The sequence below is a fragment of the Yersinia artesiana genome, from assembly GCF_902726545.1.
GTDB lineage: Bacteria > Pseudomonadota > Gammaproteobacteria > Enterobacterales > Enterobacteriaceae > Yersinia > Yersinia artesiana.
In genome coordinates, this window is sequence record NZ_CACVAD010000036.1 from 1 (window position 1) to 48,100 (window position 48,100).

The following is a 48,100-nucleotide window of genomic DNA, read 5'->3' on the forward strand; positions in this document are numbered from 1 at the left end:
AAATATTCTTGTATTCTAAAACATTATATTGGTCATACATCAACATAACGCTTTGGTACTTATTGGTACTAGCATCGAGAATAAAACACACACTATAGTTTCGCTGAAACTCAGGTTTGGTTATCTCTTTCAACTCTGATGCAGCCTTTATGAATGAGTCTGCTCCATGATTTTTTGAGTTGTAAATACTATCAAGTTTATTATCTAAAATATCCAATCTGAAAATATGTTTCAATTCCCTAATAAAAACTTGCCATGATGTCAACTGATTAACATCACCTTGACCTTCAGACTTGATATATTCTATATTATTGCCAGCATGGATAACCAATGGTGCTGACACACAATTATCGGCCATAATATACTTCTCCGTCCTTTCATCAAAAATATTTTTAACATTATTTATGGTGGTATTTTTCAATTAATTAATGACTAAAAAAACCATTCCGCAATATCGCCATAAAAATCCCTATTCAGTTCCATACAAGCTTACCCCTTGTCATAAAAAACTCTTTTACAAACCTGCTTAATTTATAAGGTATGTACTTTTAAAATAGGGGTTATAACCCTAACTAACTTGTTGATATCTGAACACCCAAAATCGCTTATAATGCCACGTTAACATCACTCATCTGCATCAAGGCAAAAAGTAGAATGGAACAGTTTGAAACAATCAGTGTTGAACAGGCCTATAACCGCCTAAAAGAACACCAAGCAGTTTTAGTTGATATCCGCGATCCGCAAAGTTTTGAAGCAGGCCACGCATCTGAGGCGTTTCATCTGACCAACAGCAGCTTGCATACTTTTATGCAACAGACTGATTTTGAACAACCGGTGATGGTAATGTGCTATCACGGCAACAGTAGCAAAGGTGCAGCGCAGTATCTGCTCCAACAGGGTTTTGAGGCGGTTTACAGTATTGATGGTGGTTTTGAAGCATGGGCAAGAAGCTATCCACAAGACGTGGTACAGGCCAGTTAGCTAATACTCACCCGATTGTGATATTTTTAAGCACTTTAATTAAAATCTCGTTAGACGGTGATAGACAAAATGGTTCGTGTAATAGCAATTTCTAATCTCCGTCTGGCACAGGCCTTCGTTGATTATATGGCCACTCGCAATGTGGCATTGGAAGTGAAGCCAGATTCTCAGGGTGCGGAGATTTGGCTTGCCGATGATGAGCAATTACCCCTGGTTCAGCATGAGCTGGAACAGTTTTTACTCGATCCCCTCAATCCGCGCTACCAAGCCGCCAGTTGGCAATCGGGCAATCTGCATTCTAATCTGCCTTACCAACGGTTCTCTTATCTCCAGACTCTGCGCAGTCAGGCCGGGCCGCTGACACTCAGTGTCATGGTGCTGTGTATTGCCATCTATATCCTGATGCAAATCGTCGGTGATGGCGCAGTGATGTCCTGGCTGGCCTGGCCGCGCGATAACAGCCAGTATCTGCAAATCTGGCGTTGGGTCAGCCATGCTTTTTTACATTTTTCGCTGCTGCATATCCTGTTTAACCTCATGTGGTGGTGGTATCTGGCCGGGCAGATGGAAAAACGGCTTGGCACCGGCAAATTGCTGGTATTAACTATTGTTTCAGCCTTATTCAGTGGCTGGGGGCAATCGCTGTTTAGCGGTGTGAATTTTGGCGGTCTTTCTGGTGTGGTTTATGCCCTGATGGGCTATGTCTGGCTGACCGGCGAACGCGCACCCGAGCGGGGTATCTCACTGCCTCGTGGTTTGATGGCTTTCTCGGTTCTCTGGCTGGTTGCTGGATATTTCGATATTTTAGGGTTGTCGATTGCCAATGCAGCGCATGTTTCAGGCTTGATTATTGGGTTGCTGATGGCATTTTGGGATACGCGCAACAGCGCAAAAACTGCACAATAACTGTCTGGAACAACCAGGCATATTAGGGGATTATCGTGAAGCAAACGCAGCGGCATGATGCGATTATTGAATTGGTTCGCCAACAGGGCTACGTCAGTACTGAAGAGCTAGTGGAACATTTTGCCGTGAGTCCGCAAACCATCCGACGCGATTTGAATGACTTGGCGGATCAAAACAAGATTCACCGTCATCATGGCGGTGCGGCGTTACCCTCCAGCTCAGTCAATGCGGCTTATAACGACCGTAAAGTGATGTGGTCGGAAGAAAAGGCGCGTATTGCCCAGCGAGTTGCCAGCCAGATCCCCGATGGCGCGACCCTGTTTATTGATATCGGCACCACACCGGAGGCAGTGGCTCACGCCTTGATGAATCATAAAGGTTTGCGCGTAGTCACCAACAATCTCAACGTAGCCACATTGCTGACCGCTAAAGAGGATTTCCGTCTGATTCTGGCGGGCGGCGAAGTGCGTACCCGTGATGGTGGAATTATTGGTGAAGCCACATTGGATTTCATTTCTCAGTTCCGCCTTGATTACGGCATCCTCGGTATTAGCGGCATTGATATGGATGGCTCTCTGTTGGAGTTTGATTACCATGAAGTGCGCACCAAGCGGGCAATTATCGAAAACTCCCGTTGTGTGATGCTGGTAACCGACCATTCCAAGTTTGGCCGTAATGCGATGGTGAATCTGGGGAATATGAATCTGATCGATTATTTGTTTACCGATCAGATGCCACCCGCCAGTGTGATGAAGATTATTGAACAGCATGAAGTTCAACTGGAGTTGTGTTAGCCGTTTGTTTTGGTGATTTGGTTCAGTGATTTGATTCGGTTGTCAGAACTTCAGAAATCAAGAGTAGATCGGACCAGGTTTCGGTTGATGCTCCAGTTCGGTTGTCAGAACTTCACGGCTCACTTAACCTCCGATGAACCAACCGCCAAAGGGGGCGGCGGCCCCCTTGTGGAATCCCGCGCTTTCGCACGTATCGCTAGCCCACTGCGTGGGTGCCCTCACTCATCATTTCGCTGGCGGGACGGCTTTATTCGCGTCCCTGCTCATGACGCCTAAATCCGCCGTCCATGGCGGATTTCCCTTGCTACACTCTTCACTCGGCTGCTCAAATGTGCTTTTAACATCAAAATCTAAAGGCAGGGTTTTGACTTTCTCTTTTGACCTTGAGCGCAATTAGGGATATTACCGACAAAGACGATGGCCCGAGTGGGCCGCCATGGACGGCGGTGAAAAGCGCGCTTGAGCAGGAGGGCCGGCCTGCCCTCCTGCTCGGTTGAGGCCACAGAGGTGAGATGGTAACCGAACAAATATCAACCGAAACCTAATCCAATCTGTTCTAACAACCGAACCAAACCTATTCACCAAATCCAAATCCAGTCCTTCCTCCCACATCCTGATAACAAAACTGTTACTTCCATCACGCATAAATGTTTTTTTTTGGTTAAGTCTTGGCTTGTTTGTTGGTTTTTGATTACAATCATGAGCGAAAACGAACATTAAAGAGCTGTTTCGAACATCCGGAGGGAGTAAGCATGGAAACCAAAGACTTGATCGTGATCGGTGGCGGCATTAATGGTGCCGGTATCGCTGCGGACGCTGCAGGGCGTGGCCTGTCCGTTCTGCTGCTGGAAGCACAAGATTTGGCCTGTGCTACATCTTCTGCCAGCTCCAAACTTATCCACGGTGGCTTACGTTACCTGGAACACTATGAATTCCGCTTGGTCAGTGAAGCATTGGCCGAACGTGAGGTTTTGCTGAAACTGGCTCCTCATATCGCTTTCCCAATGCGCTTTCGCCTGCCCCATCAGCCCCATCTGCGCCCGGCGTGGATGATTCGTACCGGCTTATTCTTGTACGATCATTTGGGCAAACGTACCAGCCTGCCAGCCAGTAAAGGGCTGCGTTTTGGGCCAGAGTCAGTATTAAAGCCTGAGTTAGTGCGCGGTTTCGAATATTCTGACTGCTGGGTCGATGATGCTCGTTTGGTCGTGTTGAATGCGCAGGAAGTGGTCGAACGTGGTGGCGAAGTACGTACCCGCACCAAAGTGACTCGCGCCTGGCGTGAACAAGGGCTATGGATGGTGGAAGCGGTCGATATCAACACCGGCAAAACCTTTACCTGGCGCGCCAAAGGGTTAGTGAATGCTACCGGCCCGTGGGTTAAACAGTTCTTCGATGATGGTCTGAAACTGAAATCACCTTATGGCATCCGCCTGATCAAAGGCAGCCATATTGTGGTGCCACGCGTGCATAACCAGCCGCAAGCCTATATTCTGCAAAACGAAGACCACCGTATTGTCTTCGTCATTCCATGGTTGGATGAATATTCCATCATCGGTACAACTGATGTGGAATTCCACGGCGATCCGAAAGATGTGAAGATCGACGATCAGGAAATTGATTATCTGCTGAAGGTGTATAACGACCACTTTAAAAAGCAACTGGGTCGCGACGATATTGTCTGGACTTACTCTGGCGTGCGTCCGCTGTGCGATGATGAATCAGATTCACCGCAAGCGGTTACCCGCGATTACACACTGGATGTCGCCGATGAAGGCGGTAAAGCACCTCTGCTGTCAGTATTTGGTGGCAAACTGACCACCTACCGCAAACTGGCAGAACATGCGCTGGAAAAACTGTCCGGCTACTATCCAAATGTCGGCCCGGCATGGACGAAAACCGGTTCATTACCGGGCGGGGATATTGGCGGCAATCGTGATAACTATACGGTACAACTGCGCCATCGCTATAACTGGCTCCCTGAAGGATTGGCGCGCCGCTATACCCGTACTTATGGTAGCCACAGTGAGCTGATTTTGGCTGATGCCAGCAGCATCGAAAGCCTGGGCGAACACTTCGGCCACGGCCTGTATGAAGCAGAATTGCGCTATCTGGTTGAGAAAGAGTGGGTTGTTGAACTCGATGATGCCATCTGGCGTCGTACCAAGTTAGGTATGACTCTGGATGCTAAGCAGAAACAGCGTGTTGCCGAATGGCTGGCAGCCGTGCAAGCAGAGAAACAGCAGACACTCTCTTTAGTCTCCTGATGACCAATAAAAGTATTTAATTATTTGATAGATATAAAAAACCCTCTTCATTACTAACTGCTGAAGAGGGTTTTTTTATTCGCTCAGTGAATGCTTAAAGCCTTATCGGCTTAATATGCCAAATATCATCGGCATACTCTTGAATAGTTCGATCCGAAGAGAAATACCCCATATTGGCAATATTGAGTAAGCTTTTACGTGTCCATTCGTCTGGATGACGATAGAGCGCATCGACTTGATCTTGGGTATCCACATAGCTGCGATAATCTGCCAGCAACTGATAGTGATCGCCAAGATTGACCAGTGAATCAAACAAACTGGTGTAACGATTAGGCTCTTCCGGGCTGAAAACACCGGTGGCAATTTGCGTCAATGCCAAATGCAGTTCCGGATCTTCGTCATAATATTTCCGTGGGTTATAACCATTATTACGCAGCGCCTCAACCTGCTCGGTCGTATTACCAAAGATAAAGATATTATCCTCACCCACATGTTCGCGTATCTCGACATTCGCCCCATCCAGTGTGCCAATAGTCAGCGCCCCATTCAGCGCAAATTTCATATTACTGGTTCCCGAGGCTTCAGTACCCGCCAGCGAGATCTGTTCGGAAAGATCAGCCGCTGGAATGATCAACTGCGCCAAACTGACACTGTAGTTCGGGATAAACACCACTTTTAGCAGGTTATTAATGCGCGGATCGTTATTGATCACCTTCGCCACATCATTGATCAACCTAATGATTTGCTTCGCATTATAATAAGCCGATGCGGCTTTACCGGCAAAAATCACCACTCGTGGTACCCACTTCTCATCAGGGGCCTCAAGAATGCGGTTATAGCGGGTTATTACATGCAGGACATTCAACAGTTGCCGTTTGTACTCATGAATACGCTTGATTTGCACATCAAATAGCGCCGCTGGATTCACCACAATATTCAGCTTTTGCGCAATATAGATAGCCAGTCGCTTCTTATTCTCTAGCTTGGCTTTTTGCACTGCCCGCAAGAAGCTCACATAATCAATATTCTTTTCCAGCTCACTGAGTTGGCTCAAATCGGTGCGCCAGTTATGGCCGATACTGTCATCCAATACTGCGGCCAATGGCCGGTTAGCCAGACCCAGCCAACGCCGTGGTGTAACTCCATTGGTTTTATTGCAGAAGCGGTTCGGGAAGATACGGGCAAAATCAGCAAACAGCGATTGCACCATCAACTCTGAATGTAGCGCCGACACGCCGTTCACTTTGTGGCTGGCAATCACCGCCAGCCAGGCCATACGCACCTGTCGCCCATGGTTTTCATCAATAATCGATACCCGTGGCAGCAACTCCGGTTCATTCGGATACTGTTCCTGCACCAGTTTGAGGAAATGGTCATTGATATCAAAGATGATTTGCAGATGGCGCGGCAGGATCTTACCAATCATGTCGATAGGCCAGGTCTCCAGCGCTTCACTCATCAGGGTATGGTTGGTGTAGGAGAACACTTGCTGCACCACATCCCAAGCATCCATCCAGCTAAATTTATGCTCATCAATCAGCAGACGCATCATTTCAGGGATAGAAAGCACTGGGTGGGTATCATTCAGGTGAATAGCAATCTTATCAGCCAAATTCTCGAATGTTTGGTGCATCGTCCAATGGCGATTGAGAATATCCTGCACCGTGGCGGAGACTAAAAAATACTCTTGCCTCAGGCGCAGTTCGCGTCCGGAGTAGGTCGAATCATCAGGATAAAGCACGCGAGATACGTTTTCTGAATGGTTTTTATCTTCTACCGCTGCGAAATAATCACCTTGGTTGAATTTACCCAGATTGATCTCATTACTGGCCTGTGCAGACCATAAGCGCAGAGTATTAGTCGCATCTGTATCAAAACCAGGAATGATTTGATCATAGGCACAAGCGAGGATTTCTTCCGTTTCCAGCCAGCGAGTTTTGCTACCTTCCTGCTGAATACGGCCACCAAAACGCACTTTATAGCGAGTATTGTGCCGTGGAAACTCCCAGGCATTGCCATATTCCAGCCAGTTATCTGGCGACTCCATCTGTTGACCATTGACGATTTTCTGGCTGAACATGCCATATTCGTAGCGAATGCCGTAACCGCGACCGGGAAGTGCCAATGTCGCCAGTGAATCCAGAAAACAGGCCGCCAAACGCCCTAAGCCACCATTACCTAAACCAGGGTCATTCTCTTCTTGCAGCAGCTCAGACAGATTAAGGCCCATTTCATCCAAAGCCTGTTCGATATCTTCATAAATACCCATCGATAACAGTGCATTAGAAAGCGTTCGTCCCAAGAGAAACTCCATCGACAGATAATAAACCTGCCGAACGTCTTGTGATAATTGTGCACGATTAGAGCGCAGCCAGCGTTCAACCATCCGGTCACGCACGGCAAATAAAGTCGCATTCAGCCAATCGTGCTGAGTCGCAATAGAGGGATCTTTGCCCACAATAAACATTAGTTTGTAGGCAATCGAGTGTTTCAGCGCGTCCACACTGACAACAGGTGAGGTATAACTGAACGGTGATGTCATAGCGGTTTTCCCAATTAGTGGTTACAACAAATCGGCAACGAGAAATCACAGACGCCGATAAAGTGACAGATAGTCTGCCGCTGCTACTTGCCAACCAAAGTCCAGCCCCATCGCGTGGCGCTGAACATGACGCCAATGTTTTGGTCGGCTCCACAGAACAAAAGCACGGCGAATCGCCCGCACCAATGCTTGTGCATCGCATTCATCAAACACAAATCCCGAGGCACTGCCGTCTGCCAGATTTTCCAGCGCGCAATCCACCACGGTATCTGCCAACCCGCCCGTATGCCGGACCAGTGGCAAAGTGCCATACTTCAAACCATACAACTGTGTTAGCCCACAGGGTTCAAAACGGCTGGGCACCAGAATCACATCCGCACCGGCAATGATTCGGTGTGAGAATGCCTCGTGATAGCCTATTTGCACCCCAACCTGACCGGAATAGTCTGCCGCTGCTGCCAGGAATGCCTCTTGTAAAATGGCATCACCCGCGCCCAGAACAACCAGTTGCCCTCCCAATTGCAGTAGATCGGGCAACGCTTCCAGCACCAAATCTAACCCTTTTTGCTCTGTCAACCTGCTGACAACGGCAAAAATAGGTTTCTTCTCCGTCACCTCCAACCCCATCGTGGTTTGCAGGTGTGTTTTATTGACCGCTTTCTTTTGCAGATCTTCTGCATCATAGCGGGCATGGAGCAAAACATCCGTTTGTGGGTCCCAGATATCACTGTCCACCCCATTGAGTATCCCGGTCAATCGCCCCTGACTGGCCCGCTCTTGTAGCAGCCCCTCCATGCCGTAGCCAAAGGCAGGTTGGGTGATTTCCTTGGCATAAGTTGGACTGACGGTGGTAACATGGTCAGCAAAGAACAATCCAGCTTTCAGATAGGAAATCTGTCCATAGAATTCCAATCCATACATTTGGAAAAATGCGGCTGGCAGTTGTATTTCAGCCAAATGCTTCCCAGAAAAAAGCCCTTGATAAGCCAAATTATGGACGGTAAATACTGAACGTGCCGGGCGGCCACGTGCCGCGAGATAAGCACAAGCTAACCCGGCATGCCAATCATGAGCATGCACCACCTCCGGACGCCAATAACCATCTAATCCACATGCCAGTTCGCAAGCCATCCATCCCAGCAATGCAAAACGGCGATAGTTATCAGCATAAGCATGCAAAGATTGGTCGTGATACGGGCTGCCGGCCCGATCATAGAGGCCCGGAGCATCAATCAGGTAAATACCAATCCCCTGATAGTGGCCATAACGTAATGAAACACGGCCAGCAAAGGTATCAATCTCCCTGACCAAAACCGTGTCTGGGATGCCACGGCGCAAGTCTGGGAACCCCGGCAGCATAACCCTGACATCGGCCCCCTCAGCAATTTGAGCGGCAGGTAAAGCACCAACAACGTCAGCCAATCCCCCGGTTTTTAACAACGGGAATAACTCAGAACATACGTGTAGAACCCGCATCATCACTCCTATTTATACCCTTCTTACTTGAAGCGGCAGGGTTGTTAGCTGCTCTCACGCACCCGAATCACTGACCTGAGTCAGCTCATCGGGATACCCTCGTTTGCTGCCTACCTGCCACTCCAATTAATTTGGGTATAAGATACTCACTTAATAAATGATAAAATCCGATAGCCCTATTTCGCCGCCAGCTTGGCCAGCATCGAACGGGTCACTAACACCACCCCGCCCTCAGAGCGATAAAAACGCTTGCTGTCTTCTTCGGCGTTTTCGCCAATAACCGTCCCCTCCGGTATATGACAGGCGCGGTCAATTATGCAGCGACGCAGGCGGCACGAGCGGCCCACATTGACATCCGGCAGCAGCAATGTGGAATCAATGGTGCAAAATGAGTTCACCCGCACCCGAGGGAATAGCACCGAATGCACCACCACCGAACCGGAAACAATACAGCCACCGGAGACCAACGAGTTCATGGTCATACCGTGGCTACCGGAGCGGTCCTGCACAAACTTGGCAGGCGGCAGCGGCTCCATATGTGTCCGAATCGGCCAATCGCGGTCATACATATCCAGCTCTGGCGTCACCGATGCCAGGTCGAGGTTGGCGCGCCAGTAGGCATCCAGCGTCCCAACGTCACGCCAGTAAGGCGGCAGTTCAGCATTAGAAGTCACACAGGAAAGGTCGAATGGATGTGCCCAGGCCACTCTTTGTTCGGTTAATTTTGGGATGATATCTTTACCAAAATCATGGCTGGAGCCGGGGGTTTTCTGATCTTCTTCTAATAATTTAAACAGATAATCAGTATTGAAAATGTAGATACCCATGCTGGCGAGGGCCATATCCGGGCGGCCAGGCATCGCAGGTGGGTTAGCCGGTTTTTCATAGAAAGCGGTTATCTGATAATCCTCGGCAACCTCCATGACACCAAATTCAGTGGCCTCGGTAATGGGGACGGGAATACACGCCACAGTACACTCAGCCCCTTTCTCAGCGTGGTCGAGCAGCATGCGGGAATAATCCATCTTGTAAATATGGTCACCCGCCAGAATGACGATATGTTCCGCTTTGTAGCGACGGATAATATCCAGATTCTGGTAAACCGCATCTGCGGTGCCTTTGTACCACTGCTCAGTGCTCAGGCGCTGTTGGGCTGGCAATAAATCGACAAATTCGTTCATTTCCTCATTGAGGAATGACCAACCCCGTTGAATATGCTGAACCAAGCTATGTGACTGATATTGCGTTATCACGCCGATACGCCGGATACCCGAATTCAGACAGTTGGAAAGGGCAAAATCAATAATACGAAACTTGCCGCCAAAATGAACTGCGGGTTTAGCACGGGTCGCCGTTAAATCTTTCAGCCGCGAACCACGGCCACCCGCCAGAATCAGCGCGACAGATTTATTCGGTAATAATCGAGCTAACATCAGTGGGTCTTTGTTCTCAAACTTAACCATGAAGACTCCTTAAAATTTCTGTGTGAGCACGCAAACGGTATGTGCAGACCCATTCCATACGGTTAATGGTTCCGTATGCTCTGACGGCTCAAAAGGAGGAATCACCACCCATTCCCCCACAGGTAAATGCATTTCACACGCTTGATCAGTGGCATTAATCACCACCAGCCAGCGCTGAGATAACCGTATTTGTAGTTGTTTCTGGCAACCCTGCTCCCAAGCCCCATCACTCAGCACTTGCCCCTGACTATCCAGCCATTGCACATTGCCATCGCCGTCTTCCCACCATGAATCTTGAATCAGAGCCGGAATCTGCTGGCGTAATCGAATAAGTTCGGCAGTAAATGCCGTTAATTCTCGATCTGCGCTTCCCCAATCGAGCCAGGTGAGAATGTTGTTCTGACAATACGCATTGTTGTTGCCTTGCTGACTATGGCCGTGCTCATCGCCAGCCAGCAACATCGGTGTTCCCTGTGAAAGCAGCAAGGTGGTCAGCAATGCGCGCTGGCACGCTTTGCGCCGTTGCCAGATAGCCTCATCCGCCACCAAACCTTCACTACCAAAATTATTGCTCAGATTGTTATCACTGCCATCACGGTTTTCTTCTCCGTTGATTTGGTTGTGTTTTTGGTTAAAACACAGCAAATCTTGCAGGGTAAAACCATCATGGGCGGTGATTTGATTGATACTGGCGGAAGGCAAACGCTCCCGATGTTTGAATAAATTGCTGGATGCTGCAAAGTGCTGGGCGAATTGCCCCAAAGGTAAATCGCCGCGTAACCAGAAGCGGCGCATGGCATCGCGATATTGGTCATTCCATTCACTAAAACCGGCCGGGAAGTTACCCAATTGATAACCCCCCAAGCCGATATCCCAAGGCTCCGCAATCATCTTGCAACTACAGAGCTGTTTATCCGCCGCCAGTGCGGCAAACAAAGGGGCATGTTGGTCGAAAGCCGGTGAGCGCCCCAAAACCGTACCCAAATCAAAGCGGAAACCGTCAATGTGGCAGCTATCAACCCAGTAACGCAGGCAATCAAGCACCCACTGCATCACATAAGGTTGGCTAAGGTTCAATGTATTGCCACAACCGGTCATGTTGTCATATTCACCCTCAGGGGTGAGCCAGTAGTAGCTGGCATTGTCGATCCCACGCTGGCACAGAGTGGGGCCAAACACATCCAGCTCTGCGCTGTGGTTGAACACCACATCCAGAATCACTTCTATACCGGCTTTGTGCAGTGCTTTCACCGCATCACGTAGCTCTTGCAGCGGGGATATCCCCTCACGACCAGAAGCATAATCCGAGTCAACTGCATAGGGTGCGAGTACGTTATAACCCCAGTAATTACTCAGCCCCATCTTCTGCAAACGTGGCTCATCGATATGGAATTGCACCGGCAACAACTCCAACGTCGTTATACCCAGCTTTTTCAGGTATTGAATCATGGCGGGATGAGCCAAACCGGCGTACGTGCCACGCAGATCTGCCGGAATATCCGGGTGTAATTGAGTTAAGCCGCGGACATGAGCTTCATAAATGACGGTATTGCCCCAAGGAATGGTTGGTCGGCGATCCCCCTGCCAATCATATTCTTCATGAACCACAATACACTTTGGAGCTACAGCAGCACTGTCGCGAGAGTCGGGCTGACTCACCCCACCTTGTAAGCTGAGGTCATCACCCACTTTACCATCCAGCGCACGAGCACAAGGGTCTATCAATAGCTTGTGGGGATTAAAACGGTGGCCTTGTTGCGGGTTAAATGGCCCACTGGCACGGTAACCATAACGCTGCCCCGGCTTTCCGCCGGGGAGATAACCATGCCAGATATCCCCACTGCGGGCCGGTAACGGTATCCGCAGCTCCTGGTTATTATCATCGAACAGGCACAATTCAACCTGTTCTGCATGGGCCGAAAACAGAGTGAAATTGATCCCAGAGCCATCAAAATGAGCACCCATTGGTGTCGGGGAGCCACTCGTCAGCGTCGTCATCCTACCCCTCCCGCGCCAGATAAATGGTCGACAACGGCGGGAGAGTTAGCAGCAAAGAGTGACTGTGATTATGGCTGCTAACCTGGTGGCTATGAATACCGCCCTGATTACCCATATTGCTGCCGCGATAGAACGCTGAATCAGAGTTCAACACTTCACGATAATGCCCACTCTGCGGGACACCTACGCGGTAGTTATAACGTGGTACTGGCGTAAAATTACTAATGACAATCAATTCGTTACCATCAGCATCACGGCGCAGGAACGCAAATACCGAGTTTTCATGATCATCCACCACCAGCCACTCAAAGCCATCCGGTTGGTAATCCAACTCATAAAGTGGCGCATGCTGTTGATAACAATGGTTAAGGTCGCGAACCCAACGCTGCACACCCTTATGCCAACCATTCTCGTCATCCAGCAAATGCCAGTCCAAACTGGTATCAAAATTCCACTCACGCCCTTGGGCGAATTCACATCCCATAAACAGTAATTTTTTGCCCGGATGCGCCCACATAAACCCATAATAAGCCCGCAAGTTGGCGAATTTCTGCCATGCATCACCTGGCATACGATCAAGGATTGAACGTTTGCCATGCACCACTTCATCGTGAGAGATCGGTAAAATAAAGTTCTCGGTATAGGCGTATAACATACCGAAAGTCATTAGATTATGATGGTATTTGCGGTGAACAGGGTCACATTGCATGTAATTGAGCGTGTCATGCATCCAGCCCATATTCCACTTGTAGTTAAAGCCCAATCCACCCGCATCAGGAGGTAATGTCACCCCTGGGAAGTCAGTGGACTCCTCAGCCATAGTGACACCGCCGGAGCGCTCAACACCGATGGTATGGTTGGTGTAACGCAGAAAGGCTATCGCCTCCAGATTTTCGCGCCCGCCGTAATAATTGGGCACCCATTGCCCTTCGGCACGGCTGTAATCGCGGTAAATCATTGAAGCAACAGCATCAATACGTAATGCATCGATGCCAAAACGCTCCATCCAGTAGAACGCATTTCCCGCTAAATAGTTGCGAACTTCATTGCGACCATAGTTATAAATCAGGGTATTCCAGTCTTGATGGTAGCCTTCACGCGGATCGGCATATTCATATAGGGCGGTGCCATCGAACGTCGATAACCCATGCTCATCACTGGGGAAATGACCCGGAACCCAGTCAAGAATGACGTTAATCCCTGCCTCATGGAATTTGGCGACAAAATCTTTGAAATCTTGTGGTGTACCAAACCGGCGAGTCGGTGCGTATAACCCCAGCGGTTGATAGCCCCAACTGCCATCAAACGGATGCTCATTAATGGGCAATAATTCCACATGGGTGAATCCCATGTATTTGACGTACTCGACCAGTTGATCGGCTAATTCACCATAACTGAGCCAAAAGTTATTGTCGGTATGGCGTCGCCACGAACCAAGATGGACTTCATAAATAGAAATAGGTGAACGCAAGTCATTGGCTTTTTGTCGGGCGGGAGTATTTTCGACCACATCGGGTAACGGGCTAACCAATGAAGCTGTTTCTGGCCGCATCTGGGCTTTAAAGGCGTAGGGATCGGCTTTTAACCGCACCTGACCGTGGCAATCAATTATCTCAAACTTATACAACTGCCCCGCTTGCACGCCGGGCAGGAATAGCTCCCAAATACCATTTTCTCGCCGTAACCGCATAGGATGGCGGCGACCATCCCAAAAGTTAAATTCCCCCACCACAGAAACACGTTGAGCATTCGGCGCCCAAACCGCAAAACTGACCCCCGGCACGCCATCCAGACTCATCAAATGCGCGCCTAAGCGTTCATAAGGGCGTAAATGAGTCCCTTCGGCCAGTAACCAGGTATCGATATCCTGTAATAATGTGCCGAAACGGTAGGGATCTTCGATGATTTGTGTACTTTCTTGCCACGTAACGGCTAACTGATAACGGAAAGGTTTTTTACGGCGAGGAATTTTGGCGATGAAGAAACCACGCGGATCTTCACTCTTTAATTGAACAATATTACGCCCGCTTTCTGTGTCAACCAACCACACCTCTTTGGCATCCGGCAACAACGCACATACCTGTAATCCCCGCTCAGTTTGGTGCATACCCAAAACGGAAAAAGGATCGGCATAATGGCCGGAAATAATTTGATTAATCACCTTACGGTCGGGAAGTACTGGCATATCTTCTTCCTTTGATTAATAGCATGATTTTATAAAGAAATTTGAAAAATACAGTCAAAAATCTGCACGGTAATCATGCAATCCATTTAATGTATTAGGCATGATCAAGGTCAATAAACAGACTTAATGCCTTAATCCGTTGTTCTGAGAATAGCGCCCAGCCATCAAATTTTTCTCACCCAAACAATAAGCATAGTCAATGAGTGCTAAAAAAATCGGCTTATGATTAATGAAATTTTTTCTCACGCAAATAAGTGAAAAAAAAGGAGGTTAAGCTGTGCATGAGGCAGATGCGTGATGTAAATGCCGTAATGAGTCAGATAAAAATAATGTGATAGTCGACAGGTGAAATGTGCAAAACAACAAGCTGATACGATTTTTGGCCCCATAGGGCTTTTTTGTTAAAACAAGGGGCGGGCTAACATCTCGGTCGAGGAATCTGGCTACAATAGCGGCAGCAATAAATAATCGTAGCAATAACAATGGTCATCCAACATGGGCGTTAGCCAGGTCGAACTGATTTTTTCCCTTTTACAACAGATGTGTGTCTATCTGGTCATCGCCTATCTGTTGAGTAAAACACCGCTATTTATCCCCTTAATGCAGGTTACCATTAGGTTGCCCCATAAACTGGTGTGCTACCTCACGTTTTCCATGTTTTGCATCATGGGAACCTATTTTGGTTTGCATATTGATGACTCCATCGCCAATACCCGCGCTATCGGTGCCGTATTGGGTGGCGTACTGGGGGGGCCATCAGTTGGTTTTCTGGTAGGGCTAACCGGCGGCTTACATCGCTACTCCATGGGAGGAATGACCGCCACCGCCTGCATGTTATCTACCATCACCGAAGGGTTGTTAGGCGGGCTGCTGCATAGCTATCTGATCCGCAAAAATCGTCTTGATTTGTTGTTCCAGCCGCTGGTTGTTGCTGCTATTACCTTGGTGGCCGAAGTCCTGCAAATGTTGATTATTCTGACAGTGGCGCGCCCCTTCCACGAAGCGGTCGAATTGGTTGAGAACATTGCCTTACCGATGATGATAACCAACACCATCGGTGCCGCGATGTTTATGCGTATCTTATTGGACAGGCGGGCTATTTTCGAAAAATACACCACCGCATTCTCAGCCAAAGCGCTACAAATTGCCGCACGAGCGGAAGGGTTATTACGTCACGGTTTTGATCAGCAAAACAGCATGCGAGTGGCGCGCATTTTGTATGAAGAACTGGGGGTGGGCGCGGTAGCAATCACTGACCGTGAAAAGCTATTGGCCTTTATTGGCACCGGTTCAGACCATCATAAAGTGGGAGGAGCCATTACTTCCGACCATACCCACCGGGCGATTGAGCTGAATCAGGTGGTCTACGCCGACGGCAACGCCGTACCCTATACCTGTTCAATTTCACCGACCTGTAAGCTAGGTTCTACCTTGGTTATCCCGTTGCGTGGTGAAGAGCATCGGGTGATTGGCAGCATCAAACTGTATGAGCCAAAAAGTAAGCTATTTTCCAGTATTAACCGCACATTAGGTGAAGGCATTGCTCACCTGCTATCGGCCCAAATTCTGGCCGGTGAGTTTGAGCAGCAAAAACAGATGCTGGCACAATCCGAAATCAAACTGCTTCACGCGCAAGTGAATCCCCACTTCCTGTTTAACGCGCTCAATACTCTGTCGGTGGTGATCCGGCGCAATCCAGACCATGCCCGTAAACTGGTGCTGTCTCTGTCGACATTCTTCCGCAAAAACCTCAAACGCAGTCATGATGTGGTCACACTGAGTGATGAAATTGAACATGTAAATGCTTATCTGGAAATAGAAAAAGCGCGGTTTGCAGATCGCCTGAGTGTTGAAATTTCATTACCAGATGAGTTGATGGAGGCGCGTTTACCGGCATTTTCGCTCCAACCGGTGGTAGAAAATGCCATCAAACACGGTATTTCACAGATGTTCAGCAATGGTCGTATCACCTTGCACGGCAAGTTGGATGATCATGTTCTGGTGCTGGAAGTCGAGGATAATGCCGGATTGTATCAACCGCGGCCAAATGGTGATGGGCTGGGTATGAACCTTGTGGATCGGCGGATTAAAGTACGTTATGGCAGTGAATACGGTGTAACCGTAATAAATAAAGCTGAGGAATTCACCCGTATCATCATTAAACTACCGTTTATCACCGCAAGTGAGAACTAACCGGCGGATAGCTTTTTGCGAGTCATGATATTCACCATATTAAGTACCGCTGCTGAATGTTCATGCCGCCGCCATGCCAAAGTAATCTTGGTTTTTAATAAGCTGTCATCAATCTCATGATAAGTGACATTATTTGCCTGAATAGTTGTGAGTGAACGGGGCACCAGAGTAAAACCAAAACCGGCAGAAACCATGCCAATCGCCGAGACCATCTGTGGCGATTGCTGCCCTAACTCGGGTTGAAACCCTGCGCGATAGCAAGCGGTGATAATGGCATCATATAATCCGGGGCCGACCTCCCGTGGGAAAATAATCAGTTTTTCATGCTGTAGTGTGTGCAGATTGATTGTTGGCAAGCGGTGCAATGGGTGATTATGTGGTAGCACCAACAACATATCTTCCTCCACCAGCACCTTGCAGGTGAATTCATTACTGGCATCACAGGGTTGGCGAATAAAAGCCACATCAATATGTTCGTTATGCAAATCATTCATTAACACCGGCATGGTTTCTTCACTGGGCGACAAGATCACCTCTGGATATTTATCCCGATAAGCATGGAGCAGTTGTAAGACGATGGGCTGAAATGCGGTCGAGCTGGCAAAACCTACCCGCAGTTTGCCCGTTTCCCCCCGCGCAATACTTTTAGCCCGTTTTATCGCCTCATCCGTCAACGTCAATATATGACAAGCATCCTCATAGAACACCTTCCCCGCATTGGTCAATTCGACCCCTCGTGTCAAGCGGCGCAGTAGCGGTGTGCCTATTTCCTGCTCCAATTTTTGAATCTGTTGGCTCAATGGCGGTTGTGAAATACCCAGTGTTTCGGCTGCTCGGGTGAAGTGCCGGGCCGAAGCCACTGCCACAAAATAACGTAGATAACGTAATTCCATATATTTTTGATATCGAAAAAGTGGGATTCCTATATTGGTACTTATGCTCTTTCGGCGTCAACCTTATATATAAATATAATTTATGTTACATAAGGGCGAGGAAGAATATGACTGAATCAATAGCATCACATTGCTCATGTGCTCAAGAGGTGGCAGAAAGCGTTATTGCCTATCAGAGCCAGCATCCTGAGTGCATTATTTACCAGACATCACTGATGAGTGCGTTGATTGGCGGGGTTTACGAAGGCCAGGTTACGATGGCTGAGTTATTGAAACACGGCGATTTTGGATTAGGAACATTTAACAATCTTGATGGCGAACTCGTCGCATTAAACAGTAAAATTTATCAATTGCGATCCGATGGTAGCGCCCGCTCCGCCCAACCACAGCAGAAAACCCCCTTTGCCGTGATGACCTTTTTTCAACCGACTGAAAAACGCCAATTCGAACACAAAATGAGCCGAGAGCAGCTTCACAAGGTGATTAACGATGTTGCTGCAACAGATAATCTGTTTTGCGCACTGCGCATTGAAGGCAAGTTCAGTCATGTTGAAACCCGCACCGTGCCGCGCCAGCAGCGCCCCTATAAACCCATGCTTGAAGCTATCGCCGAGCAACCCATCTTTGAGTTTGAGCATCAAAATGGCGTGATCATTGGTTTTCGCAGCCCAAACTATACCCAAGGCATTAATGTTGCCGGTTATCACGAACATTTTATTACCAATGACCGCAGCGGCGGTGGTCACGTACTGGATTACCAACTGGAAAACGGCATTCTGACCTTTGGCACTGTCGCCAAATTGGTTATCGAGCTGCCGCAGGAACCTGATTTTCTTACAGCAAACCTTTCCCCACAAAATCTCAACAGTGCGATTTGTGCCGTAGAGAGTTAATCCGCAGCACAGCAAGAATAGATAAAGGACAACATATCATGATAAATGAACCCAATATTCTGACCTGGAAATGTGGCGCAGATCTGGTGGTTAATCACTTAGAACAGCAAGGTGTGAAGCAGGTATTTGGCATTCCGGGCGCTAAAATTGATCGGGTATTTGATTCACTGGAAGATTCCAGCATCAACACCGTTGTGGTGCGCCACGAAGCGAATGCCGCCTTTATGGCCGCAGCCGTTGGCCGACTGACCGGTAAAGCCGGTGTCGCGCTGGTCACCTCCGGGCCGGGCTGCGCCAATCTGGTTACCGGCCTTGCTACCGCGACCTCCGAAGGGGATCCGGTTGTCGCCTTGGGGGGTGCAGTAAAACGCTCCGATAGCCTGAAAATAACGCATCAAAGTATGGATACCGTGAGCATCTTCCGCCCGATAACCAAATTTAGCGCAGAAGTGACGGCTTCTGCGGCACTTGGCGAAGTGCTGGGGAATGCCTTCAGAAGTGCTGAGTTTGGCAGACAGGGCGCCGCCTTTGTCAGCTTGCCACAAGATATTCTCAATAAACCCATCACCGGGCAGGCGCTAATTCATCAAGTTTGTCCACAAAGCGGTAGCGCACCACTCAATGAAATTATTGCTGTCGCTAAATTAGTTAATCAGGCGAAAAATCCTATCTTGTTACTGGGGTTAATGGCGAGTCAACCGGCCAACGCACAAGCGATTCGGCGCTTACTTCATCACAGCAAAATACCGGTCACTAGCACCTATCAGGCCGCCGGTGTCGTTGACCAGGCACATTTCGACCATTTTGCTGGCCGGGTAGGGTTATTTAATAATCAGGCGGGCGATAAGCTACTGCAACAAGCTGATTTGATTATCACTATCGGTTATAGCCCGGTGGAGTATGACCCCACACTATGGAACAACGGCCAGGCAACACTGATACATATCGATATTTTACCCGCCGAGATAGACGCAGCTTATCAGCCGGAAAAAGAGCTATTAGGTGATATCGCCGCCACATTGGAGGCCCTCAATCAGCAGATACATGGCCCGGTAGTCTTAACCTCCCAAACACAGGCAATACTGGAAGATCGCTGTCGTCAACGGCGCGACCTGGCCAATCGTGCGGATAAAATGAGTGGTTTCGCCATCCATCCCCTGCGGCTGGTGCGAGCAATGCAGGATATAGTCAACAGTGATGTGACGCTTTGTGTCGATATGGGGAGCTTCCATATTTGGATTGCCCGCTATCTCTACAGCTTTCGTAGCCGGCAAATTTTAATGTCAAATGGTCAGCAGACCATGGGCGTCGCCCTGCCGTGGGCCATTGCGGCTGCACTGGTCAATCCGCAGCAAAAAGTGGTTTCTGTCTCTGGGGATGGGGGTTTTATGCAATCCAGCATGGAGTTGGAAACTGCGGTGCGGCTTAAAAGTAACCTGCTGCATATCATCTGGGTGGATAACGGTTATAACATGGTGGAAATTCAGGAGCAGAAGAAATACCGGCGCTCATCTGGTGTCAGTTTTGGCCCGATAGATTTTAAAATGTACGCGGAATCCTTTGGCGCAAAAGGCTTTGCTGTTGAATCTGCTGCTGAATTAACGATTAAATTACATCAGGCTATGGATACTCAAGGCCCGACCGTCATCGCCATTCCGGTAGATTATTCGGATAACTACCGCTTGATGGAAGAACTGAATATCAGCCAGTTGTTGTAATTGTGGCAGTCTTTATTAATGCGTTACCCCCAGCAAAAGTGCAGTAATAAAAAAGCCCTGACTATAAGATCAGGGCTTTTCATCATGATTAGATATTAAATTACAGCAAAATCCGCAGCATACGGCGCAGTGGCTCCGCAGCCCCCCACAGTAGCTGGTCCCCAACGGTGAAGGCGGAAAGATATTCTGGCCCCATATTCAGTTTACGCAGACGGCCCACTGGCGTATTCAACGTACCGGTCACCGCCGCAGGGGTGAGTTCGCGCATGCTCAACTCGCGATCATTCGGGATAACACGAACCCAGTCATTGTGAGTTGCCAGTAATTGCTCGATTTCTGGTAGTGGCACATCTTTTTTCAGCTTCAGTGTAAAGGCCTGGCTGTGGCAACGCAGCGCGCCGATACGAACACACAGGCCATCAACCGGGATAACACTGCCGGTATTCAAAATTTTGTTGGTTTCGGCCTGCCCTTTCCACTCTTCACGGCTCTGACCGTTATCCAGCGCTTTGTCGATCCATGGAATCAAACTGCCCGCCAATGGCACGCCAAAGTTATCGGTCGGCAATTTGCCGCTGCGAGTGGCCGCAGTCACTTTACGTTCGATATCCAAAATAGCTGAGGCCGGATCTTGCAGCTCTTTTGCCACATCAGCGTGCAACATGCCCATTTGGGTCAGCAATTCGCGCATATGACGTGCACCGCCACCAGAGGCTGCCTGATAAGTCGCAACAGATGCCCACTCAACCAAATCATTAGCAAACAAACCGCCCAATGACATCAGCATCAGGCTGACGGTACAGTTGCCACCGGCAAAGGTCTTGATGCCCTTATCCAGCCCTTGTTGAATGACTCCGTGGTTCACCGGGTCCAGAATGATAATCGCATCATCGCGCATACGTAGAGATGAAGCCGCGTCAATCCAATAACCTTGCCAGCCAGTTTCTCGCAGCTTTGGATAAATTTCGTTGGTATAATCTCCCCCCTGACAAGTAATGATAATATCCAATGCACTCAGCGCATCAATATCATAAGCGTCTTGCAACGTACCTTGCTGACCCGTGAAAGACGGAGCGGCCTGGCCGTGTTGAGAGGTAGAGAAAAAGACCGGGCGGATCCCGTCAAAGTCGCGTTCTTCAATCATGCGTTGCATGAGTACTGAGCCGACCATACCGCGCCAGCCGATAAAACCAACGTTTTTCATGTTTACTGTCCTGCCTTGGAAGGTGACACCGATTAATGGATGTCTGTCTCGCATCGCTGCTGATGCATACGGCAAACTGACGAGGACAGACCTGATACCACCTTACAAAATATGGACAAAGTGGCAAGTTAAATTATTCGATACCAGAATGATTCAAAGCAATCTTCCTAATATGTGACTTTGACTGGCGGGAAACGCCAGTCGTTTTGATTTTTTTGAGGTAATAATGACAGAGATGATTGCGGCAACGGTGTTGCTGTTTTTGATTATGGATCCGCTGGGTAATTTGCCGATTTTTATGTCGGTGCTTAAACATCTGGAACCTAAACGGCGGCGAGTGGTGTTGATCCGTGAATTGCTGATCGCACTCATATTGATGCTAATTTTCCTGTTCGCCGGCGAGAAGATTTTGGCGTTCTTGAATTTGCGTACGGAAACAGTATCAATATCCGGCGGTATTATTTTGTTTTTAATCGCTATTAAGATGATTTTCCCCTCTCCCGAGAGCAGTGTTACCGGGCTATCGGCCGGGGAAGAGCCTTTCTTGGTTCCGCTCGCCATCCCATTAGTGGCAGGCCCGTCTATTCTGGCGACCCTGATGCTGCTATCCCATCAATATCCTAATCAGCTTAGCCATTTGGTGCTGGCGTTGATGATCGCCTGGGGCTTGTCGGCGGCTATTTTGTTGATGTCGAATCTGTTTCTGCGCTTGTTGGGCAGCAAAGGTGTTAGCGCATTGGAGCGCCTGATGGGATTAATTTTGGTGATGTTATCAACGCAGATGTTTTTGGATGGCGTGCGCGCGTATCTGACAAAGTGAATTTACGCGCCGGTTAACAGCAAAGTTATCGATAGCTCGGTGAGTGAAGGGTTTACCGCACCCAAGGGGCGATGTCCCTTCATTCAACTTTGCTAACAGTTTCCATCACGCGATGATTAGTTCTGTTTTTCCAGCGCCAACACACAGCGCTGCACAACTTCATCAATATCTGCATCAATATCCACACAGATAACATCCGGCTCTGCTGACCCCGGTTCTTCCAATGCTTCAAACTGACTTTTTAGTAAATCGGTAGGCATAAAATGACCGGATCGAGCTTTTAGCCGCTCCATAATCACATCAAAACTGCCTTTCAGGTATAAAAACACCATTTCCGGATTACCTTCTCGCAGCCGATCGCGATAGCGCCGTTTCAGGGCCGAACAGACAATAATACCGGTTTCATTCTTATGGTGCAGGCTATAAGCCGCATCGCTCAGGCGCTCCAACCACGGCATACGATCCTCATCATTAAGAGGATGCCCACTGCCCATTTTCTGAATATTGGCACGGGGATGCAGGTCATCACCGTCAATAAATTTGGCGTGAATCCGGCGGGCCACCGCTTCTCCCACGGTAGTTTTACCGCTACCCGATACACCCATCACGATAATGCTACGTCCTGCCATAATGTTGATCTCTATCTCAGAATAGGAATTTTACCGCTCGCTATGGTTTCGTATTTTATCATGTTACCGGTATCATGATACCGGTAACAAATGGAGATGTGACTTTTATCACACCTGATAGAACATCGTCATTGGACTCAATCGCACAATCACACTGGCTCCAACTGACTGTAACCATAATAAAAAGCGATACATATACTCTAAAATAAATGGAGAAATACTATGCCATTAGTCATTGTCGCGGTTGGCGTTGCCATGCTGCTGTTACTGATGATCCGTTTCAAACTCAACGGATTTATCTCGCTGATACTGGTCGCGCTGGCGGTAGGTGTCATGCAAGGGATGCCGGTCGATAAGGTCGTCGGTTCAATCAAAGCAGGGGTCGGTGGCACACTGGGCAGCCTGGCGCTGATTATGGGCTTCGGTGCCATGCTCGGTAAATTACTGGCGGACTGCGGCGGCGCTCAACGAATCGCCACTACTCTGATTGATAAATTTGGTAAAAAACACATTCAGTGGGCGGTGGTACTCACCGGTTTTACTGTCGGTTTCGCCCTATTCTATGAAGTCGGCTTTGTGTTGTTGCTGCCGCTGGTATTCAGTATCGCCGCTTCAGCCCGCATTCCATTGTTATATGTGGGTGTCCCGATGGCCGCAGCGCTGTCAGTGACTCACGGCTTTTTACCCCCTCACCCCGGCCCAACCGCTATTGCCACCATTTTCCACGCCGATATGGGTAAGACCCTGTTATATGGAACGTTGCTGGCTATCCCAACCGTCATTCTGGCTGGCCCGGTATTCGCTCGCTTCCTGAAAGGTATTGATAAACCGGTGCCAGAAGGGCTGTATAACCCAAAAACGTTTACCGATGAAGAGATGCCAAGTTTTGGCGTCAGTGTCAGCACTGCGCTGGTGCCGGTTATTTTAATGGCATTGCGGGCGGTGGCAGAGATGATCTTGCCCAAAGGGCATCCGGTGCTCTCCTATGCCGAATTCTTCGGTGACCCGGTTATCGCCACATTGATCGCCGTGTTAATCGCAATTTTCACCTTTGGCTTAAACCGTGGTCGCTCCATGGAATCGGTGATGGATACTGTGACCGACTCCATCAAAATCATTGCGATGATGCTATTGGTTATCGGCGGTGGCGGGGCTTTCAAACAGGTTTTAGTCGACAGCGGCGTTGACCATTACATCGCCAGCATGATGAACAGCAGCGGGCTATCACCAATTCTAATGGCATGGTCGATTGCAGCCGTGCTACGCATTGCGCTGGGTTCTGCGACGGTGGCCGCCATTACAGCTGGGGGGATTGTGGCCCCTCTCATTGCCACCACCGGTGCCAGCCCTGAATTGATGGTTATCGCGGTGGGTTCAGGTAGTGTGATTTTCTCTCACGTCAACGACCCGGGTTTCTGGCTATTTAAAGAATACTTCAACCTGACTATCGTCGAGACCTTCAAATCATGGTCAGTGCTGGAAACCATTATATCCGTCTGCGGATTGGTCGGCTGTCTGTTATTAGCAATGGTGATATAGCATTAGTTATATAGCATTAGTATATAACTACCGCGATTTAGATACTGCCGCCGGGGAGGATGGTGAAGCCCACATCAACCATCTTGGGTGTAACCACCTCTCCGCGTAGCCGGGCCAGTAAGCGCTCTGCTCCAATTTGCCCCATTCTTTCGCGCGGAGTCAGTACACTGGCGAGTTTCGGGACCATTGACTGACCAATATCATGCCCGTGGAAACCGGCTATCGCCATATCATGCGGAATAGAAAGCCCCTGGCGCTGACATTCAAATACCGCGCCAATGGCCAGGTCATCATTGGTGCAAAAAATACTGTCAATCTGCGGATAATTCACCTGAGCTTCGCGCAATAGCTCCGCTCCAGCAGAATAAGATGAGGAACGGCTGGTCATCACACTCATCGGCGTCAGGCCGGACTCACGCATCGCCTGCTCATAACCTTGCTGCTTAATCACCGTTCGCTCATCCTGACGCGCACCAAAATACACCACGTAACGGTGGCCTTTAGCGATAATCTGCTGAGTCATCTGTCTTGCGGCTTCAAAGTTATTAAAACCCACGGCTAAATCAATGCAAGGTGATGAACAATCCATCAGTTCAATAACAGGAATGCCCGCAACCTCAATCATTTTCAAAGTACGCGCCGTATGGTGCCGCTCAGAAAGAATCAATCCATCAATATTGTAAGAAAGCAGCGAGGTCAACCGCTGCTCTTCCCGTTCTTTCTGATAACCGTAATGTGCCAACATGGTTTGGTAGCCATGCGCATCTGTCACACTTTCAATACCTCGCAACACCTCGGCAAAAACCTGGTTGGTTAATGATGGCAGTAATACGCCAATAGCGTGGCTGGTAGCGTTGGAAAGGATATCGGGGGCACGATTGGGGATATAGCCAAGTTCGTCTAGCGCCAGTGCAATTTTTTCCCGCAAAACGACGGAAACTTGCTCCGGATTGCGCAAATAACGGCTGATCGTCATTTTAGTGACCCCAACCATATCGGCAACGTCTTGTAGCACTGGCCTTTTTTTCTTCATTATCAATGAACTGAGGCAGAGTAAACGGGGTGCCATTCTAGCAAAGAAAAGGGTATGGCGCGATGCACATACCCTTTTTTACTCAGGATGATCAAACTTAAACTGGCGGTAAATCAAACAGCAAGATTTCACTGTCTTCATCGGCATGAATAGAAAGAGCAGCTTCATCCCAGATAGCGAATGCATCGCTGGTGCCCGCACGGTGACCATTGATAGACACATTACCTCGCACAACTTGTATCCAGATACGGCGCTCTGCCTGAATCTGATAAATTGACTGCTCTTCACGTTTCAATGCCCAGCGCCATAACGTCATGTCCTGGAACACTTTTAGCGAGCCATCGCGGGCATCCGGTGATAACACCAACTGCCGCCCTTGCGGGATATCGAACATTTGCTGTTCGTAACGTGGCTCCAAACCGGTCTTATTCGGGATAATCCAAATCTGGTACAAATGCAGCGGTTGGTCATCGCGGCCATTATATTCTGAATGGCGAATCCCCGTGCCAGCACTCATTATCTGAAATTCACCCGCATGGATTTGCTCTTTGTTACCCATGCTATCCTGGTGCTCAACCGTACCGGACAACACATAAGTCAGAATTTCCATATCTTTATGCGGATGGGTACCAAAACCCTGACCGGCGTCGATAACATCTTCGTTAATTACACGTAGTGCTGAAAAACCCATAAATTCTGGATCGTAATAATCGGCGAATGAGAAGGTATGCCAGCTGTCCAGCCAACCGTGATTAGCATGTCCACGTTCTTCTGCTTTGCGTAAATAAATCATGTTCAGTTCTCCTCAACGTTTTCTTTAGTCTAGATGTCGCGGGAGAATATGAAAGCGCAAAAAACTCACTCCTCTGTTCAAAAAATTCGACTGATTCATAAGTTAAGGGACAAATGATTTGAATTTGAAGCGATTAGCGGAAAAACAGGCAAAAAAAAAGCCAGCACCCGGCTGGCTAAGTAAACACTGGAAGCAATGTGAGCAATGTCGTGCCTTCGTAATGTGAACACCTAAACTTTGATGGTCTCATCTGAAAGCACGACAATGATAATCATTATCACTCTCACTTGTAAAGTGTTTTTTTTAGCCACTCGCAATATTATTGACTCCGGTGAATAAAACGATATTTTAGTAGGTAATTCAAACAGTAAGAGTAAGGGTATGTTTATGGAAAATGTGCAGATACGCCATGTGGAATTCAGCGATTATCCCGCCTTGCAGCAGCTATTTTCACATCCACAGGTTTATCGTGACACGTTACAACTTCCCCTACCTTCGCTTGAGATGTGGGCTAAAAAGATCAAAGAAATACCCACTGGGATGCATAATTTAGTGGCATGTATTGATGAAGAGATCGTTGGTCAACTGACTGTTGAAGCAAATCAGCGTGCACGCCGCCGTCATGTGGCAACTTTTGGTATTGCTGTTGATGTTAACTCTTGCAGGAAAGGTGTCGGCAGTGCATTGATGGCAGCCATGATTGATTTATGTGATAACTGGCTGAATATACAACGTATTGAACTAACTGTTTTTGTCGATAATCTGGCGGCAATTGCCCTTTATCGTAAATTTGGCTTTGAAATTGAAGGTACCAGCCCGCGTTATGCTTTTCGTGACGGCCAATTTATTGATGCTCACCATATGGGACGAATAAATTTACCAAACTAACCATCAGGGGATAAGAGATATAACTTATTCCCTGATGTGATGAATGCAGGCTGGCGACAAAAATAACTAAATACCCGCGGTTTCTTTAATATAACGCCGTGCCTTTACTGCATATTCCAATGGATTCGCAATCGCAGGGTCTTGCTCTGCCTCCACCACCATCCATCCTTGATAGCCTTTTTCATCCAACAATTTAAACACTGGGCGGAAATCAATAACACCATCACCGGGAACAGTGAATGTGCCTTTTTTCACACCATCAAGGAAACTGAGTTTTTTCGCTTTAACTTCCGCGACCACCTCATCACGAACATCTTTTAGATGAACATGATTAATACGCGGTAAGTATTTTTCTAAAATAGCTAACATCGCTTCCTGACTACCTTCGGAATAATAGGCATGCCCAGTATCAAATAGCAGATAAACATCGTCGTTAACCATACTCATATAACGATCAATTTCTTCCGTGGTTTGGATGCCAGTCCCCATATGATGGTGTAAGCATACCTGCATCCCTTTCGTTGCCGCGATCTTGGCTAACTCGTTATAACCCTCTGCAACACGTTGCCATTCAGTGTCAGTAAAGTAAGGTTTCTCTTCAAAGATAGCTTTTGTGGTTCCCTGAATACTTTTACTTTGTTCAGAACAGCCTATAACTTTAGCCCCCATCGCATGGAGGAAATTCATGTGATTAGTAAATTCATCAATAGTTTTAGCGCGTTGACCATCAGCAAAGAAAGTGCTGAACCAGGCATTGCAAATCTGCATACCGCGTAGTTCAAGCATAGGTTTCAATACATTAGGGTCTCGTGGATATTTACTGCCAACTTCACTACCGATAAACCCGGCCAGTGCCATTTCACTGATACATTGTTGGAAGGTATTTTCTTTGCCCAAATCTGGCATATCATCGTTTGTCCAACCAATAGGAGCGATTGCCAACTTCACACGATCTTTATTCATAATAAACCTCTGCGATACATCTAATTTATACAGATGAGTACAATTAAAAATGATTAATTTCCCACCCTTTGATGTAAAAAATAGCGCTATGCGACAAGTTATCGGCTGACGCACAGACAATAGATATTGATATTATTTGTCATAAAAATCGGGTCGTTGCGGCAAGCTTATTGGGACAATCTGACCACTTTCCTGCGCGGCAATACAAGCATCAGCAGTAACCGCCGCCGCGAAGCCGTCCCAGGCAGAAGGCCCAGTGAGCTTTTCAGCTAACACATCGTTGATAAAGGCTTGCAACTCAACATCGTAGGCATCGATAAAACGATCTTTCCAGTCGGTGAGAATCTCATTTGATAGCCGCGCTTCACTACGCAGCAATACTGAAGAAGGTTCCGGTAATTTTGCAATACCGCTATCACCCACTACTTCGCATTGAATATCATAGCCATATTGACAGTTCACAAAGATTTCAACATCAATACGCGTGCCTTTTGCCGTTTCAAATAGCACGACTTGCGGGTCTCTCAGGTGAGCTTTAGCATGTTTAGCTTTACGCGGGAAAACAACCTGAACCGAGACATAATCATCATCAAGCAACCAGCGCAGCACATCAATTTCATGAATTAAAGTGTCAGTGATAGCCATACTTGTGGTGTAGTTATTACCAACTCTGGGGTTGCGATGGGCGCAATGCAGCATTAATGGGTCACCAATTTTCCCGCTGGTAATCACATCTTTCAGTGCGCGATAACCTTGGTCGTAAGGTCGCATAAACCCAACTTGAACCAAGCGCTTACCTTGTGCCGCTTCAGCCTCTACAATGCGTTTACACCCTTCAGCAGTTACAGCCAAAGGCTTTTCGCAGAATACATATTTGCCCGCAGCAACTGCTGCCAATACAAACTCTTCGTGGCTTGGCCCCCACGACGTGACCAGCACCGCCTCGACTTCTTTGGCATTAATAACTTCATAACCATCAGCATAAACATTCGCTTCAATACCCAGGTCACGAATAACTTTAGTGGCACTTTCGCGATTAATATCGGTCACGGCAACGATACGGCTACCCTGCAACACCTTGCTACACCGGCGAATGTGATCCTGACCAATAGCACCGGTTCCGATCACACCAATATTTAATGACATATTATTTCCCTCATGAAGTTTGGTTTGCAGGTGATCCCTGCTCATTTTATGACTTCACATCCAGATCATTTAATTAGCATTAATAATCACGGGCTTTGGCGATATTCTTTTCCAGCTCCCGTACCACTGCGTCCGTTTTTTCACTATCAGAAACCTGAGCAACCCCGACCCGCCACCAACTCAGGTATTTATGAACCATGGTTTTTGGCAGAACTTTTATGTCTATTAAGGTGGAAACTGTCTGCAAGCGAGCATCGGTCAATGCATCAAGTAGTTGCTGTTCTGTAGCAACGCGATATGTCTTACAGCCATAAGCAGCAGCCAACATGGCGAAATCTACCGGAACAAAATCGCCGTCTAATTGGCCCGTTTCTTGATTACGGAAACGGAATTCAGTGGCATAGCTGTCCATGCCATGTTCCATCTGGAGATTATTGATGCAGCCATTTGTCATGTTATCGAACAATATGACGTTGATTTTGCAGCGTTCTTGAATGGAAGTAACCAGCTCAGAATGCAGCATCATGAAGGCACCATCACCCACCAGCGAGTAGACCTCGCGGTTAGGTTCGGCCAACTTCACACCCAATGCAGCGTTGACTTCATAGCCCATGCACGAGTAACCATATTCGACGTGATAGCCATTATTGCCTTTTGTGCGCCATACCCGCTGTAAATCACCGGGTAAGCTGCCAGCAGCCGCAACAATGACAGCATCTTGAGGTAATTGATTATTCAGAACACCCAGCACCTGGCTTTGTGTCAGGAAAGAACCGGTTTTATTAATAAACTCACCAAAGACCTGCTCACGGTCTAAATGGTCATTAATTTCAGGGGTGAAATCCTCGGCATGGTATTCCACCTGATAGACCCGTTTTGTCTCGGCTAATTGTTCAGCACGCATTCGGGCAATTTCCCCGCCCCAACCCGCCTGATAACCACTATTGCCAAGTTGTTGATGCAATGCAGACAATGCCTCACGCGCATCCGCCAGCAATTGCAAACCATCCAATTTACCAGCATCAAAAGCACTGACATTAATATTGAGGAATGAAACATCCGGGTTCTGAAATAACCATTTCGATGATGTCGTAAAGTCGGTATAGCGGGTGCCAACACCAATCACCAAATCAGCCTGCTTCGCCAAGGTGTTCGCCGCCAGGCAACCTGTTTCACCAATACCGCCGAGATTGAGCTCATGTTCGGAGCTAATTGTGCCTTTGCCCGCCTGTGTCTCGACCCATGGTAAACCGAAACATTCAGCAAATCGTTGCAATGCCTGACCGGCCTGTGAGTATTTTACGCCGCCGCCACAGACCAAAATCGGTTTACGTTTTGAGGTCAATAAAGCGATAGCATCAGCCAGCATTGCTGCGCTGGCAGGCCGCCGGTCAAGGCGATGAACACGTTTTTGGAAGAAGTAATCAGGATAATCATAGGCTTCAGCCTGTACATCTTGCGGCAAACATAGCGTTACAGCACCAGTCTCTGCCGGGTCAGTCAGTACCCGCATGGCATTAATACACGCGCTCATCAGTTGCTCTGGCCGCGTAATGCGATCCCAGTATTTACTGACAGGTTTGAAGGCATCATTAGTGCTGATACTCAGATCATGAGATTGTTCAATTTGCTGGAGCACGGGATCGGGTTGGCGTGAGGCAAATACATCACCAGGAAGCAATAGTAAGGGGATACGGTTAGCTGTTGCAGTTGCGGCGGCGGTCACCATGTTGGCACTGCCCGGCCCAACAGATGAAGTACAAGCATAGATTTGCTGACGCAACTTTTGTTTGGCGAAACCGGTCGCTGCATGAGCCATTCCTTGCTCATTTCGCCCTTGATGAACCACTAGCTCGCCACAGTCTTGTTCCAGTGCCTGCCCGACGCCCAGTACGTTACCATGACCAAAAATAGCAAAAATCCCTTTGATAAATTTGATTTCCTGACCATCAACTTGCAGGTATTGATTGTCCAAAAACCGGACTAATGCCTGTGCAGTGGTTAGCCGAATCTTATTCATTTATTCATCCTTTGCTCTGTTTGCGCGATACAACAGTGAGGTGAAACATAGCAGGGATTATAAACAAATATTTTTTTCATAAAATCACATTACAGAAGAAACATTTCATTTTGCGATGAAGATCAAATAATCAGGTAAACACTGAAACCATCACACCCGCATTAACTCATGTGAAATAGTGGCATTACAAACCAGCAGTAAATGAATCTAATAAATTGATATTATTAACTTAATATCACTCATCAATACTTCCTATTTCCTACTCATAAAACCATCAATAACTGGCACAATCCTTTAGTGTAAGCCCCATTCTCGTGCGTGATATAAGGCTTTTAGTCAGGTCACATAATTGGGGTATAAATTTCATTTAATCTTGAAATTGAAATATTTATTCCTCATACTGATTTCAGAAACATTACTACGGGTTTATTTCATCGGTCATTGTCGAGGTTTTAAAAGAAGGAAATGGGGATGGGTACACAACACAAAGTGCTGGATGTCATATGTATCGGCCGAATTGCCGTCGATTTTTATGGGCAACAGATTGGTTCCCGGCTGGAAGATACCAGTACATTTGCCAAATATTTGGGCGGTTCATCAGGTAATGTCGCCTACGGCACAGCAATTCAAGGCTTGAAGTCAGGTATGTTGGCACGTGTTGGTGATGAACATATGGGCCGCTTCCTGCGCGAGGAATTACAACGTGTTGGGGCTGATACCCGTTTTCTTATTACTGACAAGCAGCGCCTAACTGCTCTGGTTATTCTCGGTATTAAAGATCAAGAAACTTTCCCTCTGATTTTTTACCGTGAAAACTGCGCTGATATGGCCCTGACGCCAGATGATATCGATGAGTCTTATATTGCATCATCACGAGCATTGGCTATCACTGGCACACATCTTTCACACCCAAATACACGCGCTGCTGTATTGAAGGCGCTGGAATATGCGCATAAGCATGGGCTACGAACGGCTCTGGATATTGATTATCGCCCAGTATTATGGGGCCTGACCTCACTTGGCGACGGTGAAACACGTTTCATTGAATCAGAAAAAGTGACTCAGCAACTGCAAGAAGTTCTACATCATTTCAATTTAATTGTCGGTACTGAAGAAGAGTTCCATATCGCGGGGGGCAGTACAGATACCCTGGTCGCGCTGCAAAATGTGCGTAAAGCCACTCAGGCAACACTGGTCTGCAAGCGCGGGGCACAAGGTTGTTCAGTATTCGAGGGGGCGATTCCCTCCAATTGGGAACAAGTCAAACTCCATTCTGGTGTTCGCGTTGAAGTTCTCAATGTATTGGGGGCCGGTGATGCCTTTATGTCTGGTTTACTACGCGGCTATCTTAATGATGAGAGTTGGGAACAGGCTTGCCGTTACGCCAACGCCTGCGGTGCACTGGTTGTTTCGCGTCACGGCTGCGCACCTGCCATGCCAACCAAAATTGAATTAGACGATTACCTCAGTCGCGAGCACTCAGTTCCGCGCCCAGATCGTGATGCTCACCTTAACCATTTGCATCGGGTAACCACCCGTAAACAGCAGTGGCCGGAGCTTTGCGTGTTTGCGTTTGATCACCGCAAACAATTGGCTGATATGGCGCGAGAAGCGGGTGTGAGCGAAGGGCGCATCCCCAAACTCAAAACATTATTACTACAGGCCGCACAACAGGCAGCTCAAGAGTCCGGGCTGGAGCATAAGAGTGGCATTCTGGCAGATACTACTTACGGCCAGGAAGCGCTCAACACCATTACCGGCCAAGGGTGGTGGATAGGCCGCCCCATTGAGCTACCCAGCTCAAGGCCACTACGTCTTGAACATGGCAATATTGGCTCCCAACTCATTGATTGGCCGCTGGAACATGTCGTGAAGTGCCTGGTGTTTTATCATCCCAAAGACAGTGCGGAACTGCGCCAACAGCAGGATGAGCTGATTTTGGATGTTTACCGTGGATGCTGTAAGTCGGGGCATGAATTACTGTTGGAAGTGATTTTACCCGAAGACAATAAAGACAAAGATGAACGTTATTATATTGAAACCATGGCACATTTCTATGCGCTAGGGATTCAACCAGATTGGTGGAAACTGCCGCCGCTAAGCGCTGAGAACTGGCAGAAAGTAGGTGAATTGATTGAAACTCAAGACCCCTATTGCCGAGGTGTATTGATTCTTGGGTTGGATTCCCCAGAAGCTATATTAAAAGCGGGCTTTGCCGCCGCGGCAAAAGCACCATGGGTTAAAGGTTTTGCTGTCGGCCGCACTATCTTCGGCCAGGCATCACGCCATTGGTTGCAAGGCGAGTTAAATGACGCCGAGTTGATCGCGCAAGTGAAACAAAATTATCAAACGCTAATAGGCTATTGGCGAGATTATCGTCCAGTCATCTGAATTTAAAACAGCTTTAGTGGCGCTGGCGTGGGAACACGTCGGTGCCATTGTGCTGCCATCTGCATGGTTTATTCTTTATTAGCCTGAAAAAATCCTGATTTCTGTCAAACTTAATAAAGTAATATCTTTTGCTTATAGCCGTTTCCTTTATCATAGTTTAGTGAATGGTTTTAATTCGCAATGAAATAAAAGCAAAAGCGAATATCAAGAAATGAAATTTTCCAACCGTCTGTTAGAATACCTGACAGATAACCCCTGAATTTTCCTCTGCCGTGGGCTGAATGGATGAATAACCCGACTCAACTATCATTGCTACAAGACCAGATTCGTCATCGTTATGAAACGTTAAGCAAACGCTTAAAACAAGTTGCCCGTTATATCCTGGATAACAGTAACAGCATTGCATTTGATACAGTTGCTTCCATTGCGGCCCAAGCCAGTGTGCCACCATCAACCTTAATTCGGTTTGCAAATGCCTTTGGTTTCAGTGGGTTTAACGAAATGAAACAGGTATTCCGTCAACATCTGATGGAAGAAACCGTTAACTATACCGAGCGCGCACGGTTATTCCGTCAAACCTCAACTGATGGCAATACTGCACCAGAAAAACCGGCTGAAATACTGAATGTATTTACGATGGTCAATGCGCAAGCTCTACAGCAACTGGCGGTGCAAACCAGCGCCGAACAATTAGATAGAGCCGTCGAATTGTTAAACAATGCTGAAAATATCTATGTGATTGGCTTACGTCGTTCTTTTAGCGTGGCTTCTTACCTAACCTATGCATTACGCCATTTGGAGCGACGGGCTTTTCTGATTGACGGGCTTGGCGGAATGTTCGCTGAACAACTGAGCATGGTAAAACCTAAAGACGTAGTGATTGCTATCAGCTACTCACCCTATGCACAAGAAGCTTTGGAACTGGTTGAATTAGGTGCAAAAAGTGGTGCGCAGCAAATTGCGATTACTGATAGTCAAGTCAGCCCATTAGCGGCTTTCAGCGATGTCTGTTTTGTGGTGCGGGAAGCGCAGGTTGACGGGTTCCGTTCACAGGTTGCCTCTATGTGTCTGGCACAAACCTTAGCCGTTTCATTGGCACTCAACAACGCAAAATCGTAAATCCTCAGGCTTGACCCTCTGGCGCTTTCAAGCCAGATATAATCTTTCAGGATCAATAAAATGGGTAGAATTTCGTCTACCCATTCAATTCATACTTTAAAAAGCGGCTTAGTTTTTTTCTACCGGATAGTGATCGCTATTGATCCATGCATGATCTTTTTCCCAGGTAAATTTCCATAGCCGTACTGGCCCCGCCATCACATTCAAATAATAGTTGTCATAGCCCGCTAATGTCGCCACGGGATGATAGCCCTTCGGCACTTTCACGACATCTCGGTTATAGACCGGCATACATTCATCCAGTGAACGGTCGTCGGTATAAACCCGCTGCATGCAAAAACCTTGCTCTGGATTTAGCCGGTGATAGTAAGTTTCTTCCAAATAGGTTTCATCTGCCGAATTTTCCTGATCATGTTTATGACTTGGGTATGAACTGGTATTCCCCTCATCGGTATAAACCTCAACCACCAGCAAACTGTCTGCGGGTTTATCGTCAGGCAAGATGTTATGTACTAACCGCTGGTTACGCCCCTTGCCTCGCCGCTCCACTCCCACATCTGCTGGCGTAATCAGACGAGATGGTAAATGGCCATTACCGGGCGCACGGCAGACCGCCAATTCCAAATCGGTCTCCGCCACGACTTTCACACTATCATGGTGTGGAACATAAACAGAATAAGGCGGTGTTCGTTCGAACGGGCTCATGCGTTTGCCAATATGTGGATATTCAGCGCGTTGTGTTGATACCGAAGCAATACCAGCAACTAATACCAGACAGAGTTCATTTTCAGCACTATCCAGCATCAATACCTTTCCTGCCGTAAGGCGATAGACATCAAATCCAACAAAACGCCAACCGGCGTTCTCCGGCGAAATATGTTGAATACGCCCATTAGCATCCGGCGGCTGACATTTGGCAAGCAGTGACGACATGATGACTCTCCTGTTAACAGCATGAAATTATTCTAACGAACACCCTCAGATAGCATTAACCCAGCGTTGGCATACTGTATTCTGAAACTGTTTGCTGACCTGTTGGCCAACGGGCTGTGGTTGTTTTCATACGGGTGTAGAAACGCACTCCGTCAGTGCCATGAACATTTAATGCACCGAATACGGAACGCTTCCAACCACCAAAACTGTGAAACGCCATTGGTACTGGCACGGGCACATTGACACCAACCATCCCAGCCTGAACTTCATGTACAAACTGCCGTGCATAGTGGCCGCTACTGGTGAAAATTGCGCTCCCATTGCCGAACTCATGACTATTAACCGTATTAATTGCGGTTTGATAATCAGGTACTCTGACAATCCCTAACACTGGGCCAAAGATTTCTTCCTGGTAGATCTTCATATCAGGGGTGACATGATCAAACAGGGTGCCACCTACATAGTATCCTTGCTCATAACCAGCAACTTTATAATGACGGCCATCTGTGACTAATGTCGCACCTTCTTTAACACCTTGATCAATATAGCCAAGTACCTTTTTCTGATGAGCCGCTGAAATTAGCGGCCCCATTTCGTTTTCTTCTCCACCTTGCTGTATACCTGGCCCGACACGCAGACGGGCAATGAGTGGTTTTAACTTTTCAATTAATTTATCCGCAGTACTGTCACCCACCACGACCGCAATCGGCAGTGCCATACAACGCTCGCCTGCTGATCCAAAAGCACCGCCCATTAATGCATTTACGGTCGCATCCAAATCAGCATCTGGCATGATGATCGCCTGATTTTTCGCGGCACCAAAGGCTTGTACACGTTTACCGTGCGCACTGGCCGTGGTGTAAATATGCTCGGCCACAGTAGAAGAACCGACAAAACTTACGGCTTGAATTCGTGGATCTGTGCAGAGCTGTGCAGCACTTTCATTTGAACAGTGAATAACATTGAATACGCCATCAGGTAAGCCCGCTTCCGTCAGCAACTCGGCGAGACGAACCGACGCAGAAGGGTCTAGTGCCGGCGGTTTCAGAATAAAGGTATTGCCACACGTCAATGCAATGGGGAACATCCACATAGGTACCATCGCAGGAAAGTTAAAAGGCGTTATCCCGGCCACAACGCCCAAAGGCTGCATCATTGAGAAACTATCAACCCCAGTTCCTACGTCTGCGGAATATTCGCCTTTCAATAAGTGCGGGATACCACAGGCGAACTCGACCACTTCCAGACCGCGCGTAATTTCGCCCAAAGCATCCGAATAGACCTTGCCGTGTTCACGAACAATCAACTCGGCCAGTTCATCACGGTGTTGTTCAATCAAAGTTTTAAAGTTGAACATAATGCGAGCGCGGCGCAGAGGGGTGGTTCGTGACCAATCGCCAAAAGCCTGATGAGCTACGCCAATTGCCTGATGAACTTCTTCGGCTGTACTTTGCGTGACCTGGCTTTCAACCTTACCGGTGGCTGGATTATGGATATCGGCAGTTTGATTGCTGGAGCTCAGGGAGTTCTTCCCGCCGATAAAGTTACTCACAATTTTCATGTCTCACCCTCTTCTCAATAGCTGCTATCGCAGGGTTCGCTCAAAGTGACTTAAACCAGACAACTCATAACGAACCATACGCTCAATCAATAAGGGCTATCTTGTTGTGGGACCAAAATAGCCAACAAGGCGACCAGCCGCCAGGCAGGCGAAAAACCAGCCGATATGCAGACTCTATGCTATTGAAAAAAAAGTTTCAAATAACTTTGTTTAGAAATTTTGTTTTGTGCGGTGTATCGCAAGTTCCTGCAAGGACAAAAGGTCAGAACCAAAAAAACCAGATAGCCCACGCAATGCGCTTATTAAGCTAAAATCGCTTATTAACCTGCCACGGATAAGCTGTTAGTGTTAAAAAAAATCAACCAGACTAATGAGAGTTAAATGAATTTAATCCACCTGGTATTTGAGTTTATCCGAAACATCACCGTTTCGTTATTTCACATAAATGAAATAAATATTTCTTTAATGAATGCTACCCCGAAGCGATTTCTCATGTATCTCTATCACAACAGTCACCAATACCATGACTGGCACATCTCTCATTTGGCTCGACGACCTCCCCAGCGCACCGCCAGGCTAGCGGCCCCTGCCAGAGTGATTAAGGCGACTACACCAACCCATCCCATTTTTTCCAGTATCAAGCTACCCACGGAGGAACCAACGGCCATCCCGACAAACACGCAGGTAAATAACAATGCATTAAGCCGACTGCGGGCTGCGGGTTCCAAACTATAAATAATGGTTTGATGAGCGACCAATGTGGCCTGCACACCAAAATCAAAACCAACGGCGCTGACCACAATAAGTGCTATCTGGAGGTGAAATGGTAACAGTGGCAAAAGGAACAAAGCAGCAAATGACAATGTAGCCAGGCTTGCGCCAATCAACGTAACCACTTGCGGCCCCCGGCGGTCTGCCAATGAACCGGCTAATGGTGCAGCCAATGCACCTGCGGCACCGGCAAGGCCAAACGCCCCTGCTACAGCACTGCCAAGGTGATAGGTATCCTGCAACATTACGGCCAGTGTTGACCAGAAAGCACTAAACCCTACAGAAAGTAGCCCTTGCGATAATGCCGCCCGACGTAACTCTTTAAACTGTAGCCATAAATGACTCATTGAGACGAGTAACGCCGGATAACTCAATACCGAGCTTGCCGGTACTCGCGGTAAACTGCGCCATATCACCAACGTAATCAGAATGACCGATAGTGCGGCCCCCATATAAAGTGACCGCCAACCAAAGTACTCTGCAACAAAGCCACTCAGCACCCGTGACAGTAAAATCCCCAGTAGCAAGCCTGTCATAACAGTACCGACCGTTTTTCCCCGCTGTGCTGCCGAGACTAATGTCGCTGATGCCGGAACAATATCCTGCGCCATTGTTGCGGCAATCCCGATAATAAAACTGGTCACCAACAACGCACTGATATCAGGGACAAAACTACTGAACAACAAAGCGGCGGTCAGCAGGATACCTTTCAATAAAATGATCATCCGGCGATCATGGCGATCCCCTAACGGGGCAAGTAACAGTAAGCCCAAGGCATAACCGATCTGTGTCAGTGTAGGTACTAAGCCGACCGTTCCTACGCTGGCGTGTAAATCAGATCCCATAATACCCAGTAACGGCTGGCTATAATAAATTGATGCGACGCTAAGGCCTGCGCCAGTTGCCAACATCAGAACTTTGCGGCCGGAAAGGGGTTTCTCAGCACTTTCAGTGTGAGTTGATGCGGTTTGAATGACTGACATGATGGCTACCTGTAAGGATATTGAGGCTGCATTTTTACGTGTGCAGACCTATCTTGGTAGTCGCCTGGAGGGTAAAACTGTTATACGCTTAACGTATGACAGAACCTAATTTAGCTGGCATTGACCGTATAGAGTTGATGCAAACATTTATTCGTATCGTCGAGACGGGCAGTTTGTCTGCGGCCGCAGCACGTCTGGGCACTAGCCAGCCGACTATCAGTCGCCGCTTGCAGACATTAGAGCGGTTGCTTGGCCTAAAGTTATTGCAGCGAACCACGCATATTATGAAGCTGACAGATGATGGCGAACGTTGCTATTCCCATGCCAAGCAGCTTGTTGAGAGCTGGAATACCATGGAAAATGACCTACGTGGTGCGACTGATGAACCCAGAGGACTACTGCGTGTTCTGGTGCCACATGCTTTCGGGCAAGAACAATTAATCAAACCACTCAAAGACTTCCTGCGCCAATACCCGAAAATGTCCGTTGAATGGATGCTAAATGATCGCCGCCCCGACTTTATTGCCGAAGGCATTGATTGCGCTATTCAAGTTGGCTCTGTCACTGATCCATCTGTTGTCGCTATCCTACTGGCTGAAGTGCCACGCATCGTGGTGGCCGCACCTGAATTGTTGGGCAATAAGCCGCTACCCACACACCCCGAGCAATTGCAGGATTTTCACTGGCTGGCATTAAATACGTTTTACCGTAATGAAGTTGTTCTGAGCCATAAAACAAATAGCGAAATACATCGTTTTTCTATACAACCGCAATTAAGTACCGACAGTCTATATGCATTACGAAATGCCGCGCTGATAGGATTAGGCGTAGGGATCGCGTCAACATGGGTAGTAAATAATGACATCGAACAAGGGCGGTTAGCTCATTTGACACCCGACTGGCATGGATTACCTCTGCCGATATATTTGGTTTACCCTCACGCCAGCTATTACCCAGCCAGATTAAGAGCATTTCTTGATATTATGCGCCAGGCTATGCCACACCTGTCTGGAACGCAGCTCCCCACCAAGAAACGCAAAGATAAATAGCAGCAAGGCTAGTTTTTATTAATTCCTACATTATAAAAAACATATTGTTTTATCTATGGAACATATTACAAAAAAGAAACATATTTTCGCGTGACAATAATATAATGTTTTGTAATCTTTAGGGATACCTTAATAGCTAGAGTATCCTACAATGATAAAATTAATAATTACCGATCTGGATGGCACTTTTCTTGATGATAAAGGAGATTATGATCGAGAACTGTTTCAGAATGTCAAAAAAATCATGGTACAGAAAGGTGTCCATTTTGCGGTATGTACCGGTAAACAATGCGAGCGCGTAGAAGAACTGTTCAAGGACGATGCTGAACAGTTCTGGATTCTGGGTGATAGTGCCACCAGAATAAAATATAAAGGCGAATATATTTATCAGTCTCTGATTAAAAATAAACTTGGGCTAGATATCATAGCTAAATTAGAAGCCATCAATAAAGAACCCGTTATTATTGCTTGTACATCAGAGGGCGCTTTTATTAAAAGCTCTGTTTCTAAAGAAATGGAGGATAAAATTAAAAAGTCATATGCCAAAGTGACAAAGGTCGATGATTTTTATCAGGTGAATCATGATTTTGTCAAAATATCTATTTATGATGAAAAGGGTCGCTGCCCTGGTTTTAAACCTCATCTGCAGGAATTCTTTGATAAAGCCTATATTGTTGTTTCTGAAGATGCCTGGATTGATATTGCTGATGTCGGCGTGCATAAAGGGCATACAGTCGAAATCCTACAGAATTTATTAAATGTTAATAAGGACGAGACCATGGTATTTGGTGATGGTCTGAATGATATTGAATTAATGGAAAGAGCGACCTTCAGTTTCGCCATGCGTAATGCTTTTGAAGAAACTAAATCTGCCGCAAATTTCATCACAGGTAGAAATACAGAGAACGCCGTTATGTTAACTATCCAAAGGATGCTGATGCTTTAGTAAAACAATCGGCACTTAAATATAGTGACAGCCAGCTGAATTTTTTGCCATTCTACTGGCTGTCTAAACGATATCAATCTATAGCTCTTTATGCTTATGTTGGTAACGAGAAGGCCATATCATAGCTGCTTCTACACCTAAAAAATCAGAAATGATTTTTTCTCCTTTTGGCCATTTACGCGTAATGGTATTACTCAATGTCGATGAGTTTAATTCTGCGCGACGTGATAGTGCATAGAGTGATGACCCCTTCTTTTTACTGTGACTATAATATCTGCGGGGTGCCAATCACTTTCCATATTAATTCCTCATGTGTAATTTATTATTAAGTTAATATATTACCAACCTAACTCCTATTAAAATTTGATAGATTACGTTGCGTAGTGTTTTAAAGTAAATGTCGGAGTTGCAGGATTAATTATATTCTACATTCAATTATATTTTATATTACGCAGTGATGTTGCCCCGTTAGTTTTACTTGCCCAACTTATCATTACGATAAATACCGCAATGATCTCCTGCAATATGTCATCCACTATTGTTGGAGGACTGGCACCTCTGATTATCAGTTATCTGGTTTCTTTCGATCTGATTTATGCCGGTATTTATATTGCCATGTCCGGTTTTACACTACTGCTTTCACATTGGCTCTATAAAACCGGCGCGTTATGAATAAAGAATGAGGTGCACAAACTTTATTTTTGCTTCGCCGCCAGTGCCTGTGCGCAGGCCCAGGCAGAACTCCAGGCCCATTGGAAGTTATAACCCCCTAACCAGCCAGTCACATCAACCACTTCACCAATAAAGTACAACCCAGGCACTTTATGGGCCTCCATGGTTTTGGAGGAGAGCTCTTGGGTATCGACGCCACCGATCGTGACCTCAGCGGTGCGGTAACCTTCTGTTCCATTAGGTTGTACCCGCCACTGTTGTAGGTTTGCCACCAACGCAGCCTGCTGCGGTGTATTTAATTGCTTCAAAGTAACATCAGGCAGTTGCTCCAGCGTCTGTAGGCATTCCACCAACCGCTTAGGTAACAGTTGAGCCAGCGTGTTCTTCAACGTCTGATTGGGATGAGCTTGCCGCTCATTGTTCAGAAATGCGTCTAAATCAGTATCAGGAAGTAAGTTAATGCTCACATACTCGCCAGCCTGCCAATAGCTTGAAAGTTGTAAAATTGCCGGGCCAGAAAGACCACGATGGGTAAATAAAATACTCTCACGAAAACTGACACCATTCTCTGCCGTCACCACCGCTGGGACTGAAACACCTGAGAGGGTTTGCAGATGATCTAACAAAGGCTTATGCAACGTGAAAGGAACCAGTGCTGCGCGGGTCGGCAATACTTTCAAACCAAACTGTTCTGCCAACTTATAGCCGAAGGGGGAAGCACCCAATCCTGGCATAGATAGCCCACCTGAAGCCACCACAAGTGAGTGAGTGCTTACTTTTAAATCATTAACCTGCAACGCGAAACCCGTCTCGGTTTTTTCTACTGACAGCACATCGCTGCGCAGTCGAATTGTGACTTGCCCCAATTCGCACTCTTTCAGTAAAAGCTCAACCACTTGTTGGGCTGAATCATCGCAAAACAGTTGCCCTAGCGTTTTTTCATGCCAGGCGATGTTATAGCGATTCACCAGGTCAATGAAATCCCATTGGGTGTAACGTGCTAAAGCAGATTTACAGAAATGAGGGTTTTGTGAGAGGTAAGCTGCGGGTTCGACAAACATATTGGTAAAGTTACAGCGGCCACCACCGGACATCAGGATCTTACGCCCGGCTTTTTTGCCATTATCCACCAAGAGCACCCGGCACCCGGCTTGCCCGGCCTGAGCCGCACAAAACAGGCCCGCAGCACCTGCGCCTATCACTACCACATCAAACTGTTCCACACTGGGCCTCACTGAGTAAAATCATCATCACTGCAAATTGTCCATTTTCTCGCCAAACTGCATGCTATTTGTTCATTCAACCGACAAATTAGCGGCGGGAGATTGTAAGTCGCCCACTCTCAGGAAGCTATAGTAAGAAAATGTCTCATAGAGTAAAACTAAGTAACCTGCTGATATAACATGCATATGTTGTGCAAAAAGACGAATTCATCTGCGGTCATGTCAAAAAAAGGTCATATTTTCCTTTTCCCCACCCCCCATTGTCACTGATAATGCGCCGCGTTCATGTCCACAAACTGGCGTAACGCTTATGCTACATCTTTTCGCTGGCCTGGATTTCCATACCGGCCTAATGTTAGTTCTTGCTTTGTTGTTTGTGCTGTTTTACGAAGCCATCAATGGTTTTCATGACACAGCCAATGCGGTTGCAACCGTAATATATACCCGCGCCATGCGTTCACAGGTGGCTGTCGTGATGGCAGGGGTGTTTAACTTCCTCGGCGTGATGCTGGGTGGTTTGAGCGTGGCTTATGCCATTGTTCACTTACTGCCTACTGATCTGCTGTTAAATGTTAGTTCGGCACATGGGTTGGCGATGGTCTTCTCTATGCTGCTGGCGGCGATCATCTGGAATTTGGGCACCTGGTATTTCGGTATCCCAGCCTCCAGTTCGCATACGCTGATTGGTGCAATCATCGGTATTGGTTTAACCAATGCATTAATGACCAGTACATCTGTGGTAGATGCACTGAACGTTCCTAAGATGATTCAAATCTTCCTGTCATTAATCTTATCCCCGATTGTGGGTCTGGTTATTGCCGGTTTGATGGTGTTCCTGTTACGTCGTTACTGGAACGGAACCAAGAAGCAGCAACGTATTCACCTGACACCTGCTGAACGTGAAAAGAAAGACGGTAAACGTAAACCGCCATTCTGGACCCGTACAGCCCTGATCCTATCGGCTATTGGTGTGAGTTTCTCTCACGGCGCTAACGATGGTCAGAAAGGGATTGGCTTGATCATGCTGGTATTAATTGGCGTGGCTCCGGCTGGGTTTGTCGTGAATATGAATGCAACAGGCTATGATATTGCCCGCACCCGCGATGCAGTGACTCATCTGCAACAATATTATCAGCAGCATGTTGAAGCATTGCCTCATGCTGTCGCGCTGAAGCCACTGGTACCGACACCAGATACATTGCCAAACACCCCAGAACAGTTCCACTGTGATAGTTCACGCGCCATGATAGCGATTGATCATGCACAGACGCTGTTAGCGAATCTGCAAAGCTATGACGACCTGACGGTCGATCAACGTAGCCATATGCGCCGCTTACTGATGTGTGTTGCTGAGACCGCTGGGACTGTTGCCAAACTGCCAGAAACCAGTGCTCAAGACCGCCGTTTCCTCAATAATCTGCGTACAGATTTGTTAGAAACTGTGGAATACGCACCAACCTGGATTATCGTTGCCGTCGCTCTGGCCCTGTCTTTGGGTACCATGGTTGGCTGGAAACGTGTTGCAGTGACTATCGGTGAGAAAATCGGTAAGAAAGGCATGACCTACGCACAAGGGGTTTCTGCCCAGATGACTGCGGCGGTTTCCATCGGTATTGCGAGTTATACCGGTATGCCAGTATCGACAACTCAAGTGCTCTCATCAGCGGTTGCCGGCACCATGTTGGTGGATGGCGGTGGTGTGCAGAGTAAGACGGTGAAGAACATTATGTTGGCGTGGGTCTTGACCTTGCCAATCTCAATTCTTCTTTCCGGCGGGTTGTACTGGATAGCGTTGAAGTTTATCTAAATCCAGCGAAATAGTTATACTCGAATTTGAGCGCACTCGAATTTGAGCAAAGTAAAAGGCGGCCTTATTGGTCGCCTTTTTACCTGTTTTTATGCCAAAAGTTCATACTAATACCACAACATTAAGCCCACCAGACTGACCACAACCAAACCACATAATGCGCTGGTCAGGATAAACTGCCCACGTAGCCGCTCACAACGGCGAATAAATTCCGGGTCATGATGATCAAGATAACGTTGAGCAAAGATATAACCGACTAATCTAATCTGTTTGCTCGGCTGACCGTGGGAGGTAAAAAATCCACCGCCATCAACATACTGATACAGCAACGGGTCGCAACCACGTAATACCACTAACAAAGCACGCAGAGATGAATAATAACGTGCCATATTAATCACACATACCACACACAAAGCCCAAAAAAGCGCGACGGTACTGATCATAATCATCCTCCCAGCGATATCACACGCATCAGATCCATTCCCCTGAACCCCTTGCGCCATCGCTCACTCTAGCCGATACAAACACCCCCAGGGCCTCAAAAACTCCCCCCTATCGTTCGCTCACTGATTGTGGTTCGAACTGTTATTGACTCGACGCACTATCTGAACGTGTTGGACTCCCTTTAAGAGTGTAGGAAATGAAATGAGAAATAGCCTGATAATCTCTAAATTAAGCCAAATTGGGTGTTTGTTAAGTATCGATTAGTATTAACTTATAACGAACTTTGTACCCCATAAAAGTCTTACTACACCCTAAAACATTGCCTAAATATTAATCTTTCTTAACTGATTTATATAAATCAAATCGCCATTATTTTTAGGTTATATTTGCATCACAAATATGAAATTACCCATATCATACTATCTGAACAGCGCTATACTTAAGACAATGATCTGCTTTAAATTTAATCACCGCGACAATACATTCGGGCCATGCGTGGTAGAATTTCGTTCGTGTCTGGTGTAAAAAGAGATACGCTGACTTTAGTGATCATCATCAAAACAGTGTGTTGTGATCCGTGAAACACTTCAGTTAAGGGTCATAATGGTACTATGTCGATATCGCGTTAGCACCCGTTCAACAGGTTGAATGTTTGCTTACCCATTAATTAACATTATGGAAGGAGTTTACTTATGGCTTACAAACACATTCTGATTGCGGTTGACCTATCTCCGGAAAGTAAGGTGTTGGTGGAAAAAGCGGTCTCAATGGCCAGACCGTACAATGCCAAAGTTTCCCTGATCCATGTTGATGTAAACTATTCAGATCTCTATACCGGCCTGATCGACGTTAATCTTGGCGATATGCAGAAACGCATTTCTGAAGAAACACACAATGCGTTGACCGAGCTTTCTCAAAATGCAGGCTATCCAATTGAACAAACGCTGAGCGGTAGTGGTGATTTGGGTCAGGTACTGGTTGATGCCATTAAGAAATACGATATGGACTTGGTATTATGTGGCCATCATCAGGATTTCTGGAGCAAGTTGATGTCTTCAGCACGCCAACTGATCAACACTGTACATGTCGATATGCTCATCGTACCACTGCGCGATGATGAAAATGGTGAAGACGATTAAGCTACATAAATCACATTAGCTTAGCATCATCTCCTCTCACGCCCGCCATTAGCGGGCGTTTTTTATGCTGAATTTCGCGCCCACCCTATATTTCCACACATTAATAACCCTGCTAAGTTTTTAGCAAAATCCCTTGCGGCATGAATATAAACCAGTGATATAGTCGAGGATGCACAACATCGTCTCCTCACTATTTTGGATAATAATAATAGGCTGCAAAAATCTGTCAGGAGAGTCTTAATTGGTACAAGGAATTATTAGTGATGAATGCTTTAACCTCTCTGGAGTCATTTTTAGAATCTTTACAACAACGTGATGCCAACCAACCAGAATATCTCCAAGCCGTACGTGAAGTTTTCACGTCACTTTGGCCCTTTCTGGAGCAAAACCCCCATTACCGTGAACAGAGCCTACTGGAACGTTTAGTCGAACCAGAGCGAGTGATTCAATTTCGCGTGGCATGGACTGACGACCAAGGTAAAGTCCAGGTGAACCGCGCATGGCGCGTTCAGTTTAATTCAGCGATTGGCCCCTATAAGGGCGGGATGCGTTTCCATCCATCGGTAAACTTATCCATCCTTAAGTTCCTGGGTTTTGAACAGACCTTTAAAAATGCCCTGACAACACTGCCAATGGGCGGGGGCAAAGGCGGCTCTGATTTTAATCCGAAAGGGAAAAGTCAGGCTGAAGTCATGCGCTTTTGTCAGGCACTGATGACCGAGCTTTACCGTCACCTTGGCCCGGATACTGATGTTCCCGCGGGTGACATTGGTGTTGGCGGCCGTGAAGTGGCCTTTATGTCCGGCATGATGAAAAAACTGTCTAATAACACCGCCTGTGTTTTCACCGGTAAAGGGCTTTCCTTCGGCGGTAGCCTGATTCGCCCGGAAGCCACCGGTTATGGTTTAGTGTATTTCACCGACGCCATGCTAAAACGCCACGGTTTAGGTTTTGAAGGTAGAAAAGTTTCTGTTTCCGGTGCCGGTAACGTAGCTCAATACACGATTGAAAAAGCCATGGAATTGGGCGCCAAAGTCATTACTGCTTCTGATTCAGGTGGCACTGTAGTTGATGAAGCCGGTTTCACACCAGAAAAACTGGCTCATTTGGCGGAGATTAAAAACAAACGTTATGGCCGTATTGAAGATTATGCGCGCGAACGTAATCTGGTTTATTTAGCCGACCAACAACCGTGGAACGTGCCGGTTGATATCGCCCTGCCTTGTGCAACACAAAACGAGCTGGATTTGCCTGCCGCCCGTCAGCTCATTGCCAATGGGGTTAAAGCCGTTGCCGAAGGCGCCAATATGCCAACAACCATTCAGGCAACCGATGCTTTCCTCGATGCCGGTGTGCTGTTTGCACCGGGTAAAGCGGCCAATGCCGGTGGGGTTGCAACCTCTGGCCTGGAAATGGCACAGAATGCGGCTCGCCTGAGTTGGAAGTCAGAGAAAGTTGATGTTCGTTTGCACCACATCATGCTGGATATTCACCAATCTTGTGTCGAATATGGCGGAGAAGGTAAGCAAACCCACTATGTTCATGGCGCTAATATTGCCGCCTTTGTCAAAGTGGCCGATGCCATGCTGGCCCAAGGCGTGCTGTAAGTAATAAAACGCCCATATTCTTTGAGATAAATATTGATAAGAATATGGGCTATTTATATCCAATCATATTCACCACTCGCATTTATATACGCTAATCTATTCATATTAAAG

37 protein-coding genes and 1 pseudogene are annotated in these 48,100 nt (G+C 47.3%); 18 read left to right on the forward strand and 20 right to left on the reverse strand.

Going from position 1 to position 48,100, the window contains the following annotated elements:
• Positions 1-358, reverse strand: a 358-nt coding sequence (locus HU019_RS13250) for a hypothetical protein (RefSeq protein ID WP_174850494.1), incomplete at its 3' end; no start/stop codon positions are given.
• A 296-nt stretch (positions 359-654) separates the two neighbouring features.
• Here HU019_RS13250 and glpE point away from each other — a divergent pair.
• The 4 genes from glpE (at position 655) to glpD (ending at position 4,948) form a co-directional block, all read left to right on the forward strand.
• Entirely contained in the window at positions 655-981 is a 327-nt protein-coding gene (gene glpE / locus HU019_RS13255; RefSeq protein ID WP_174847973.1) for a thiosulfate sulfurtransferase GlpE, read from the forward strand.
• 69 nt (positions 982-1,050) lie between these two features.
• Positions 1,051-1,887 (forward strand): rhomboid family intramembrane serine protease GlpG, encoded by an 837-nt coding sequence (gene glpG, locus HU019_RS13260; protein ID WP_174847974.1) that lies wholly within the window; start codon positions 1,051-1,053, stop codon positions 1,885-1,887.
• 35 nt (positions 1,888-1,922) lie between these two features.
• Positions 1,923-2,681 carry a DeoR/GlpR family transcriptional regulator gene (locus HU019_RS13265; protein ID WP_005157500.1) on the forward strand — a complete coding sequence of 253 codons (759 nt, stop codon included), beginning with the start codon at positions 1,923-1,925 and terminating at the stop codon, positions 2,679-2,681.
• A 752-nt stretch (positions 2,682-3,433) separates the two neighbouring features.
• Positions 3,434-4,948, forward strand: a complete 1,515-nt coding sequence (glpD, locus tag HU019_RS13270) for a glycerol-3-phosphate dehydrogenase (RefSeq protein ID WP_174847975.1) — start codon at positions 3,434-3,436, stop codon at positions 4,946-4,948.
• 94 nt (positions 4,949-5,042) lie between these two features.
• Here glpD and glgP read toward each other — a convergent pair whose 3' ends face one another.
• The 5 genes from glgP to glgB form a co-directional block, all read right to left on the reverse strand.
• Complete coding sequence (gene glgP, locus HU019_RS13275; protein ID WP_174847976.1) at positions 5,043-7,490, reverse strand: glycogen phosphorylase; 2,448 nt, start codon at positions 7,488-7,490, stop codon at positions 5,043-5,045.
• Between the two features lie 45 nt (positions 7,491-7,535).
• Positions 7,536-8,966, reverse strand: a complete 1,431-nt coding sequence (glgA, locus tag HU019_RS13280) for a glycogen synthase GlgA (protein ID WP_174847977.1) — start codon at positions 8,964-8,966, stop codon at positions 7,536-7,538.
• A gap of 176 nt (positions 8,967-9,142) precedes the next feature.
• Entirely contained in the window at positions 9,143-10,429 is a 1,287-nt protein-coding gene (glgC, locus tag HU019_RS13285; protein ID WP_174847978.1) for a glucose-1-phosphate adenylyltransferase, read from the reverse strand.
• Positions 10,430-10,438: 9 nt separating this feature from the next.
• On the reverse strand, positions 10,439-12,427 hold the full coding sequence (gene glgX, locus HU019_RS13290) for a glycogen debranching protein GlgX (RefSeq protein WP_174847979.1): 1,989 nt from the start codon (positions 12,425-12,427) through the stop codon (positions 10,439-10,441).
• A gap of 1 nt (position 12,428) precedes the next feature.
• Positions 12,429-14,612: a 1,4-alpha-glucan branching protein GlgB gene (gene glgB / locus HU019_RS13295; protein WP_174847980.1), complete on the reverse strand. Its 2,184-nt coding sequence runs from the start codon at positions 14,610-14,612 to the stop codon at positions 12,429-12,431.
• Positions 14,613-15,107: 495 nt separating this feature from the next.
• Here glgB and HU019_RS13300 point away from each other — a divergent pair, with 495 nt between their 5' ends.
• The gene (locus HU019_RS13300; protein WP_174847981.1) at positions 15,108-16,805 is read left to right on the forward strand and encodes a sensor histidine kinase; all 1,698 of its coding nucleotides are present in this window, start codon (positions 15,108-15,110) and stop codon (positions 16,803-16,805) included.
• On the opposite strand, the gene HU019_RS13305 is transcribed toward HU019_RS13300, so the two are convergent.
• The gene (locus HU019_RS13305) at positions 16,802-17,698 is read right to left on the reverse strand and encodes a LysR substrate-binding domain-containing protein (RefSeq protein WP_174847982.1); all 897 of its coding nucleotides are present in this window, start codon (positions 17,696-17,698) and stop codon (positions 16,802-16,804) included. The two genes, HU019_RS13300 and HU019_RS13305, sit on opposite strands and share 4 nt — an antisense overlap.
• Positions 17,699-17,805: 107 nt before the next feature.
• Here HU019_RS13305 and budA point away from each other — a divergent pair, with 107 nt between their 5' ends.
• Both budA and alsS read left to right on the forward strand, forming a co-directional pair.
• The gene (gene budA, locus HU019_RS13310) at positions 17,806-18,591 is read left to right on the forward strand and encodes an acetolactate decarboxylase (protein WP_174847983.1); all 786 of its coding nucleotides are present in this window, start codon (positions 17,806-17,808) and stop codon (positions 18,589-18,591) included.
• A gap of 38 nt (positions 18,592-18,629) precedes the next feature.
• On the forward strand, positions 18,630-20,309 hold the full coding sequence (gene alsS / locus HU019_RS13315) for an acetolactate synthase AlsS (RefSeq protein ID WP_174847984.1): 1,680 nt from the start codon (positions 18,630-18,632) through the stop codon (positions 20,307-20,309).
• A 100-nt stretch (positions 20,310-20,409) separates the two neighbouring features.
• Here the strand turns inward: alsS and asd are convergent, their stop codons facing one another.
• Entirely contained in the window at positions 20,410-21,513 is a 1,104-nt protein-coding gene (gene asd, locus HU019_RS13320; RefSeq protein WP_019081568.1) for an aspartate-semialdehyde dehydrogenase, read from the reverse strand.
• Positions 21,514-21,739: 226 nt separating this feature from the next.
• Here asd and HU019_RS13325 point away from each other — a divergent pair, with 226 nt between their 5' ends.
• Positions 21,740-22,333, forward strand: a complete 594-nt coding sequence (locus tag HU019_RS13325) for a YhgN family NAAT transporter (RefSeq protein ID WP_005174792.1) — start codon at positions 21,740-21,742, stop codon at positions 22,331-22,333.
• A gap of 116 nt (positions 22,334-22,449) precedes the next feature.
• Here HU019_RS13325 and HU019_RS13330 read toward each other — a convergent pair whose 3' ends face one another.
• Positions 22,450-22,962, reverse strand: a complete 513-nt coding sequence (locus HU019_RS13330; RefSeq protein ID WP_174847985.1) for a gluconokinase — start codon at positions 22,960-22,962, stop codon at positions 22,450-22,452.
• A gap of 222 nt (positions 22,963-23,184) precedes the next feature.
• Between HU019_RS13330 and gntT the strand changes: the two genes are divergently transcribed.
• Positions 23,185-24,501, forward strand: coding sequence for a gluconate transporter (gene gntT, locus HU019_RS13335; RefSeq protein WP_174847986.1), 1,317 nt, complete (start codon positions 23,185-23,187; stop codon positions 24,499-24,501).
• Between the two features lie 37 nt (positions 24,502-24,538).
• Here gntT and gntR read toward each other — a convergent pair whose 3' ends face one another.
• Positions 24,539-25,534 carry a gluconate operon transcriptional repressor GntR gene (gntR, locus tag HU019_RS13340; protein WP_174847987.1) on the reverse strand — a complete coding sequence of 332 codons (996 nt, stop codon included), beginning with the start codon at positions 25,532-25,534 and terminating at the stop codon, positions 24,539-24,541.
• A 97-nt stretch (positions 25,535-25,631) separates the two neighbouring features.
• Entirely contained in the window at positions 25,632-26,327 is a 696-nt protein-coding gene (locus HU019_RS13345) for a pirin family protein (protein ID WP_005174799.1), read from the reverse strand.
• Between the two features lie 387 nt (positions 26,328-26,714).
• Here HU019_RS13345 and HU019_RS13350 point away from each other — a divergent pair, with 387 nt between their 5' ends.
• Entirely contained in the window at positions 26,715-27,215 is a 501-nt protein-coding gene (locus HU019_RS13350) for a GNAT family N-acetyltransferase (protein WP_174847988.1), read from the forward strand.
• A 66-nt stretch (positions 27,216-27,281) separates the two neighbouring features.
• On the opposite strand, the gene iolE is transcribed toward HU019_RS13350, so the two are convergent.
• The 3 genes from iolE to iolD form a co-directional block, all read right to left on the reverse strand.
• Entirely contained in the window at positions 27,282-28,178 is an 897-nt protein-coding gene (iolE, locus tag HU019_RS13355) for a myo-inosose-2 dehydratase (RefSeq protein WP_174847989.1), read from the reverse strand.
• Positions 28,179-28,310: 132 nt separating this feature from the next.
• Positions 28,311-29,324 (reverse strand): bifunctional inositol 2-dehydrogenase/D-chiro-inositol 1-dehydrogenase, encoded by a 1,014-nt coding sequence (gene iolG, locus HU019_RS13360; RefSeq protein ID WP_174847990.1) that lies wholly within the window; start codon positions 29,322-29,324, stop codon positions 28,311-28,313.
• A 79-nt stretch (positions 29,325-29,403) separates the two neighbouring features.
• Positions 29,404-31,344, reverse strand: a complete 1,941-nt coding sequence (gene iolD / locus HU019_RS13365; protein WP_174847991.1) for a 3D-(3,5/4)-trihydroxycyclohexane-1,2-dione acylhydrolase (decyclizing) — start codon at positions 31,342-31,344, stop codon at positions 29,404-29,406.
• A 471-nt stretch (positions 31,345-31,815) separates the two neighbouring features.
• Here iolD and HU019_RS13370 point away from each other — a divergent pair, with 471 nt between their 5' ends.
• Positions 31,816-33,735, forward strand: a complete 1,920-nt coding sequence (locus HU019_RS13370) for a bifunctional 5-dehydro-2-deoxygluconokinase/5-dehydro-2-deoxyphosphogluconate aldolase (protein ID WP_174847992.1) — start codon at positions 31,816-31,818, stop codon at positions 33,733-33,735.
• Positions 33,736-34,020: 285 nt separating this feature from the next.
• Positions 34,021-34,854 (forward strand): MurR/RpiR family transcriptional regulator, encoded by an 834-nt coding sequence (locus HU019_RS13375; protein ID WP_174847993.1) that lies wholly within the window; start codon positions 34,021-34,023, stop codon positions 34,852-34,854.
• A gap of 108 nt (positions 34,855-34,962) precedes the next feature.
• Here the strand turns inward: HU019_RS13375 and iolB are convergent, their stop codons facing one another.
• The 3 genes from iolB to HU019_RS13390 form a co-directional block, all read right to left on the reverse strand.
• The gene (gene iolB / locus HU019_RS13380; protein ID WP_174847994.1) at positions 34,963-35,787 is read right to left on the reverse strand and encodes a 5-deoxy-glucuronate isomerase; all 825 of its coding nucleotides are present in this window, start codon (positions 35,785-35,787) and stop codon (positions 34,963-34,965) included.
• Between the two features lie 55 nt (positions 35,788-35,842).
• Positions 35,843-37,348 (reverse strand): CoA-acylating methylmalonate-semialdehyde dehydrogenase, encoded by a 1,506-nt coding sequence (locus tag HU019_RS13385; protein WP_174847995.1) that lies wholly within the window; start codon positions 37,346-37,348, stop codon positions 35,843-35,845.
• A gap of 539 nt (positions 37,349-37,887) precedes the next feature.
• A complete protein-coding gene (locus HU019_RS13390) occupies positions 37,888-39,102 on the reverse strand; it encodes an MFS transporter (protein WP_174847996.1) in 1,215 nt (404 codons plus the stop codon).
• Positions 39,103-39,197: 95 nt separating this feature from the next.
• Here HU019_RS13390 and HU019_RS13395 point away from each other — a divergent pair, with 95 nt between their 5' ends.
• Together HU019_RS13395 and HU019_RS13400 are read left to right on the forward strand one after the other, a co-directional pair.
• Positions 39,198-40,151 carry a LysR family transcriptional regulator gene (locus HU019_RS13395; RefSeq protein WP_174847997.1) on the forward strand — a complete coding sequence of 318 codons (954 nt, stop codon included), beginning with the start codon at positions 39,198-39,200 and terminating at the stop codon, positions 40,149-40,151.
• Positions 40,152-40,302: 151 nt separating this feature from the next.
• On the forward strand, positions 40,303-41,097 hold the full coding sequence (locus HU019_RS13400; protein WP_174847998.1) for an HAD-IIB family hydrolase: 795 nt from the start codon (positions 40,303-40,305) through the stop codon (positions 41,095-41,097).
• 78 nt (positions 41,098-41,175) lie between these two features.
• On the opposite strand, the pseudogene HU019_RS13405 reads toward HU019_RS13400, so the two are convergent.
• A pseudogene (locus HU019_RS13405) lies at positions 41,176-41,396 on the reverse strand (helix-turn-helix domain-containing protein).
• 226 nt (positions 41,397-41,622) lie between these two features.
• Here HU019_RS13405 and HU019_RS13410 point away from each other — a divergent pair.
• Positions 41,623-41,769 carry a hypothetical protein gene (locus HU019_RS13410; protein WP_174847999.1) on the forward strand — a complete coding sequence of 49 codons (147 nt, stop codon included), beginning with the start codon at positions 41,623-41,625 and terminating at the stop codon, positions 41,767-41,769.
• 23 nt (positions 41,770-41,792) lie between these two features.
• On the opposite strand, the gene HU019_RS13415 is transcribed toward HU019_RS13410, so the two are convergent.
• Positions 41,793-42,992 (reverse strand): BaiN/RdsA family NAD(P)/FAD-dependent oxidoreductase, encoded by a 1,200-nt coding sequence (locus HU019_RS13415; RefSeq protein ID WP_174848000.1) that lies wholly within the window; start codon positions 42,990-42,992, stop codon positions 41,793-41,795.
• 310 nt (positions 42,993-43,302) lie between these two features.
• On the opposite strand from HU019_RS13415, the gene pitA reads away from it, so the two are divergent.
• A complete protein-coding gene (gene pitA, locus HU019_RS13420) occupies positions 43,303-44,799 on the forward strand; it encodes an inorganic phosphate transporter PitA (protein WP_174848001.1) in 1,497 nt (498 codons plus the stop codon).
• A gap of 107 nt (positions 44,800-44,906) precedes the next feature.
• Here the strand turns inward: pitA and uspB are convergent, their stop codons facing one another.
• Entirely contained in the window at positions 44,907-45,242 is a 336-nt protein-coding gene (gene uspB, locus HU019_RS13425; protein WP_005187112.1) for a universal stress protein UspB, read from the reverse strand.
• 693 nt (positions 45,243-45,935) lie between these two features.
• Here uspB and uspA point away from each other — a divergent pair.
• A complete protein-coding gene (gene uspA, locus HU019_RS13430) occupies positions 45,936-46,382 on the forward strand; it encodes a universal stress protein UspA (protein ID WP_005157389.1) in 447 nt (148 codons plus the stop codon).
• 263 nt (positions 46,383-46,645) lie between these two features.
• Complete coding sequence (gdhA, locus tag HU019_RS13435; RefSeq protein ID WP_050076668.1) at positions 46,646-47,989, forward strand: NADP-specific glutamate dehydrogenase; 1,344 nt, start codon at positions 46,646-46,648, stop codon at positions 47,987-47,989.
• Positions 47,990-48,100 lie beyond the last annotated feature (111 nt).

What these genes read in the sequence shown, in the direction of transcription:
- gntT (WP_174847986.1), top strand. Translation starts at nt 23,185, where the DNA reads ATGCCATTAGTCATTGTCGCGGTTGGCGTTGCCATGCTGCTGTTACTG.
- glpE (WP_174847973.1), top strand. Translation starts at nt 655, where the DNA reads ATGGAACAGTTTGAAACAATCAGTGTTGAACAGGCCTATAACCGCCTA.
- glgX (WP_174847979.1), bottom strand. Translation starts at nt 12,427, where the DNA reads ATGACGACGCTGACGAGTGGCTCCCCGACACCAATGGGTGCTCATTTT.
- pitA (WP_174848001.1), top strand. Translation starts at nt 43,303, where the DNA reads ATGCTACATCTTTTCGCTGGCCTGGATTTCCATACCGGCCTAATGTTA.
- iolE (WP_174847989.1), bottom strand. Translation starts at nt 28,178, where the DNA reads ATGAATAAAGATCGTGTGAAGTTGGCAATCGCTCCTATTGGTTGGACA.
- HU019_RS13370 (WP_174847992.1), top strand. Translation starts at nt 31,816, where the DNA reads ATGGGTACACAACACAAAGTGCTGGATGTCATATGTATCGGCCGAATT.
- glpG (WP_174847974.1), top strand. Translation starts at nt 1,051, where the DNA reads ATGGTTCGTGTAATAGCAATTTCTAATCTCCGTCTGGCACAGGCCTTC.
- asd (WP_019081568.1), bottom strand. Translation starts at nt 21,513, where the DNA reads ATGAAAAACGTTGGTTTTATCGGCTGGCGCGGTATGGTCGGCTCAGTA.
- alsS (WP_174847984.1), top strand. Translation starts at nt 18,630, where the DNA reads ATGATAAATGAACCCAATATTCTGACCTGGAAATGTGGCGCAGATCTG.
- gntR (WP_174847987.1), bottom strand. Translation starts at nt 25,534, where the DNA reads ATGAAGAAAAAAAGGCCAGTGCTACAAGACGTTGCCGATATGGTTGGG.
- glgA (WP_174847977.1), bottom strand. Translation starts at nt 8,966, where the DNA reads ATGCGGGTTCTACACGTATGTTCTGAGTTATTCCCGTTGTTAAAAACC.
- HU019_RS13305 (WP_174847982.1), bottom strand. Translation starts at nt 17,698, where the DNA reads ATGGAATTACGTTATCTACGTTATTTTGTGGCAGTGGCTTCGGCCCGG.
- HU019_RS13375 (WP_174847993.1), top strand. Translation starts at nt 34,021, where the DNA reads ATGAATAACCCGACTCAACTATCATTGCTACAAGACCAGATTCGTCAT.
- HU019_RS13400 (WP_174847998.1), top strand. Translation starts at nt 40,303, where the DNA reads ATGATAAAATTAATAATTACCGATCTGGATGGCACTTTTCTTGATGAT.
- uspA (WP_005157389.1), top strand. Translation starts at nt 45,936, where the DNA reads ATGGCTTACAAACACATTCTGATTGCGGTTGACCTATCTCCGGAAAGT.
- HU019_RS13330 (WP_174847985.1), bottom strand. Translation starts at nt 22,962, where the DNA reads ATGGCAGGACGTAGCATTATCGTGATGGGTGTATCGGGTAGCGGTAAA.
- HU019_RS13300 (WP_174847981.1), top strand. Translation starts at nt 15,108, where the DNA reads ATGGGCGTTAGCCAGGTCGAACTGATTTTTTCCCTTTTACAACAGATG.
- glgB (WP_174847980.1), bottom strand. Translation starts at nt 14,612, where the DNA reads ATGCCAGTACTTCCCGACCGTAAGGTGATTAATCAAATTATTTCCGGC.
- iolD (WP_174847991.1), bottom strand. Translation starts at nt 31,344, where the DNA reads ATGAATAAGATTCGGCTAACCACTGCACAGGCATTAGTCCGGTTTTTG.
- glgC (WP_174847978.1), bottom strand. Translation starts at nt 10,429, where the DNA reads ATGGTTAAGTTTGAGAACAAAGACCCACTGATGTTAGCTCGATTATTA.
- iolB (WP_174847994.1), bottom strand. Translation starts at nt 35,787, where the DNA reads ATGTCGTCACTGCTTGCCAAATGTCAGCCGCCGGATGCTAATGGGCGT.
- glgP (WP_174847976.1), bottom strand. Translation starts at nt 7,490, where the DNA reads ATGACATCACCGTTCAGTTATACCTCACCTGTTGTCAGTGTGGACGCG.
- HU019_RS13325 (WP_005174792.1), top strand. Translation starts at nt 21,740, where the DNA reads ATGACAGAGATGATTGCGGCAACGGTGTTGCTGTTTTTGATTATGGAT.
- budA (WP_174847983.1), top strand. Translation starts at nt 17,806, where the DNA reads ATGACTGAATCAATAGCATCACATTGCTCATGTGCTCAAGAGGTGGCA.
- iolG (WP_174847990.1), bottom strand. Translation starts at nt 29,324, where the DNA reads ATGTCATTAAATATTGGTGTGATCGGAACCGGTGCTATTGGTCAGGAT.
- uspB (WP_005187112.1), bottom strand. Translation starts at nt 45,242, where the DNA reads ATGATCAGTACCGTCGCGCTTTTTTGGGCTTTGTGTGTGGTATGTGTG.
- HU019_RS13345 (WP_005174799.1), bottom strand. Translation starts at nt 26,327, where the DNA reads ATGATTTATTTACGCAAAGCAGAAGAACGTGGACATGCTAATCACGGT.
- HU019_RS13350 (WP_174847988.1), top strand. Translation starts at nt 26,715, where the DNA reads ATGGAAAATGTGCAGATACGCCATGTGGAATTCAGCGATTATCCCGCC.
- HU019_RS13410 (WP_174847999.1), top strand. Translation starts at nt 41,623, where the DNA reads ATGTCATCCACTATTGTTGGAGGACTGGCACCTCTGATTATCAGTTAT.
- HU019_RS13395 (WP_174847997.1), top strand. Translation starts at nt 39,198, where the DNA reads ATGACAGAACCTAATTTAGCTGGCATTGACCGTATAGAGTTGATGCAA.
- HU019_RS13390 (WP_174847996.1), bottom strand. Translation starts at nt 39,102, where the DNA reads ATGTCAGTCATTCAAACCGCATCAACTCACACTGAAAGTGCTGAGAAA.
- HU019_RS13385 (WP_174847995.1), bottom strand. Translation starts at nt 37,348, where the DNA reads ATGAAAATTGTGAGTAACTTTATCGGCGGGAAGAACTCCCTGAGCTCC.
- gdhA (WP_050076668.1), top strand. Translation starts at nt 46,646, where the DNA reads ATGAATGCTTTAACCTCTCTGGAGTCATTTTTAGAATCTTTACAACAA.
- glpD (WP_174847975.1), top strand. Translation starts at nt 3,434, where the DNA reads ATGGAAACCAAAGACTTGATCGTGATCGGTGGCGGCATTAATGGTGCC.